Origin of the sequence: Variovorax sp. HJSM1_2 (genome assembly GCF_049316285.1) — a bacterium.
Lineage (GTDB): Bacteria > Pseudomonadota > Gammaproteobacteria > Burkholderiales > Burkholderiaceae_C > Rhodoferax_B.
The window spans coordinates 1-51,593 of the sequence record NZ_JBMOXA010000033.1 but is presented as its reverse complement, the minus strand read 5'-3'; the positions used below and the strand labels follow the sequence as shown (position 1 = coordinate 51,593).

Annotated in this window: 54 protein-coding genes; 37 read left to right on the top strand and 17 right to left on the bottom strand. The window is 62.2% G+C overall.

Translation table 11 applies throughout. From position 1 onward, the window contains the following. Nucleotides 1–91: 91 nt before the first annotated feature. The 3 genes from ACFQ95_RS23320 to ACFQ95_RS23310 all read right to left on the bottom strand — a co-directional run bounded on the left by ACFQ95_RS23320 (nucleotide 92) and on the right by ACFQ95_RS23310 (nucleotide 2,399). On the bottom strand, nucleotides 92–610 hold the full coding sequence (locus ACFQ95_RS23320; RefSeq protein WP_422834949.1) for a hypothetical protein: 519 nt from the start codon (nucleotides 608–610) through the stop codon (nucleotides 92–94). A gap of 95 nt (nucleotides 611–705) precedes the next feature. Next, entirely contained in the window at nucleotides 706–1,713 is a 1,008-nt protein-coding gene (locus ACFQ95_RS23315) for a Bug family tripartite tricarboxylate transporter substrate binding protein (protein WP_422834947.1), read from the bottom strand. 320 nt (nucleotides 1,714–2,033) lie between these two features. Continuing rightward, nucleotides 2,034–2,399, bottom strand: a complete 366-nt coding sequence (locus ACFQ95_RS23310) for an aminoacyl-tRNA synthetase (RefSeq protein WP_422834945.1) — start codon at nucleotides 2,397–2,399, stop codon at nucleotides 2,034–2,036. Between the two features lie 169 nt (nucleotides 2,400–2,568). Between ACFQ95_RS23310 and ACFQ95_RS23305 the strand changes: the two genes are divergently transcribed. After that, nucleotides 2,569–3,411 (top strand): shikimate dehydrogenase, encoded by an 843-nt coding sequence (locus ACFQ95_RS23305; RefSeq protein WP_422834943.1) that lies wholly within the window; start codon nucleotides 2,569–2,571, stop codon nucleotides 3,409–3,411. 78 nt (nucleotides 3,412–3,489) lie between these two features. On the opposite strand, the gene ACFQ95_RS23300 is transcribed toward ACFQ95_RS23305, so the two are convergent. Next, nucleotides 3,490–4,815, bottom strand: a complete 1,326-nt coding sequence (locus ACFQ95_RS23300) for an MFS family transporter (RefSeq protein ID WP_422834942.1) — start codon at nucleotides 4,813–4,815, stop codon at nucleotides 3,490–3,492. Between the two features lie 66 nt (nucleotides 4,816–4,881). Beyond that, nucleotides 4,882–6,375, bottom strand: a complete 1,494-nt coding sequence (locus ACFQ95_RS23295; RefSeq protein WP_422834940.1) for a PLP-dependent aminotransferase family protein — start codon at nucleotides 6,373–6,375, stop codon at nucleotides 4,882–4,884. A gap of 179 nt (nucleotides 6,376–6,554) precedes the next feature. Between ACFQ95_RS23295 and ACFQ95_RS23290 the strand changes: the two genes are divergently transcribed. The 3 genes from ACFQ95_RS23290 to ACFQ95_RS23280 all read left to right on the top strand — a co-directional run bounded on the left by ACFQ95_RS23290 (nucleotide 6,555) and on the right by ACFQ95_RS23280 (nucleotide 8,860). Then, complete coding sequence (locus ACFQ95_RS23290) at nucleotides 6,555–6,980, top strand: hypothetical protein (protein ID WP_422834938.1); 426 nt, start codon at nucleotides 6,555–6,557, stop codon at nucleotides 6,978–6,980. Nucleotides 6,981–7,040: 60 nt separating this feature from the next. Further along, entirely contained in the window at nucleotides 7,041–7,532 is a 492-nt protein-coding gene (locus ACFQ95_RS23285) for a RidA family protein (RefSeq protein WP_422834937.1), read from the top strand. Between the two features lie 116 nt (nucleotides 7,533–7,648). Further along, a complete protein-coding gene (locus ACFQ95_RS23280) occupies nucleotides 7,649–8,860 on the top strand; it encodes a patatin-like phospholipase family protein (protein ID WP_422834935.1) in 1,212 nt (403 codons plus the stop codon). Nucleotides 8,861–8,875: 15 nt separating this feature from the next. Here the strand turns inward: ACFQ95_RS23280 and ACFQ95_RS23275 are convergent, their stop codons facing one another. Next, nucleotides 8,876–9,352, bottom strand: a complete 477-nt coding sequence (locus ACFQ95_RS23275; RefSeq protein ID WP_422834934.1) for a CYTH domain-containing protein — start codon at nucleotides 9,350–9,352, stop codon at nucleotides 8,876–8,878. 174 nt (nucleotides 9,353–9,526) lie between these two features. Here ACFQ95_RS23275 and ACFQ95_RS23270 point away from each other — a divergent pair, with 174 nt between their 5' ends. Further along, entirely contained in the window at nucleotides 9,527–10,453 is a 927-nt protein-coding gene (locus tag ACFQ95_RS23270) for an EamA/RhaT family transporter (protein WP_422834932.1), read from the top strand. Nucleotides 10,454–10,465: 12 nt separating this feature from the next. Here ACFQ95_RS23270 and ACFQ95_RS23265 read toward each other — a convergent pair whose 3' ends face one another. Genes ACFQ95_RS23265 through ACFQ95_RS23255 form a run of 3 tightly spaced genes read right to left on the bottom strand, consistent with a single transcriptional unit; the run spans nucleotide 10,466 to nucleotide 13,154 of the window. After that, nucleotides 10,466–11,659 (bottom strand): amidohydrolase family protein, encoded by a 1,194-nt coding sequence (locus tag ACFQ95_RS23265; RefSeq protein WP_422834930.1) that lies wholly within the window; start codon nucleotides 11,657–11,659, stop codon nucleotides 10,466–10,468. Nucleotides 11,660–11,692: 33 nt separating this feature from the next. Beyond that, nucleotides 11,693–12,364, bottom strand: a complete 672-nt coding sequence (locus tag ACFQ95_RS23260) for a TetR/AcrR family transcriptional regulator (RefSeq protein WP_422834928.1) — start codon at nucleotides 12,362–12,364, stop codon at nucleotides 11,693–11,695. Nucleotides 12,365–12,380: 16 nt separating this feature from the next. Continuing rightward, nucleotides 12,381–13,154 (bottom strand): ferredoxin--NADP reductase, encoded by a 774-nt coding sequence (locus ACFQ95_RS23255; RefSeq protein WP_422834926.1) that lies wholly within the window; start codon nucleotides 13,152–13,154, stop codon nucleotides 12,381–12,383. Between the two features lie 264 nt (nucleotides 13,155–13,418). Between ACFQ95_RS23255 and ACFQ95_RS23250 the strand changes: the two genes are divergently transcribed. The 11 genes from ACFQ95_RS23250 to ACFQ95_RS23200 all read left to right on the top strand — a co-directional run bounded on the left by ACFQ95_RS23250 (nucleotide 13,419) and on the right by ACFQ95_RS23200 (nucleotide 27,168). After that, complete coding sequence (locus tag ACFQ95_RS23250) at nucleotides 13,419–15,035, top strand: 6-hydroxynicotinate reductase (RefSeq protein WP_422834924.1); 1,617 nt, start codon at nucleotides 13,419–13,421, stop codon at nucleotides 15,033–15,035. A gap of 36 nt (nucleotides 15,036–15,071) precedes the next feature. Then, on the top strand, nucleotides 15,072–15,983 hold the full coding sequence (locus tag ACFQ95_RS23245; RefSeq protein ID WP_422834922.1) for a UPF0280 family protein: 912 nt from the start codon (nucleotides 15,072–15,074) through the stop codon (nucleotides 15,981–15,983). A gap of 50 nt (nucleotides 15,984–16,033) precedes the next feature. Then, nucleotides 16,034–16,675, top strand: coding sequence for an amino acid synthesis family protein (locus ACFQ95_RS23240; RefSeq protein ID WP_422834920.1), 642 nt, complete (start codon nucleotides 16,034–16,036; stop codon nucleotides 16,673–16,675). Nucleotides 16,676–16,817: 142 nt separating this feature from the next. After that, entirely contained in the window at nucleotides 16,818–17,402 is a 585-nt protein-coding gene (locus ACFQ95_RS23235) for an amino acid synthesis family protein (protein WP_422834919.1), read from the top strand. A 65-nt stretch (nucleotides 17,403–17,467) separates the two neighbouring features. Then, a complete protein-coding gene (locus ACFQ95_RS23230; RefSeq protein WP_422834918.1) occupies nucleotides 17,468–18,673 on the top strand; it encodes an ABC transporter substrate-binding protein in 1,206 nt (401 codons plus the stop codon). A 147-nt stretch (nucleotides 18,674–18,820) separates the two neighbouring features. Beyond that, nucleotides 18,821–20,740 carry an ABC transporter permease gene (locus ACFQ95_RS23225; RefSeq protein ID WP_422834916.1) on the top strand — a complete coding sequence of 640 codons (1,920 nt, stop codon included), beginning with the start codon at nucleotides 18,821–18,823 and terminating at the stop codon, nucleotides 20,738–20,740. Further along, complete coding sequence (locus ACFQ95_RS23220) at nucleotides 20,737–21,516, top strand: ABC transporter ATP-binding protein (RefSeq protein WP_422834915.1); 780 nt, start codon at nucleotides 20,737–20,739, stop codon at nucleotides 21,514–21,516. Before ACFQ95_RS23225 ends, ACFQ95_RS23220 begins: the two co-directional genes overlap by 4 nt. Next, on the top strand, nucleotides 21,516–22,253 hold the full coding sequence (locus tag ACFQ95_RS23215; RefSeq protein WP_422834913.1) for an ABC transporter ATP-binding protein: 738 nt from the start codon (nucleotides 21,516–21,518) through the stop codon (nucleotides 22,251–22,253). The genes ACFQ95_RS23220 and ACFQ95_RS23215 overlap by 1 nt, the downstream gene beginning before the upstream one ends. Nucleotides 22,254–22,288: 35 nt before the next feature. Continuing rightward, nucleotides 22,289–23,008 (top strand): bifunctional nicotinamidase/pyrazinamidase, encoded by a 720-nt coding sequence (gene pncA / locus ACFQ95_RS23210; RefSeq protein WP_422834911.1) that lies wholly within the window; start codon nucleotides 22,289–22,291, stop codon nucleotides 23,006–23,008. A gap of 21 nt (nucleotides 23,009–23,029) precedes the next feature. After that, nucleotides 23,030–23,518 carry a (2Fe-2S)-binding protein gene (locus tag ACFQ95_RS23205; protein WP_422834910.1) on the top strand — a complete coding sequence of 163 codons (489 nt, stop codon included), beginning with the start codon at nucleotides 23,030–23,032 and terminating at the stop codon, nucleotides 23,516–23,518. Continuing rightward, a complete protein-coding gene (locus ACFQ95_RS23200) occupies nucleotides 23,515–27,168 on the top strand; it encodes a molybdopterin cofactor-binding domain-containing protein (protein WP_422834908.1) in 3,654 nt (1,217 codons plus the stop codon). Before ACFQ95_RS23205 ends, ACFQ95_RS23200 begins: the two co-directional genes overlap by 4 nt. Before the next feature lie 43 nt (nucleotides 27,169–27,211). Here the strand turns inward: ACFQ95_RS23200 and ACFQ95_RS23195 are convergent, their stop codons facing one another. Beyond that, nucleotides 27,212–27,796 carry an IMPACT family protein gene (locus ACFQ95_RS23195; protein WP_422834906.1) on the bottom strand — a complete coding sequence of 195 codons (585 nt, stop codon included), beginning with the start codon at nucleotides 27,794–27,796 and terminating at the stop codon, nucleotides 27,212–27,214. Between the two features lie 99 nt (nucleotides 27,797–27,895). Here ACFQ95_RS23195 and ACFQ95_RS23190 point away from each other — a divergent pair, with 99 nt between their 5' ends. The 4 genes from ACFQ95_RS23190 to ACFQ95_RS23175 all read left to right on the top strand — a co-directional run bounded on the left by ACFQ95_RS23190 (nucleotide 27,896) and on the right by ACFQ95_RS23175 (nucleotide 31,577). Then, nucleotides 27,896–29,029 carry an MlaE family ABC transporter permease gene (locus ACFQ95_RS23190; protein WP_422834904.1) on the top strand — a complete coding sequence of 378 codons (1,134 nt, stop codon included), beginning with the start codon at nucleotides 27,896–27,898 and terminating at the stop codon, nucleotides 29,027–29,029. Then, nucleotides 29,030–29,851, top strand: coding sequence for an ABC transporter ATP-binding protein (locus tag ACFQ95_RS23185; protein WP_422834902.1), 822 nt, complete (start codon nucleotides 29,030–29,032; stop codon nucleotides 29,849–29,851). Next, nucleotides 29,851–30,849: an MlaD family protein gene (locus tag ACFQ95_RS23180; protein ID WP_422834900.1), complete on the top strand. Its 999-nt coding sequence runs from the start codon at nucleotides 29,851–29,853 to the stop codon at nucleotides 30,847–30,849. Before ACFQ95_RS23185 ends, ACFQ95_RS23180 begins: the two co-directional genes overlap by 1 nt. A gap of 107 nt (nucleotides 30,850–30,956) precedes the next feature. Beyond that, nucleotides 30,957–31,577, top strand: a complete 621-nt coding sequence (locus ACFQ95_RS23175; protein ID WP_422834899.1) for an ABC-type transport auxiliary lipoprotein family protein — start codon at nucleotides 30,957–30,959, stop codon at nucleotides 31,575–31,577. Between the two features lie 140 nt (nucleotides 31,578–31,717). Here ACFQ95_RS23175 and ACFQ95_RS23170 read toward each other — a convergent pair whose 3' ends face one another. The 4 genes from ACFQ95_RS23170 to ACFQ95_RS23155 all read right to left on the bottom strand — a co-directional run bounded on the left by ACFQ95_RS23170 (nucleotide 31,718) and on the right by ACFQ95_RS23155 (nucleotide 34,624). Then, entirely contained in the window at nucleotides 31,718–32,044 is a 327-nt protein-coding gene (locus ACFQ95_RS23170) for a glycine zipper domain-containing protein (RefSeq protein ID WP_422834897.1), read from the bottom strand. A gap of 181 nt (nucleotides 32,045–32,225) precedes the next feature. Continuing rightward, nucleotides 32,226–33,056: a hypothetical protein gene (locus tag ACFQ95_RS23165; RefSeq protein ID WP_422834895.1), complete on the bottom strand. Its 831-nt coding sequence runs from the start codon at nucleotides 33,054–33,056 to the stop codon at nucleotides 32,226–32,228. Nucleotides 33,057–33,178: 122 nt separating this feature from the next. Beyond that, the gene (locus tag ACFQ95_RS23160; protein WP_422834894.1) at nucleotides 33,179–33,817 is read right to left on the bottom strand and encodes a MarC family protein; all 639 of its coding nucleotides are present in this window, start codon (nucleotides 33,815–33,817) and stop codon (nucleotides 33,179–33,181) included. 36 nt (nucleotides 33,818–33,853) lie between these two features. Continuing rightward, on the bottom strand, nucleotides 33,854–34,624 hold the full coding sequence (locus ACFQ95_RS23155; RefSeq protein ID WP_422834892.1) for an SDR family oxidoreductase: 771 nt from the start codon (nucleotides 34,622–34,624) through the stop codon (nucleotides 33,854–33,856). Nucleotides 34,625–34,812: 188 nt separating this feature from the next. Here ACFQ95_RS23155 and ACFQ95_RS23150 point away from each other — a divergent pair, with 188 nt between their 5' ends. The 5 genes from ACFQ95_RS23150 to ACFQ95_RS23130 all read left to right on the top strand — a co-directional run bounded on the left by ACFQ95_RS23150 (nucleotide 34,813) and on the right by ACFQ95_RS23130 (nucleotide 38,477). Beyond that, on the top strand, nucleotides 34,813–35,412 hold the full coding sequence (locus ACFQ95_RS23150; RefSeq protein WP_422834890.1) for a 2-hydroxychromene-2-carboxylate isomerase: 600 nt from the start codon (nucleotides 34,813–34,815) through the stop codon (nucleotides 35,410–35,412). A gap of 39 nt (nucleotides 35,413–35,451) precedes the next feature. Further along, nucleotides 35,452–36,150: a dienelactone hydrolase family protein gene (locus ACFQ95_RS23145; protein WP_422834889.1), complete on the top strand. Its 699-nt coding sequence runs from the start codon at nucleotides 35,452–35,454 to the stop codon at nucleotides 36,148–36,150. A gap of 20 nt (nucleotides 36,151–36,170) precedes the next feature. Continuing rightward, complete coding sequence (locus tag ACFQ95_RS23140) at nucleotides 36,171–37,067, top strand: amidohydrolase family protein (protein ID WP_422834887.1); 897 nt, start codon at nucleotides 36,171–36,173, stop codon at nucleotides 37,065–37,067. A gap of 235 nt (nucleotides 37,068–37,302) precedes the next feature. Beyond that, nucleotides 37,303–37,779 (top strand): hypothetical protein, encoded by a 477-nt coding sequence (locus ACFQ95_RS23135; protein ID WP_422834885.1) that lies wholly within the window; start codon nucleotides 37,303–37,305, stop codon nucleotides 37,777–37,779. 53 nt (nucleotides 37,780–37,832) lie between these two features. Next, complete coding sequence (locus ACFQ95_RS23130) at nucleotides 37,833–38,477, top strand: glutathione S-transferase family protein (protein WP_422834884.1); 645 nt, start codon at nucleotides 37,833–37,835, stop codon at nucleotides 38,475–38,477. Nucleotides 38,478–38,507: 30 nt separating this feature from the next. On the opposite strand, the gene ACFQ95_RS23125 is transcribed toward ACFQ95_RS23130, so the two are convergent. Beyond that, nucleotides 38,508–39,398 carry a LysR substrate-binding domain-containing protein gene (locus ACFQ95_RS23125; RefSeq protein WP_422834882.1) on the bottom strand — a complete coding sequence of 297 codons (891 nt, stop codon included), beginning with the start codon at nucleotides 39,396–39,398 and terminating at the stop codon, nucleotides 38,508–38,510. A gap of 202 nt (nucleotides 39,399–39,600) precedes the next feature. On the opposite strand from ACFQ95_RS23125, the gene ACFQ95_RS23120 reads away from it, so the two are divergent. The 4 genes from ACFQ95_RS23120 (at nucleotide 39,601) to ACFQ95_RS23105 (ending at nucleotide 41,506) form a co-directional block, all read left to right on the top strand. Next, entirely contained in the window at nucleotides 39,601–39,900 is a 300-nt protein-coding gene (locus ACFQ95_RS23120; protein ID WP_422834881.1) for a DUF4148 domain-containing protein, read from the top strand. A gap of 131 nt (nucleotides 39,901–40,031) precedes the next feature. Next, nucleotides 40,032–40,334, top strand: a complete 303-nt coding sequence (locus ACFQ95_RS23115) for a DUF4148 domain-containing protein (protein WP_422834879.1) — start codon at nucleotides 40,032–40,034, stop codon at nucleotides 40,332–40,334. A gap of 126 nt (nucleotides 40,335–40,460) precedes the next feature. Further along, nucleotides 40,461–40,763, top strand: a complete 303-nt coding sequence (locus ACFQ95_RS23110) for a DUF4148 domain-containing protein (RefSeq protein WP_422834878.1) — start codon at nucleotides 40,461–40,463, stop codon at nucleotides 40,761–40,763. 431 nt (nucleotides 40,764–41,194) lie between these two features. Next, nucleotides 41,195–41,506 carry a DUF4148 domain-containing protein gene (locus ACFQ95_RS23105; RefSeq protein ID WP_422834876.1) on the top strand — a complete coding sequence of 104 codons (312 nt, stop codon included), beginning with the start codon at nucleotides 41,195–41,197 and terminating at the stop codon, nucleotides 41,504–41,506. Nucleotides 41,507–41,601: 95 nt separating this feature from the next. On the opposite strand, the gene ACFQ95_RS23100 is transcribed toward ACFQ95_RS23105, so the two are convergent. Together ACFQ95_RS23100 and hemB are read right to left on the bottom strand one after the other, a co-directional pair. Next, entirely contained in the window at nucleotides 41,602–42,705 is a 1,104-nt protein-coding gene (locus ACFQ95_RS23100; protein ID WP_422834874.1) for a magnesium transporter CorA family protein, read from the bottom strand. A gap of 67 nt (nucleotides 42,706–42,772) precedes the next feature. Continuing rightward, nucleotides 42,773–43,777: a porphobilinogen synthase gene (gene hemB, locus ACFQ95_RS23095; protein WP_422834873.1), complete on the bottom strand. Its 1,005-nt coding sequence runs from the start codon at nucleotides 43,775–43,777 to the stop codon at nucleotides 42,773–42,775. 253 nt (nucleotides 43,778–44,030) lie between these two features. On the opposite strand from hemB, the gene ACFQ95_RS23090 reads away from it, so the two are divergent. The 8 genes from ACFQ95_RS23090 to fusA all read left to right on the top strand — a co-directional run bounded on the left by ACFQ95_RS23090 (nucleotide 44,031) and on the right by fusA (nucleotide 51,408). Continuing rightward, on the top strand, nucleotides 44,031–44,459 hold the full coding sequence (locus tag ACFQ95_RS23090; protein WP_422834871.1) for a CopD family protein: 429 nt from the start codon (nucleotides 44,031–44,033) through the stop codon (nucleotides 44,457–44,459). Nucleotides 44,460–44,482: 23 nt separating this feature from the next. Then, complete coding sequence (locus tag ACFQ95_RS23085) at nucleotides 44,483–45,586, top strand: VanZ family protein (RefSeq protein WP_422834869.1); 1,104 nt, start codon at nucleotides 44,483–44,485, stop codon at nucleotides 45,584–45,586. A 9-nt stretch (nucleotides 45,587–45,595) separates the two neighbouring features. Further along, nucleotides 45,596–45,958: a (2Fe-2S) ferredoxin domain-containing protein gene (locus ACFQ95_RS23080; protein WP_422834867.1), complete on the top strand. Its 363-nt coding sequence runs from the start codon at nucleotides 45,596–45,598 to the stop codon at nucleotides 45,956–45,958. A 72-nt stretch (nucleotides 45,959–46,030) separates the two neighbouring features. Continuing rightward, complete coding sequence (locus ACFQ95_RS23075; protein ID WP_422834865.1) at nucleotides 46,031–46,669, top strand: alpha/beta hydrolase; 639 nt, start codon at nucleotides 46,031–46,033, stop codon at nucleotides 46,667–46,669. A 162-nt stretch (nucleotides 46,670–46,831) separates the two neighbouring features. Next, the gene (locus tag ACFQ95_RS23070) at nucleotides 46,832–48,010 is read left to right on the top strand and encodes a D-alanyl-D-alanine carboxypeptidase family protein (RefSeq protein ID WP_422834864.1); all 1,179 of its coding nucleotides are present in this window, start codon (nucleotides 46,832–46,834) and stop codon (nucleotides 48,008–48,010) included. A gap of 210 nt (nucleotides 48,011–48,220) precedes the next feature. Next, entirely contained in the window at nucleotides 48,221–48,598 is a 378-nt protein-coding gene (gene rpsL, locus ACFQ95_RS23065; RefSeq protein WP_422834862.1) for a 30S ribosomal protein S12, read from the top strand. 152 nt (nucleotides 48,599–48,750) lie between these two features. Then, nucleotides 48,751–49,224, top strand: a complete 474-nt coding sequence (gene rpsG / locus ACFQ95_RS23060) for a 30S ribosomal protein S7 (protein ID WP_422834860.1) — start codon at nucleotides 48,751–48,753, stop codon at nucleotides 49,222–49,224. 81 nt (nucleotides 49,225–49,305) lie between these two features. Beyond that, the gene (fusA, locus tag ACFQ95_RS23055; RefSeq protein ID WP_422834858.1) at nucleotides 49,306–51,408 is read left to right on the top strand and encodes an elongation factor G; all 2,103 of its coding nucleotides are present in this window, start codon (nucleotides 49,306–49,308) and stop codon (nucleotides 51,406–51,408) included. Nucleotides 51,409–51,593: the final 185 nt, after the last annotated feature.

The following is a 51,593-nucleotide window of genomic DNA, read 5'->3' as shown; positions in this document are numbered from 1 at the left end:
CTTTTTGTGTGCCTTGCGCGATCCCAGCGTTGTGGCCGCAGCCAAACGCTGGGGCGACCCGGTCGAGCTGCTGGAGGCCGAGGTGCTTTGATCAGGAGGCTGCCGCGCCCAGTGGCCCGGTGCCCAGATCGTTGGCGCGTGTGGTGATGGTCGGAATCGTCGGAATGGCTGGCAAGCTGTCCGGCTTTGCAGCGGCGTCAAAACCACTGTCCTTGAAATCGTTCTTCAGGCTGCGCATGCTTGCGGTGTAGCTGGTATAGGCCAGTTCGTCGCGAATCGTCTGGGCCAACAGCTTGCGCAGCACCGAGAGGGTGCTCGGATCGAGCTTTTGGCCACATTCGTCCTGCGCGGCCCACAGCTCTTCGCTGGGGGCCAGGGCTTTTTTGGCGTCGTCGGTCTCTATGCTTTGTGTGAGGCGGGCGGCGAGACGGCGCGTGGCCGGAAAAGCGCTTTGCGATTGCGGCGTGGCGGCGGGGAGTGTGCGGCTGAGCACCAAAGACAAGCCACCGAGCAAGACTTGAACATCCGCCAGGGTGGCGTCGTCGGTCAGGCGCGGCAACAGCAGATCAGTGTGCCAGGGCGACTCGTGGAATAGCTTGTAGGAGTGCATGGACGCATCCTAGAAGTTCATGCGCCCGGTGAACGCCCGCAAAGCGCGGGAAATGCGGGGCAATTCCGCAATTTCCGCGCATACCCTAGGTCGGTTTACTGGGGCTGGAAGCCGCTGTCCTTGATGATTTTGGCCCACACCTTGGTGTAAGCCTGTTCGCGGCTGGCCAGTTGGGATGGCGACATATAACCCACGGTCAGGCCCATGGCGGTCAAGCGGTCGCGCACATCGGGCATGGCCACCACTTTGGAAACGGCCTCGGCAAACTTGTCGATGGCGGCCTTCGGTGTGCCAGCGGGTGCGAAGATGCCGTAATAAGGCACGTCTTCAAAACCGGCCAGGCCGAGTTCGGCAAAGGTCGGAACATCGGGCAACAGGGCTTGGCGAGTGCCGCCCAAAACGGCGACGACGCGGATCTTGCCAGCCTTGTGGTTTTCGATGAAGTCGGGGATGGAGCCCACACCCGCGGCGATCTGGTTGCCCAGCATGTCGCCAATCATGGGTGCGCTGCCACGGTAGGGCGCGGCTTGCAGGTCCACAGCGTACTTCTGGCCTATCAGCTTGACCAGGAACTCGGGTACCGAGGCCGGTGCGGGCACACCCACCGTGCCTTTGCCCGCCTGCGCACTTTTCACCCAGGCGACGTAGTCGTTCACCGACTTGGCGGGTGTACCGCCAGATACCGCCAAGGCGTTCACAAAGGTGGCAAACCCGGCCACGGCGACAAAGTCTTTGGCGGGGTCAAAACCCGGGTTCTTCACCACTTGCGGCAGGATGGAGATGGTGTGGTCGTGGGTGAGGAAGAAGGTGGTGCCGTCGGGGTGCGCGGTTTTCAACACCTGGGCGGCAATCTGGCCGCCAGCGCCGGCACGGTTGTCCACGATCACCGAGCTGCCGAGCTGGTCTTTCAGCTTCTCGGCCAACATGCGGGCGATGGCATCAGTGCCGCCGCCGGGTGGGAAGCCCACCAATAAACGCACGGTATTGTTCTGCGCTTGTGCAGCGCCCGCCAACATGGCGGCGCCAAGTACACCTACAGCCAAGGAACGGGCAACAACCCCCAAACTGCGACGAGAAATCTGACGCGAAAAAAGACCACCCATGAAACGCTCCCAACGGAAATGCAAAGAAAAAAACTGGTGCAATATCAATGCCAGTGCGTCAGCTTATGGGCGTTGATTTGTCTCCGCGCCGCGCACAGCGACGTGGAATGTAGCACTCGCGCACAAGCCGCGCCGATGCCGTTTCCCAGGTGGCACAAACCCCGCGCAAAACACAGCTTGCAGGTTGATAAAAACCTAGCGAGGAAGGTTAGCTGCAAGGCGCACGGAGCACAGGAACCGGAACGTACTTTTGGTACGTGAGGATTCCGAACACCGCGCAACGCCGCCGATGACCTCCGCAGTCGTTTTTCAACAGCCTGCTAGTGCTTGGGTGTTGCCTGGTGGTGCTCCAGCCGGTAGATCACCTCGCGCACGATGGCCACCATGGTCGCGCGTTCCACGTTGGGGTGGTCTTTGATGTGGATGCTGGTGGCGCCGGCGCGCACCAGGTTAGGTTCGCTGTTTTTGCCATCTTCGCGCACAAACACCAGGTCAATGCCGTACTGTGCCAGCAGCGGGCCGCAGGCGTGCCAGTCGCGTGTCCACTTGGGCAACTGGGTGGTGTTCTCCCACAGCGTGCCGGCGTTCTCGTAGCACTCTTCGATCTGGTGGTGGCCGAGCAAATGCGCCAGATGGCGCTCCTTGGCAACGCAGCTGCGGAAATACTCTTCGTCACTGATACGCATGGCGAACCTCCTGGACTACTGGTGTGCGAGTGCTGCCACCGTAGCCCGGTGGCGGTTTGTGGTCAAGCCCGGGCCTGCCCCAGGACGGCCTGCCAAGTACACTTGTTGTCCGTTCGGGGCTCGCTCCGGCGTTCACCCTTTGCCCTTTCGCTTTGCTGAGTCTGATTCCATGTCGCACGCACCCACTTTCCGCCTGGCCGGCGTCATGGGCTGGCCGATCTCCCATTCGCGCTCGCCCATCATCCATAACCACTGGATTGCCCAGTACGGTCTGAAGGGCAGCTACGCTCCGCTGCCGGTGGCGCCAGAAAACCTGGCCGACGCCGTGCGTGGCCTGCGCGCCCTGGGCTTTGCCGGTTGCAACCTGACCATTCCGCACAAGGTAGCGGCCATGGCCCTGGTCGACCAGGTGGACGCCACGGCGCGCCGCATGGGCGCGCTCAACACCATCGTGGTGCAGCCCGATGGCAGTCTGCACGGCTTCAACAACGATGGCGCGGGCTTCATCCAAAGCCTGCTTGATGAGCAGCCTGCATGGCGTGCCGAGACCGGCCCCGCCGTGGTCTTGGGCGCCGGTGGTGCCGCTCGTGCCGTGGTGGTGAGCCTGGCTGAACGTGGCGCCAAAGAGATTCGTTTGCTGAACCGCACCGCCGCCAAAGCCCAGGCGCTGGCCGATGAATTCGGCATCCCCGTGCGCGCCATTCCCTGGGAGCAGCGCGCCGATGCGCTGGCCGATGCCGCGCTGCTGGTCAACACCACCAACCAGGGCATGGTGGGCCAACCCGCGCTGGATCTGGCCCTCGATGCCCTGCCTAAACACGCGCTGGTGTGCGACGTGATCTACACGCCGCTGGAAACGCCCTTGCTGAAAGCCGCCAAGGCGCGCGGCCATGTCACCGTCAACGGCCTGGGTATGCTGCTGAACCAGGCGCGGCCGGCGTTCAACGCCTGGTTTGGTGTGATGCCGGAGATCACGCCCGCGCTGCGCGCGGCGATTGTGGCGACGTTTTGATTTATAGAAACTAAGGCGTTTACGCCCGCCATAAAAGCGGCGACAGCTATGCTCTTCATAGCGGTCGCCGCTTTTCTTTTAATGGTCGTGGTGCAGGTAACTGGCCTGCCGTGGCAAGCGCAGGCTGACGAAGAAGGCGATGACCATCATCACCGTCACGTACCAGTAAAACGCTGATTCGTGGCCTAGGGTTTTCAGTCCCAGCGCCACGTATTCGGCCGAGCCACCGAAGATCGCGTTCGCCACCGCGTAGGCCAGGCCCACACCCAAGGCGCGCACTTCGGGTGGAAACATTTCGGCCTTCACGATGCCGCTGATCGAGGTGTAGAAGCTCACGATGAACAGCGCCACGATGATCAGCCCAAACGCCATCAGCGGACTGGTCACGTGTTGCAGCGCCGTCATGATGGGCACGGTGCACAGGGCACCCAGTCCGCCAAACAGCAGCATGTTGTTGCGCCGGCCAATGCGGTCGGACAACATGCCCAGCAGCGGCTGCATGCACATGTAGACAAACAGTGCGGCCGTCATCACGTAGCTGGTGGTTTTGATCGGCAGGTGCACGGTGTTCACCAGGTACTTCTGCATATAGGTGGTGAAGGTGTAGAAGATCAACGAGCCGCCAGCGGTGTAGCCCAGAACGGTGAAGAAGGCCGCCTTGTGGTGGCGGAACAGGCCGGCCATGGTGCCGGCTTCCTTGTTGTTGCGCGCTTCGGCGGTTTGGGTTTCGTGCAGCGTGCGGCGCAGCATCAAGGCCACGACGGCGGCAATCGCGCCGATGACAAACGGGATGCGCCAGCCCCAGGCGCGCAAGTCGTCTTCGGTCAGCAGCTGCTCCAGAATGACGATGACCAGCACCGCCAGCAGTTGCCCGCCGATCAGCGTGACGTATTGGAACGACGAATAAAAGCCGCGCTGCCCGCGCAGCGCGACCTCGCTCATATAGGTGGCCGTGGTGCCGTATTCACCGCCCACCGACAGACCCTGGAACAAGCGGCACACCAGCAGCAGGAAAGGCGCCCAGGCGCCAATCTGCGCGTAGGTCGGCAGGCAGGCGATGACCAGCGAGCCTGCGCACATCATCACCACCGAGATCAGCAAAGACGTTTTGCGGCCCAGCCGGTCGGCGATGCGGCCAAACAGCCAGCCGCCTATGGGGCGCATCAAAAAGCCGGCGGCAAACACCCCGGCGGTGTTGAGCAGCTGCGCCGTGGGGTCGGACTTGGGAAAAAATGCGGGCGCGAAGTACAGCGCGGAGAACGCGTAGACATAGAAGTCGAACCACTCGACCAGGTTGCCCGACGAGGCCGCCATGATGGCGAACACGCGGTGGCGCTTTTCGGCGCTGGTGTATTGGGTGGGTGCGTTGCCTGGTGGCGCGGTGGCGGCGGTATCGGTAGACATGAGGGAATCCTTGCTGTTATAGGTATAGACCCTTACTCTAGCCAAGAACGCCCGCCGACACGATGACTAGGTCTTTCCGAGCAAGGCGCCCAATTGCCGCAGTGCGTCGTCCACTTGTTTGGAGTACGGGTCGCCACAGCAGATGCGCACAAAGTGGTCGTAGCGGTTGGAGTTGGAAAACAGCGAGCCCGGTGCCACCCGAATGCCCAGCTTCAGCGCGGCCTCAAACACCGGCTGCACGGGGCGCTGGTCGGGCAACTCGGCCCACAGCATCATGCTGCCCTGTGGCAGATTCAGCCGGGTGCCGGCGGGGAAGTAGGTGGCAATCGCCTCGGCGGTTTGTTCGCGCTGGTTCTTCAGCATCTGGCGCAGGCGCAGCATGTGCCGGTCGTAGGCGCTGGAGTTGATGTAGTCGGCCACGGTCACCTGCGCCAGTGTGTCGTTGTAGCGGCTCTGCGCGTACTTGATCATCTGCGTGCGCGCCTGCCAGCGCCCGCCCACCATCCAACCCAGGCGCATGCCGGGGGCCAGCGTTTTGCGCAACGTGGCGCAGTAGATGACGTTGCCCGTGGTGTCCCACGACTTGATGGCGCGCAGCGGTGTGTCGCCATCGGTCAGCGGGCCGTAGGTGTCGTCTTCAATCAAGGGCACACCACTGCGTTCACACAGGGCCAGCAGGCGCTGTTTGTCCACGTCGCTCATGGTGCAGCCCAAGGGGTTGTGCAGATTCGGAATGGCGACCACCGCCTTGATGGACGGGTGGTTTTGCAGCGCCATCTCCAGCGCTTCAATCGACAAGCCGTGGCGCGGGCTGGTCGGGATTTCCAGTGCGCGCAGCCCCAGGCTTTCCAGAATCTGCAGCAGGCCGTAGAAGGTGGGCGACTCGACGGCGATGGTGTCGCCGGGCTGTGCCACCGCACGCAGGGCGATGTTCAGCGCCTCGGTGCAGCCGTAGGTCACCAGCACTTCATCGGGTGTGATGTGGATGCCGCTGGCCAGCGCGCGTCGTGCCAGGGCGCTGCACAACGCCGGGTCGCCCTGGCCGCGCGCCGGGGCGGTGAGCATTGTGGGACGCAGGCGCAGCGCGCGCGTGGCGGCGTTCTTCAGGGCCTCGGTGGGGTAGGCCTCGGGCGCGGCATAGGCACCCGCCAGATTGGTCTTGAAGTTGAACTGCTCACACTGCGCCACATAGGCCGACACCTTGTGGTGAATGCCCACGAACTGTGCCGTATCCAGCTTCAGATCCACCTCGGGCTCGCGCATAGGCACCAGCGTGGCACGGCGCGGTTGGCGCACAAAGTAGCCCGAGCGTGGCTTAGAGGCCAGCAAACCCTCGTCTTCCAGCCGGTGGCAAATCTGTACCGCCGTGGACAGGCTGACCTTGTGCAACTGTGTGAGCCGGCGCACCGAGGGCATACGCTCACCCGGCGCCATCACACCCGACTCTATGGCTTGGCGGTAGTGGCCGGCCAGGCGCTGGTAGAGCGGGGACGTGGGGGCTGCAGCGGGCCGTGAAGTTGGTGGCGTGGCTTGGGTGGCGGAGGCGGGAAACGGGTTCATGGCGTGATCATCCTGGCGCGTGCGTCTGGGGCACAGGTACAGATGGGGCAAAAGTGAACCGTAACAGAAGCGCGTTCGCGCGTCTGTAGCGATACAGAAAGCCCCGGCGTGTGCCTTTTGGGAACAGAGCGCAAAACTTAGGCTAAGGCTACTTCTTTGTTTGCTTTTCGAGGATCGCCATGCCGCCACTTCCCCAGCGCCAACTAACTGAATTCACCGATGCCGAGTGCACGCCAGGCCCCGCCACGCAAGCGACGGGCTCCGTGCCCGAGTTGCTGCGTGTGCGGCAGCGGCAATCGCAAATGCTGTATTGGCCTGCGGGCACGCAACTGCTGGTGTTGCGTGGTAGCGTGCGGCTCACCGAGACCCCGCAGTGGCATGGCGAAACCTTGCTGCGCACCCATGTTGAGGTGCATGCCCATAGCGGCCACACCGTGGACCGCGAAGGCTGGGTTTTGCTGCTAGCCTTGGCCGATGCCGTGGTGCGCGTGCAGTGCCCCGCATCGGCTGTGGCCCTTTCGCCCTTTGCGGGCTTGAGCCCGCGCAGCTTTTGGCAGCAACTGCGAGGTTGGCGCGGTTGGCTTGGGTTGAAGCTTGTACGTTGATCGCGATTTGATCGTTGTTTTATTAACTCTGTGATTGAAAAGACCTGGAGAAGATTTGTTATGACTGCCAGCAGAACAGAACGCTTGCAACAACTCGCCCAAGCAGAGGGGCTGGATATTTCGGCCGAACTACGCCTGGGAGGGCGATACACGCCCGTGGTGCAACACGCTGGCATTTCTTACCTGAGCGGCCAGGTGCCGCGCGTGGGCCTAGATGTGGTGGTGCAAGGCAGCGCCGGCCGTGAAGTAACGTTGGCCGATGCCCAACGCGCGGCCCGTATCGGCGCCTTGCGCAGCCTCATCATCCTGCACCAGCAACCGGGCGGGCTGGAGCATGTGCAGCAAGTGTTACGGGTGAGCGTTTTTGTGCAAAGTGCACCGGACTTCAGCCAACAAAGTGAAGTGGCCGATGCCGCCTCCGACTTGCTGGTGGAGGTGTTGGGGCCTGCCGGCGTGCACAGCCGCACCTCGGTGGGCGTGGCGCAGTTGCCCAAGAATGCCACGGTTGAAGTGGAGCTGACGGTGGCGGTGGAGGGGGTAAAAGCCAAGTAAGCATTTTTTCTAAATGGGGCCGACGGTATGTGGTCAGTCAAAATATGTTGCAGTGCAAAACAACTTTGAGATACTGACAACTTGGCCCTGCATCCCGTGGGGTGGAGAAGGAAGATATGGTGACGCGTTCCGCACGTTCGACTTCTACCCCTCGGGCTCGCCCCGGCAAAGCCTCGGCTGAAAGAGCCGCGCCAGAGCCGCCAGCGGTGGGCAAGAAAACCACCCGAACACGGGCCACCGCAAAGCGCCGTATCGCCATCGCCTGCCAGGGTGGCGGTAGTCAAACGGCTTTTACAGCGGGTGTGCTCAAGGGTTTGTTTGAAGCGGGCGTGCAGGACGAGTTCGATATCGTCAGCTTGTCAGGCACATCTGGCGGCGCTATCTGTGCCACGCTGGCCTGGTATTCGCTCATCAAAGGTGACGCCAAACCCTGGGAGCGTCTATATGCGTTCTGGCAGGACAACATGGCCAGTACACCCGCCGAGCGTGCGCTGAACCAAGTGGCGCTGCAGGCGCTACGCATGACCGGTGCGGGATGGTTGCCCACCTTCAATACCAGCCCATCGTCGCCGCTCATGGTGTCGGCCATGGACTCGATTGCACGCGGCATGCGCCCGCACTACACCGACTTTCGTGGGCTGCTGGAAAAGCACATCGACTTTGCCGAACTGACCAAGCGCGGCCCACGCGAGGATGGGCCGGTGTTGCTGATGGGTGCCGTCGACACACTATCGGGACGGTTGGCCAAGTTCAGCAGTCGGCTGGAGGCGATTCGCGTAGAACACATACTGTCGTCGTGCGCGGTGCCAAGCCTGTTTGCAGCGGTGGAATTTGATGGCGGCGCCTATTGGGACGGCCTGTTCTCAGACAACCCGCCCGTCAACGAACTGGCGCAAACGCGTTTTGTGGGGGCCGACCACATTGCACAGGAGATCTGGGTCATCAAGATCAACCCCACGCAATCGGCCCACGTGCCCGTCACGCCAGACCAGATTGGTGACCGCCGCAACGAACTAATTGGCAACGTGTCGCTGTTCCAGCAGCTCGATGCCTTGGCCGTGATGAACGAGCTGTATTTGCAAGGCGCCTTCACGCCGCAATTTGCCAAACGTTTTGATCTGGATGGCCCGATCCGTGTGCCGCGCTGCTTCAGGGATGACGAGGTGAGGCCCTATCACATCCCGTTTATCGAAATGTCTTCGGAGCTTGCGGGAACGCTGGACTACGAAAGCAAGCTCGACCGCAGCCAGGAGCACATCGAAGCGCTCATGGCCGATGGCGAGAGCCAGGCCCAGGTGTTTTTGGAGCAGCGTGCAGCGCTGACCTAAGATCGTAAAAACGCTTTAAGACAAGACCGCCGGCGTGGGAATGGTGCGGCTGACGGCCAGTTCTGAATTTCGGTAACGCGGATCCAGGCTCACATCGGCCCCCAGCCACGCCAACGGTGGCACGGGGTGAGCCTCAGATGGCAGTTCAACTTCTGCCACAACCAGGCCCGCCAGTTCCTGCTCAAACACATCGACCTCGAAGGTGAGGTCGCCTAGGGGGACGTAGTAGCGCAGCTTTTCGATTCGCCCCAGACAGGCGAAGTCGGCCAACAGGGCTTGCGCATCTGCCAGCGGCACCTCGTATTCAAACTCCGCCCTTGAGAGGCCTTTGGTTTTACCCTTCAGTGTCAAAAAGCCTTGGGTCCCAGCCACGCGCACGCGCACCACCATGCCGTTGTCCGCCAGGTAGCCCTGGGCCATTTTGGTTCCACTCAAGCCCGCCAACACACTGGTGTCGCGGACGAGGAACTTGCGCTCAATTTCTACTGCCATGCTGAATCCTAAGAGCCCGTTCTGAGAGGTATTGTGGGCATGTTAGCAAGCGTGCTTTTTGCTTTGCGGGTGCCAACGGCAAGCGCGTTCCCGGCATTCGTCAAACAAGAGGGGCCGCGCTGCGCACGTGTGAGAGGTACGGGTTAACCTCGCTTCCATATTTCTCTCCCCACCATGTCACTGACCAACTTCCCCGCCTGGGCCTGGATTCCCCTCGTGGTCTGGGCCGCTTTTGCCCAAACCATACGCAATGCCGCGCAGCGCAGCCTCACGGCGGCCACCGGCACGCTGGCCGCGACACTCGCGCGATTTCTCTACGGCCTGCCGTTTGCGCTGCTGTTTCTATTCGGTCTTGTGGCCCTGGGCGGTGCACCCACGGGCCTGCCGCCGGTCACACCCAGCTACTTCGCGTGGTTGAGCCTGGGCGCTGTCGCGCAGTTGTGCGCCACAGCGCTGCTACTGATGGCCATGAAAGAGCGCAACTTCATCGTCGCGGTGATCTTCTCCAAAACCGAAGTGCTGCAGGTGGCACTGTTTGGTGCGGTGTTCTTGCACGAGCTGCCTACGCTGCTGGCCGTGTTCGCCATGTTGTTGGCCACCGCCGGTGTGTTCCTGTTGTCGCGGCCCAAGGGCGGCCAGGCTCTCGCGCCCGATGGTTTGCGCAACAAGGTGATGCTGTACGGCCTGGGCTCGGGTGCTTGTTTTGCGTTGTCGGCCGTGGGCTTTCGCGGTGCTGCGCTGCAACTGCCAAACTTCTCGCCGCTGCTGGTGGGCGTGTGGGCCGTGGTGTGGGCGCAGGCCCTGCAGTCGTTGCTGCTGGGCGGCTATCTGGCGCTGCGCCAACCCGGCGCCCTGGTGGCGGTGGCCAAGGCCTGGCGCCTGTCCTTGCTGGCCGGGATGATGGGCGCGGCCGCGTCCATAGGCTGGTTTACCGCGGGTGCGATGCGCCCCGTGGCCGACGTGCGCACCTTGGGTTTGCTGGAGGTGTTGTTCAGCTACCTGGTGTCGCGCCGCTTGTTCAAGGAAAAGTTAGGCCGCGCGGAGCGGCTGGGTCTCTTGCTCGTACTCGTCGGCCTGGTGATGGTTTGCGCGCAGTTGTAAGCTTTTAGGTTCTTAATGACCTAACACCACCGGTACTTCGGTGGCCGGTGGTGTGTTGCGGCTGCGGCCGCAGCGCACGATGCCGTCTATCATCACCATGCCAATGCCGGGAATGTCGCCTAGCTGCACACTCTCCAGCAGTGTGGCGCCGGCGGTGTGTTGGGCCCGGTCCATGAACACAAAGTCGGCGGCGCGGCCAACTTCGATCAGGCCGCAGTTCAGCTTGCGTATGCGCGCGGTGTTGCCGGTGGCAAAACAAAACACCAGTTCGGCCGGGATGTTGGCAAAACTGGAGATCAGTGCCCACATGCGCAGCATGCCCAAGGGTTGCACACCCGAGCCCGCAGGCCCGTCGGTGCCCAGGATCACGCGGTGTGGGCACTTTAGTTCCATGGCCGCGCGTGCGGCTTCAATGGCGATTTTTTCGTTGCCGTTGTGCACCAGCTCAATCGCCCGCGACGACTTTTCGCACAACTCACACACATGCTTCCAGGGCAGTGAGGTATGGCCGCCGTTGATGTGGCCAATCACGTCGGCATCGGCTTCCAGCACCACGTCCTTGTCTATCAGCCCGGAGCCGGGAATCGACGGGCCGCCGGTGTGTATGGTGCTCTGGATGCCGTATTTGCGCGCCCAGGCCACCATTTGCTGCGCCTCATAGCCGGCCTTCACCGAGCCCAGGCCGACTTCGCCCAGCAGCGTTACACCGGCATCGGCCAGTTCTTTGAAGTCTTGCTCGGTCATGCCTTTTTCGATCACCGGCGCCCCGGCAATCACCTTCACCCCGCCGGGGCGAAAGTTGTCGAAAGCACGTTGCGCGGTGATGGCCAGCGCCTTCAGGCCCACGATGTCCTTGGGCCGGCCCGGCAGGTGCACTTCACCGGCCGAGACCATGGTGGTCACGCCGCCGTTCATGGTCGAGTCTATCCAGCCGATCTGGTTTTGCCGTGGCGTCCAGTCGCCAAACACCGGGTGCACGTGGCTGTCGATCAGGCCCGGCCCGACGCAGGTCTGGCGCGCATCAATGACGGTTTTGGCGCCCTCCAGGTCACAGTCCTTCTCTTTGCCAAACGCGGTGATCAGCCCGTCCTGCACCACGATGGTGTCGGCATCCAGAATGGGTTGCTCCAGGTCGCCCGACAACAACAGGCCGATGTTCTTGATGACGACTTTGCCGGACGCACCGGCGCTTGCTGCTTCTGCCATGGGGTTTCCTTCGTGGGGTTTGTTGTAATTAATTCAGGGTGTGCGCACGGTGCGAAAAACGGTGTCGACTACAAACTGCTCCCAGTGGGTGTATTGCTCGGCGGTGTCGAGACGCTCGCCGAGAAACACTGAAAGTGTGTGCCGGTTCGACATGTAGAAGTAGCCGGTTGCGGCGATCAACAGGTATACGTCGCGCGCGGTCAACTCGGCGCGGAACTTCTTTTGCAACACACCCTGCGCGAGGATTTGCTCGATGATGCCCACGGCCGGTGAGGAGTAGTCGCGCGCCCGGCTCGACTTGGCAATGTGCCGCCCCTTGTGCAGGTTTTCGGTGTTCAGCAGCGTGACAAACTCGGGGTTGGCGCGGTAGTAGCCGAGCACAAAACCGATGACCACGCGCAGCGCTTGTTCGGGTTTCGCGACGTCCAGCGTCAACGCCAGTTCGGCCTCGTTCATCTTGCGGTACATCTCTTCAATCACCGCAATGAACAAAGCTTCTTTCGAGCCAAAGTAGTAATAAATCATGCGGTCATACGACTTGGCGGCGCGCGAGATTTTCTCTACGCTGCCGCCGTCATAACCGTATTTGGCGAACACCTTGGTGGCTGCACGCAGGATCTTTTCTTTGGTGGCTTGAGCCGATTGCTCGCGCACACCGACACGGCGTGTCGACTCGGCAAGTGGCTCTGCTGTACGAGTGGCCATGCTGTTTGCCCGTGCCTTATTTTTCGGCGAACGCGCGTTCAACCACGAAGTCACCCGGCGTGGAGGTGTTGCCCTCGCGGAAGCCACGCCCTTCGAGCATGTGTTTCAAGTCGCTCAGCATGCCCGGGCTGCCACACAGCATCACGCGGTCTTGTGCGGCGTCGAGGTTGGGCAGGTGCAGGTCGCTGAAGAGTTTGCCGTGGGCGATCAGGTCGGTGATGCGGCCGGTGTTGCGGAACGACTCGCGCGTCACCGTGGGGTAATACAGCAGCTTTTCTTTCACCACGTCGCCCAGGAACTCGTGGCGTGGCAATTGATTGACCAGCAGCTCATGGTAGGCCAGTTCATGAGCCTGGCGCACGCCGTGCACCAAAATCACTTGATCAAATTTGTCGTACGTTTCTGGGTCGTGCACGATGCTCATGAACGGTGCAAGGCCGGTGCCGGTGGCGAGCAGGTACAGGCGTTTTCCGGGCAACAGGTAGTCGGTCAACAAGGTGCCGGTGGGCTTGCGGCCGACGATGAGTGTGTCGCCGGGTTGGATGTGCTGCAGGCGTGAAGTCAGCGGCCCGTCTTCCACCTTGATGCTCAAAAACTCCAGGTGGTTTTCGTAGTTGGGGCTGACGATGCTGTAGGCGCGCAGCAGCGGTTTGTCGTTCACGCGCAGGCCAATCATGGTGAAGTGGCCGTTGGAGAAACGCAGCGAGGCATCGCGTGTGGTGGTGAAGCTGAAAAGGCGGTCGGTCCAATGGTGAACGGTGAGAACTTTCTCTTCGTTGAATGCGCTCATGGTGTGATGTGAGAGTTTAAAAAATGGGTTGTCGCATGCCGTCTGAAATGGTGCATTGCGGCAATTTGTGTGTTCATCTTGGGGCCAGGTTCTGCGCTGAAATGGGGCGAAAAAATTCTGCTGAAAATCCTGTTGTCTTCAACGCCTTAATCCGCTAGATTCGCCACTCATGTAGCAAACACAACATGAAATTGGAGTGAATGCTACATAAAAATAATTTGAACCACAAGCCATGTTTGCGGGTTGCGAGATGTAGGCGCCACGATGACCGAACACACGAAAACAGACGGGTTGCCCAGCCTAGATGTGACGACCTCCACCGAGTCGTCCGCACAGTTCCTGGAGCGTGCACGCCCGCGCAACGAGCGCATGCATACCGAGAAGGTGGAGTGCAACGCATGTCCGGTGCTGTGCCAGATTTCGCTTGGCCGAGCCGGTGCCTGCGACCGTTACGCCAACCAGGAAGGTGTGTTGGTGCGGGTTGATCCGGTGGTGTTGTTGCGCCGCAGCCTGGCGCAGGCAGAGAGCGCGGTTGTGCCTTTTGTTCCGGCCAACGAACCCGCCAGCGAGGTGGCTGACGCCAACTGGAGCGGCGACCTGTTGCTGGCCGATGAAGTGTTCGTCACCGGTGTGGGTTCGTCCACCACCTACCCCGACTACAAGCCCGCACCCTTCATCGTTGGCTCCACCGCCAAAGGCGTGGACATGGTGACGGTGGTGACCGAAGGCATCTTCAGCTATTGCAGCTTCAAGGTGAAGATAGACACCGACCGTTTCCTCGGCACCGAGCAGGCGAATGTGCGCTGCAAGGGCGAGGTGGTGGGCCACGTCACCACGGCGGAATACGGCTCGCAGATGTTGTCGCTGGGCGGGGTGCACCACCTCACCGGTGGCAGCAAGAAGGAAGGGCGCATCACCGCCGAAATGATGGCCGCACTGGGCAACAAACAAGCGGTGGAGCTGGCCATCGATGGTGGTTCGCAACTGCTGATCCAGGCCGGGCGTGCACCCATAGTCAACGGCGTCGAAGAGCAGCGCATGCGCGTAGGCTGCGGCTCGGCCGCCGTGGGCATTTTTGCCAAGCAATTTTTTGGTTTGGTCGACGAGGTGGTGGTGGTGGACGACCACATCACCGGTGTGTTGACCGAGCACCAGGCCGGGCGCTGCCTGGACATGCCGCGTTCCGGCATCCGTATGCGCGGGCGCAAGTCCACGCCGGGGCGCTACTTCCAGGTGGCGAATCCGGGCAATGGTTGGGGCGGCACCGACATCGCCGATCCGCTGTCCATCATCGAGGCTTGGGATGCGGAGGTGGCGCGCCCCGGCAACACCTTGCTGATGACCTCGACCACCGGCGAACACGCGAGTTGGTATGTCTTGAACGACGCACTGCAACCAGTGGAGCAGCAGATGCCGGCCGAAGTGCGCCGCATCGTCGAGCGTATTGGCGAGAACTGCGAACCCTCGCTTTCCACCGTGCTGTTTCTCGGCGGAGCCGGCGGCAGCTTGCGCGCGGGCGTAACCGACAACCCGGTGCTGCTGACCCGCGCCATCAAACGTGCGCTGGTGAATGTGACCTGTGGCGGCGCACCGGCCTATGTCTGGCCAGGCGGCGGCATCACGGTGATGGCCGATGTTTCGCGCATGCCCGACAACAGCTTTGGCACCGTGCCCACACCGGCCATCGTGGCGCCGATTGAATTCAGCATGCGGCTCGAAGACTACCGCGTGCTCGGTGGCCACATGGACTATGTGCGCAGCCTGCAAGAGGTGCTGCGCACGGGCGCCTGGCAAGCCGATGGCGCACCCACGGCGCGCAGTTGGTTGGGCAGTGCCGGTGGCAACCCGTGGCCGTTGGGGCGTGAGCCCCTGCTCGGTTAATGGCCTGAGTCGATGCACTGAGCAGAGTACTTCTTGATGACCGCGCAACGAACCCAACTCCCCGATGGCCGCTGGCATTTTCAGCACGGTCCGATCGACATCGTCATAGGCGCGAATGCGGCGGTGGGGTATGAAAACCTGCTAACCGCGGCTCATGCCCGCGCCTGGACCCGGTTTCAAAGCATCCTGACCGAGCTGGTGGCCGAGTTGCCGCTGCTGCGCCAAGCAGTGGCCGAGGTTTGCCCCTTGCAAGGTGTGGTGGCGCAGCGCATGTGGCAAGCCTGTGCGCCTTTTGCGGCCCACTTCATCACGCCCATGGCGGCTGTGGCGGGCGCGGTGGCGCAAGAGCTGCTGCCGTTCTACCAGGTGGCTGGTATGCAGCGTGCCTGGATCAACAACGGCGGCGACATTGCGCTGCATTTGGCGCCCGGCCAATCGGTGCAGGTGGGTTTGTTTGCCGACCTCGGGCGTTTGGTTTCGGAGCAGCCTTTGCAGCTCGACGGCCGCTTCCAGGTACATGCCGACATGCGTGTGCGCGGCATTGCCACCAGTGGCTGGCGTGGGCGCAGTTTGTCCATGGGTATTGCCGACAGCGTGACGGTGCTGGCACGCAGCGCCGCCCAGGCCGATGCGGCGGCCACCATCATCGCGAACGCAGTGAACATAGAAAACGCTGCAATTGAACGCCTGCCCGCTAACCAAGTGCGCGATGATTCGGATTTGGGCGAGCGCTTGGTGACCGTACACGTGCCGCCGTTGCCGGTCGAGCAAGTGCATGCTGCACTGCAGCATGGTTTGCGGCGGGCTGAGGCCTTATGGCATGCGGGGCACATTGAAGCCGCCGTGTTGGTGTGCCAAGGGAAGTGTGTCACCACGGAACTTCCTGCGCGTGTGCCAACACCGCCTCGGCTTGCGCGACAATTCGGCGCGTTGGCAATGAGTCGGTGAGCTGGTTTAGGTTTTGCTTAAGAAACATATCGAGATCGAGGCTAAACAGAATGATTGAAATTCGGCGCGTTGTGACCCAGGTGGAAGAGATCCACCACGAGTTCGGCCCCCTGGCCGGCACCCCCACCCTGCGTGGCGCGGTGTCCGCCGTGCTGAAGAATCCGTTTGCCGGCCGTTACGAACCCAACATCCTGCCCATGATGGATGCGCTGCAACCCGTGGGCATAGACATGGCGCGCACGCTGCTGGCGGCCATGAAGGTTGGCACCGAGCGTATTGAAAGCTATGGCAAAGGCGCCATCATCGGTGCCGCTGGTGAGCTGGAGCACGGCGCGCTGTGGCATGTGCCCGGCGGTTACGCCATGCGTGAGCTGCTGGGCTGGAAGGGCGACCGCAACGCCTATGCCAAAGGGCAGGGCGAGGTCAAAACCGGCCAGCCCGGAAACGCTTTGTCGATTGTGCCCTCGACCAAAAAAGTGGGTGCCCCCGGCACGGCGCTTGACGTGCCGCTGACCCATATCAACGCCAGCTATGTGCGTGGCCATTTCGACGCCATGGAAGTGCGTGTGCCCGGCGCGCCGGCGGCCGATGAAATTGTCTTCATTCTGGTGATGGGGGCCGGCGCCCGCGTGCATGCGCGGGTGGGCGGCTTGGCCGCAGCCGACATCAAACAATGGGACGGCCTGCGCTAAGCCTTTATTCCATTTCCAGATCAATCGTGCACTTTGTCGACTTCGCTTGCCTTACGCCTGTAATGTCTGCGCTTCGTCTTCGCGTTCACGCTTGATCTGGAAACGGAATCGCCAATACAAAACGATCAACAGGAAACACAACATGCCAGCCAAGATTCGCAAACTGATTGTGCAAGTGGATGAGACCCGCCTCGTGATGGGCCAACCCGTCATACCGCCCGTGCGCAAAGCGCTGGCCATGGCCGTGATCGACAACCCCTACGCCGGGCGTTATGCCGAAAACCTCGACGAGTTGATCGCCATCGGTGAAGAGCTTGGTGGCCTGCTGGGGCAGCGCTGTGTGCAAGCCCTGGGCATTGCGCCCGGCCAGGCACACAGCTATGGCAAGGCGGCGATTGTCGGCGAGGCCGGTGAGCTGGAACACGCCGCCGCCATCCTGCACCCCAAGCTCGGTGCACCGTTGCGTGTGGCGGTGGAGAAGGGCGCGGCCCTGGTGCCCTCGAGCAAAAAGATTGGCGGGCTGGGCACGGCGATTGATGTGCCGCTGGGCCACAAAGATGCGGCCTTTGTGCGCAGCCATTTTGATGCCATGGAAGCGCGCGTGAACGACGCGCCGCGCGCCAATGAGATTGTGGTGGCCGTGGTGGTCACCGACAGTGGCCGTCCGCTGCCGCGTGTAGGCGGTTTGCAGGCCCACGAAATCAAAGGCCAAGACGGCTTGCGTTAACGCCCAGTCCCCAGCCACCGACCTGCCCCTCGCCCCCATTCGTTTTTAAATCAGGAGTCCCCAAAATGTACAAGTCCGTTTTCTCCGTTGTTGGCGTCGCTGCGCTGCTGGCCGCTGCGGCCCCCGCATCTGCGCAAGGTGTCATCAAGATTGGTGAACTCAACAGCTACAAGGCGCAGCCTGCCTTCCTGGAGCCCTACAAAAAGGGCATGGAGCTGGCTGTGGACGAAATCAATGCCGCAGGCGGTGTCAACGGCAAGAAGATCGAACTCATCACGCGTGATGACAACGCCAACCCGGGCGACGCCGTGCGTGTCGCCGAAGAACTGGTGTCGCGCGAAAAGATCGACGTGCTCACCGGCACCTTCCTGTCGAACACCGGTCTGGCCGTGGCCGACTTCGCCAAGCAAAAGAAGTTCTTTTTCCTGGCCGGTGAACCACTCACCGACAAGATGACCTGGCAAGGTGGCAACCAATACACCTTCCGCCTGCGCCCCGGCACCTATATGCAGGCGTCCATGCTGGTGCCCGAGGCCGTCAAGCTGAAGAAAAAGCGCTGGGCCGTGGTCTATCCCAACTACGAATACGGCCAGTCGGCCGTGGCTGCGTTCAAGCAGTTGATGAAGGCCGCACAACCCGACGTGGAGTTTGTGGCCGAACAAGCCACGCCGCTGGGCAAGGTGGATGCGGGCAGCGTGGTGCAAGCGCTGGCCGATGCCAAGCCCGATGCCATCTTCAACGTGTTGTTTGGTGCCGACCTGTCGAAGTTCGTGCGTGAAGGCAATACACGTGGCCTGTTCCAGGGCCGTGAAGTGGTGAGTGTGTTGACGGGTGAGCCTGAATACATGGACGCACTCAAAGACGAAGCGCCCAACGGCTGGATCGTCACCGGCTACCCCTGGTACGCCATCAACACGCCCGCGCACAAGGCGTTTGAACAAGCCTACCAGGCCAAGTTCAAGGATTACCCGCGCCTGGGCTCGGTGGTCGGCTACAGCATGATCAAGTCGGCCGCGGCCGGTATTGCCAAGGCCAAGAGCACCGAAACCGACAAGCTGGTGGCTGCGTTCAAGGGCCTGCAGGTCGACACACCCTTCGGCAAGATCAGCTACCGTTCTGAGGACAACCAATCGACCATGGGTGCCTATGTGGGCCGTACCAAGAACGATGGTGGCAAGGGCATCATGGTTGACTTCCAATACCTGGATGGCGCTGATGCCAAGTACCAACCGTCTGCAGCGGATGTGAAGAAGTCGCGCAGCACGGACTAAAAGCCAACTGAAGCAGCGGCCGGCAGAGGTTTCTGCCGCGCCGGCGGGGCAGTTCCATCTGCCCCGCTGAAATCGACCATAAGAACAACCGCCTCCCGCGTTGGTGTCAACCTTGCTGTGTTGCACCTTTTGAAAGTCTGTTGCGCCATGAGCTTTTCTGGTTTTGTTGTTCAACTGCTCAACGGGCTGGCCTCGGCCTCGTCGCTGTTCCTAGTGGCGGCGGGCCTGTCGCTGATCTTTGGTGTGACGCGCATCGTCAACTTCGCCCATGGCTCGTTTTTTATGCTGGGCATCTATGTGGCGTATTCGCTGGTGGAAGTGCTGGGCGTGCGCCTGGGTTTCTGGCCCGCGCTGCTGATCGCCGCCGTGGCGGTGGGGGTGCTAGGCGCGCTGATCGAAATTTTGCTGCTGCGGCGCATCTACAAGGCGCCCGAGCTGTTCCAACTGCTGGCTACGTTTGCGCTGGTGCTGGTGATCAAGGACGCGGTGTTGTGGCTTTGGGGGCCAGATGAATTGCTTGGCCCGCGTGCGCCCGGCCTGGCGGGCTCGGTGATGCTGCTGGGGCGCCAGTTCCCGGCCTACGATTTGTTTTTGATTGTGGTCGGCCCGGTGGTGCTGGGTTTGGTTTGGTTACTGCTGACACGCACACGCTTCGGCACCCTGGTGCGCGCCGCCACACAAGACCGCGAGATGGTCAGTGCGCTGGGCGTCAACCAGGCCTGGCTGTTCACGGCCGTGTTTGCCCTCGGTGCTTTGCTGGCGGGCCTGGGTGGTGCATTGCAGTTGCCACGCGAACCGGCCACGCTGGAGATGGACTTGCACACCATTGGCGCCGCGTTTGTGGTGGTGGTGGTGGGCGGCATGGGCTCGCTGCCCGGTGCCTATGTGGCGGCGCTGCTGATCGCCGAGATCAAGGCCATCTGCATCTGGCTGGGTGTGGTCGATGTGTTCGGTGTGAGTGTGTCGTTCTCCAAGATGACCCTGGTGGTCGACTTCCTGGTGATGGCCGTGGTGCTGGTGTGGCGCCCCTGGGGCCTGATGGGCCGCGCCCAGGCCGCCAGCCGCAACACCGGCTTGCCCGAAGAACCCCTGCGTTTGCCCAGTCGCGCCTACGTGGCGGGCTCGGCGCTGTTGGCGCTGCTGCTGGCGGCCGCGCCCATCCTTACCGCACAGTCTCCCTACACCACGGTATTGTTGATCGACCTGCTGATCGCCGCCCTGTTTGCCGCCAGCCTGCACTTCATCATGGGGCCGGCGGGCATGCACTCATTCGGCCACGCGGCCTACTTTGGCCTGGGCGCTTATGGCGCGGCCTTGCTGGTGCGGTCGGCCGGTTTGCCCATGGAATTGGCGCTGGTGCTGGCGCCGCTGGTGGCTGGTGTGGGCGCGTTGATCTACGGCTGGTTTGCCGTGCGTTTGTCGGGCGTGTACCTGGCCATGCTGACGCTGGCGTTTGCACAAATCACCTGGGCCATCACCTACCAGTGGGACAGCTTCACCGGCGGCAGCAATGGCCTGACCGGTGTGTGGCCGGCCGCCTGGCTGGCCGACAAGCAGGTTTATTACTGGCTCACGCTGGCACTGGTGGGCCTGGGCGTGTGGTGGTTGCGCCGGGTGTTGTTCTCGCCATTTGGCTACGCCCTGCGCGCCGGGCGCGATTCAGCCTTGCGCGCCGACGCGATTGGCATCGACGTCAAGCGCATGCAGTGGGCGGCGTTTGTGGTGGCCGGTGTGGTCGCCGGATTGGCCGGTGCGCTCTACGCGTTTTCCAAGGGTAGCATCTCGCCGGAATCCATGGCCGTGGGCAAGTCGGTTGATGGTTTGGTGATGGTGCTGCTGGGCGGCATCCAAACACTGGCGGGGCCGGTGGTGGGTGCTGTGACCTTCACTTGGTTACACGACACCGTGGCGCGCAACACCGACTATTGGCGCGCCATGTTGGGCGGCATCATCTTGCTGCTGGTGTTGTTGTTCCCGCAGGGTATTGCGGGTTCCATCAAGGCGCTGGTCGACCGGTGGCACAGCAAGTCCAACCCTTTACCCAAGGCTGAGGAGGTGCGGGTATGAGCTTGCTCCAGGTACGCCAACTCGGCAAATCATTCGGCGGTGTGAAAGCCGTCAACGGCATAGACTTCGACCTGGCGCCGGGTGAATTGCTCGCGCTCATAGGACCCAACGGCGCGGGTAAGTCCACCACCTTCAACATGGTCAACGGCCAACTCAAGGCCGACCAGGGCTCGATCCGGCTCAACGGCCAGGAACTGGTGGGCCGTAAACCACGCGAGATCTGGCGCATGGGCGTGGGCCGCACCTTCCAGATTGCCGAAACCTTTGCCTCGCTCACCGTGGTGGAAAACGTGCAGATGGCGCTACTGTCGCACGATGGTTTGTTGTTCTCGATGTGGCGCCGCGCGGCCGACCATAAACGTGACGTTGCCCTGGCGCTGCTCGACCAAGTGGGCATGAAGGCGCAAGCCGAGCGCCCCTGCAACGAGCTGGCCTATGGCGACGTGAAGCGGGTGGAGCTGGCCATCGCCATGGCGAATGCGCCCAAGCTTTTGTTGATGGACGAACCCACGGCCGGCATGGCGCCCAAGGAGCGCAATAACCTGATGGCGCTGACCAAGGAACTGGTGGTGCAGCGTGGCATGGCGGTGTTGTTTACCGAGCACAGCATGGATGTGGTGTTTGCCTACGCCGACCGCATGATTGTGCTGGCGCGCGGCCGCCTCATCGCCGAAGGCAAACCCCTGGAAATTCGTGACCACCCCAAGGTGCAAGAGGTTTATTTTGGTACTGGCAAAACGTTTGAAAAATCAACTGCCGCGACGGAGGCTGCGTGATGGCCGCGCCCGCTGAAACCCTGCTCGAAGCGCGCGACCTGACCGCCTGGTATGGCGCGGCCCAAGTCTTATTTGGTGTGGACATCGATGTGCGCCGTGGCGAAGTGGTGGCGCTGATGGGGCGCAACGGCGCGGGCAAGTCGACCACGCTGAAGGCCTTGATCGGCATGCTGGCCAAACGCAAAGGCCGTGTGCAGTTTCTGGGCCACGACCTGTCGAAAAGCGAGCCGCATGTGGCGGCGCGGCTGGGCCTGGGTTTTGTGCCCGAAGACCGGCGCATCTTCACCGATTTGACGGTGCTGGAAAACCTCGAAGTTGGCCGCCAGCCGCCGCGCCGGTGGGCCGATGGCAGCGCCGCGCCGCTGTGGACGCCCGAGAGCCTGTTCAAGCTGTTTCCCAACCTGGGCGAGATGCCGCAGCGCCCCGGTGGCCGCATGAGCGGCGGCGAGCAGCAGATGCTGACGGTGGCGCGCACCTTGATGGGCAACCCCTATCTGGTGCTGCTGGACGAGCCGTCTGAGGGTGTTGCGCCGGTCATCGTCGAGCAGATGGCGCACATGATTCTGGCGCTGAAGGCGCAGGGCGTGAGCATTCTGCTGTCTGAGCAGAACATGCACTTTGCCGAGCTGGTGTCTGACCGTGCCTACGTGTTGGAGAGGGGCCAGATCCGCTACCAGGCTTCGATGGCCGAGCTGGCCGCGAATGACGAAGTGCGGCGCAACTACCTGAGCGTTTGAGAGAGTCTTTTTAACCTCATCCAAGGAGTCAGACCATGCAAGCATTTGATCGCCGCACCATGCTCAAGGCCACCGCCGCGCTTGGTGCGTTGGGACTTTCCAGCCAGGCCTTCGCCGCCAAGAAAATCAAACCTGCTGGCAACAGCGCGCTCATCGTGGTCGATGTGCAGAACTGTTTTGTCGAAGGTGGCACGTTGCCCGTGGCCAAGGGCTCGGAAGTGGTGCCGGTGATCAACAGCCTGGCGTCGGCGTTTGAAAACATTGTGGTCACGCAGGACTGGCACACCGCCGGCCATGCATCGTTTGCCAGCAGCCACGGTGGCAAGAAACCGTTTGAAACCACCAAACTGGCGTACGGCAACCAGGTGCTCTGGCCCGACCACTGCGTGCAAGGCACGGAAGACGCGGCCCTGCACAAAGACCTGAAGCTGCCCACGGCGCAAGTCATTCTGCGCAAGGGCTTCCACAAGAGCGTGGACAGCTACTCGGCCTTTGAAGAAGCCGACCGCAAGACCTCCACCGGCTTGGCCGGTTACCTCAAGCAACGTGGCATCAAAACCGTTTTTGTCACCGGCCTGGCGACCGACTTCTGCGTCGCCTGGACGGCGCTGGATGCACGCAGGTTTGGCTTCGAGGTGTATGTGATCGAAGACGCGACCCGCGCCATCGACCTCAACGGCTCACTCACCGCCGCGTGGAAAAAAATGGCCAAGGCCGGTGTGAAACGTATCCAGTCGGCCGACATCAGCGTTTAAATCAAGCCGCCTGCAAGCGAAGTGCCCGCCCCCCTGTCGCTCACCGTCAACGGCCAGGCGCGTACCCTGGAGGCCTCGGCCCAGGTCACGCTGCTGCAACTGCTGCGCAACGACCTGGGGCTTAACGGTCCCAAATACGGCTGTGGCCTGGGGCAGTGTGGTGCATGCACGGTGCTGGTGGACGGCACGGCCGCACGCGCCTGTGTGATCCCGGCACATGGTGTCTGTGGGCGCGAGATCACCACCCTCGAAGGACTCGGTCACCGGGGCCAGGCACACCCGGTGCAGCAGGCGTTTATCGATGCGCAGGCGGCGCAGTGTGGCTATTGTTTAAACGGCATGGTGATGATGGCCGCAGCCCTGTTGGCGCGTAACCCCACGCCCACGGATGACGATATTCGCCGCGAACTCTCGGGCAATCTGTGCCGTTGTGGCACGCATCTGGAAATTCTGCAGGCGGTGCACCGCGCAGCGCTGTTGATGGCCACGACAGGAAACACCGCGTCATGATCCTGGCGGCCCAGACCCCGCGCAGCCGCGCCGATTTTCGCTCCGCACCCGCCGTGCTGCTGGTGGTGCGCGATCCGCCCGCGCCGCCGCCACCAGCCAAAGGCCAGCCCGCCGCCGTGCCCGCCAACCCGGTGGAGGGCTTGGAGATTCTGCTGGCCGTGTGGCCCGACGGCAGCATCAACGCGCTCAACGGCCATGTGGACCTGGGCACCGGCATCCGCACCGCCTTGGCGCAGGTGGTGGCCGAAGAGTTGGATGTGCCGCTGGCCCAAGTGTTCATGCGCCTGGGCGACACCGGCGCCGTGCCCAACCAGGGCGCCACCATTGCCAGTTCTTCGCTGCAAATCCACGCACAACCCTTGCGCATCGCGGCGGCGCAAGCACGCCATTGGTTGCTGGCCTGTGCCAGCGTGGCGCTGAAGGCGCCGCTGGAAAGTTTGAGCCTGCGCGCCGGCCAGGTGAGCAGCAGCGCACAGCCCGAGCGCAGCATAGGCCTGGGTGAACTGGTGGGCAGCCAGCACACAGAACTGTTGCTCGACCCCAGCACGCCGCTGAAGTCGCCCCAAGACTACCGCGTGGTCGGCACCTCGGTGCCGCGTGTCGATATTCCGGCCAAAGCTTTTGCTGAACTGGCCTTTGTGCACGACATGCGGGTGCCCGGCATGTTGCACGGCCGTGTGGTACGCCCACCGTATGCGGGGGCCGACCACGGCGACTTCATAGGCAACACCTTGGCCTCGGTAGACGAACGCTCGATCGCGCACATCCCCGGCATTCGTGCGGTGGTGGTGATCCGCGACTTTGTGGGCATCGTCGCCGAGCGTGAAGAGCAGGCCGAACAAGCGCTGCTTGAATTGCAGCTGCACTGGAAACCCTGGCCTGGTTTGCCCAATACACAAGACCTGGCGCAAGCCATTCGCACCAACCCGGCGACGCGCCGTGAACTGGTGAACGAAGGTGATGTGGATGCCGCGCTGGCGGGTGTGGCCGAGCCCATGACACGCACCTATGTCTGGCCGTACCAGATGCACGCGTCTATCGGCCCGTCGTGCGCCGTGGCGGATTGGCAAGATCAGAAGTTGACCGTGTGGGCCGGCACACAAAACCCGCATGTGTTGCGCGCCGACCTGGCGCGCCTCACCGGCCTGACCGATGTGGCCATAGACGTGGTGCGTATGGAGGCCGCAGGCTGCTACGGCCGCAACGGCGCCGACGACGTGGCGGCCGATGCGGTGCTGCTGTCGCGCGCCGTGGGCGCCCCGGTGCGGGTGCAGCTCACGCGTGAACAAGAGCACCTGTGGGAACCCAAGGGCGCGGCGCAGTTGATGGAGGTGAACGGCGGTTTGCAGGCCGATGGCTCGGTGGCCGCCTACGACTTCCAGACCTCGTACCCATCGAACGGCGCGCCCACGCTGGCGCTGCTGCTTACGCGCACGATTGAACCCGTGGCCCAGGCGTTTGAGATGGGTGACCGCACGGCGCGCCCGCCGTATGCGTTTGACAACCTGCGTGTGGCCGTCAACGACATGCCGCCCATCGTGCGCGCCTCGTGGCTGCGTGGCGTGTCGGCGCTGCCGAACTCGTTTGCGCACGAGTCCTACATCGACGAACTGGCCAGCGCCGCCGGGGTCGACCCCGTGGCCTACCGCCTGCGTTACCTGCAAGACCCACGCGCCGCCGAATTGGTGCAGGCCACCGCCGACCGCGCCGGTTGGTTACCGCATACCGAGCCGCAGCAACAGGCGCAGGACGGCGACATCCTGCACGGCCAGGGCTTCGCCTACGCACGCTACATCCACAGCAAATGGCCCGGCTTCGGCGCCGCCTGGGCCGCCTGGGTGGCCGATGTGGAAGTGAACCGCAAAACCGGCGAGGTGCACGTGCGCCGCGTGGTGGTGGGGCACGACGCGGGGCTGATGGTCAACCCGGCGGGGGTTGAGCACCAGGTGCATGGCAATGTGCTGCAAACCACCAGCCGTGCACTCAAGGAACAGGTGGCGTTTGAGCCGCAGACCAATGTGGTGGCCAACCGCGAATGGGGCAGCTACCCGATCCTGAGCTTCCGCGAGGTGCCGGTGGTCGAGGTGATGACCATGCCGCGCCCCGGCGAGCCGCTGCTGGGCGCGGGTGAATCAGCCTCGGTGCCGGGCACGGCGGCGATTGCCAACGCCATCTTCGACGCCACGGGTGTGCGTTTTCGCCAGCCACCGTTCACCCCCGAGGTGGTGCGTGCGGCGTTGCATCCGCTGCCAGCTCCCGAGCCCACACAACAAGCGGCCGATGAGGTGAGTCCCGTTGCGCCGTTGTCGCTGCCCGCTGCGTTGTCCGCCAATACACCCTGGCCACGTGCACGCAGCCGCTGGGCCTGGGCGGCTGCGCTGGGTGCGGGCGCCGTGGGTTTGCTGGCCGGCATACTGGGCTGGCGTCCGGCGCTGGCGCCCATGGTGCAAACGGCTGGCACATCGGTCTACACCGCCGCGACCATAGAGCGTGGCCGCCTGCTCGCCGCTGCGGGCGACTGCGTGGTCTGCCACACCGCGCCGGGTGGCCAGGCCAATACCGGTGGCCGCGCCATGGAGACGCCGTTTGGCCGCATCTACACCAGCAACCTCACGCCCGATGTCGCCACCGGCATGGGCCAGTGGTCGTTCAGTGCCTTTCAACGCGCCATGCGTGAAGGCATCTCACGCGATGGGCGTCACCTGTACCCGGCCTTCCCCTACACCGCGTTTGCCAAGATCAACGACGACGACTTACAAGCGCTTTACGCCTACCTGATGGCGCAGCCGGCGGTGCACGCGCCCACGCCACCGGCCGAGCTGCATTTTCCGTTTAGCCTGCGCCCGCTGATGGCCGGCTGGAACGCCTTGTTCCACGATGCGACGCCTTACCAGCCCGTGCCCACACAAAGCGCCGAATGGAACCGTGGTGCCTATCTGGTCAATGGTGTGGGCCATTGCGGTGCCTGCCACACACCGCGCAATGCACTGGGGGCGGAGCAGGGCGGCCAGGCCTTTTTGTCGGGTGCCTTGATCGACGGCTGGGAAGCGCCCGCGTTGACCGGCTTGTCCAAGGCGCCGGTGCCGTGGAGCACGGCCGAGTTGTACCGCTACCTGCGCCACGGCCACAGCCAACAGCATGGCGTGGCCAACGGGCCCATGGCGCCGGTGGTGCGCGAGTTGGCGGCGCTGCCCGATGAAGATATCCGTGCGATGGCGACCTACCTGGGCTCGTTCAATACGGCTCCCCAAGACGCCACGGCGCAGGCGCAAAAAGTGGTGGCGCAAGCCGCCCAACAGCAGTCCCAGTTGCTGGGCCCGGGCCAGCGTTTGTTCGACGGCGCCTGCAGCGCCTGCCACCACGATGGCGACGGCCCCAAGCTGCTGGGCGTGAACACACCGCTGGCGCTGAACAGCAACATACACAGCGACCGGCCCGACAACCTGCTGCGCACCATACTCGACGGCGTTCAGCACCCGGCCAGCCGCGACATCGGCTTTATGCCCGCGTTCCGCCACAACCTCAGCGATACGCAGATCGACAGCCTGGCGCGTTATATGCGCCAACGTTTTGCGCCCGACAAGCCGGCTTGGCCAGATCTTCCGACCGATATTGCGCGGCTGCGTGCGGCACCAAGAGCGGCTGACTGAGTTTCTGGCGCCACAACGCTTGTGTTGGCGCTTTGTTGTGGCGCTAGTCTGACCAGCCCAGGCGCCCCTGCCCCACGTGGCTCAAGCGCGCCACAAAGGCCGCGACCTCGGGTTCAGGCAGGCTGAAATGCAGTTGCACCACACTGCCGTGCAACACCTCGCCCAGGGTGGCGCCGGCGCTGTCGATCTCGCGGCGTACCAAACCTTCCAGCGCAAACGGCACACTGCAGCACAACTGCTTTTGCCGCTGCAGCGGCACCTTGGTGGCCGTCTGCAAGGCCTGGGCGACGGCATCGGTATAGGCGCGCACCAAACCACCCGCACCCAGCTTGACGCCGCCAAAGTAGCGCACCACCGTCGCCATCACGCCGTCGAGGTCGTGGTGGCGCAATACCGCCAGCATGGGACGACCGGCCGTGCCGCCGGGTTCGCCGTCGTCCACCGCGGCCGAGTCACCTCCGGCCAGCAAGGCCCAGCACACGTGGGCTGCGCCGGGATGCTCCTGGTGCAGGCGCGACACCGTGGCGAGTGCGGCGGCGCGGTCCGCCACGGGCTGCACGCAGCCGATGAAGCGGCTCTTGCGGATCAGAATCTCGCTGTGGCTGGGAGCGGAAAGGGTTTGCGGCATAAGGGATGGGTGGTGCGCCAAGGGGGCTTTGTCGGCGAATGGCAAGGGGTTGATAGGATACGCGTATGCACAGCTTGATATTTGTTGAGGAACCAGCGTTTGCCTAACGAGGAAGCAACCCCGCAAATTGCAAGACAAGACACCGCCGAAGGGGCGGTGGCGCGCTTGAGCGGGCGATGGGCGTCGGCCGAATTGGCGCAGCCCAAGGTTTGGCGCGGCGTGGCCAAGGCGCTTGCCGCGTATCCAGCGGCGCAGAACCAGGGATGGGATCTGGCTTCGGTCGAGCGGCTGGACCACGTCGGGGCGCAACTGCTGTGGAACCACTGGGGCCGTGCATGGCCCGCGCGGCTGCAGCTGTCCGCAGACCAGCGCAGTATGTTGGAGCGTGTGGCCCGTTTCACCCAGGCGCCCGTGCCCACGGCGCAGTCTGGCGGGTTCATGGCCATGGTCAACCGGTTGGGTCTTTGGGTGCTGGCCGGTGTAGACCATTTGCACGATCTGGTGCGCATCGTCGGCCAGTTGCTGCTGGACCTGCTGCGCCTGGCGCGCAAGCCCGCGGCCGGGCCCTGGCGTGATGTGTCGGGTCACTTGTTCCAGATGGGCACCATGGCCCTGCCCATCACCGCCCTGGTGGGCTTTTTGATTGGTGTGGTGCTGGCGTATCTGATGTCCAGCCAGTTGCGTCAGTTCGGCGCCGAGGCCTTTATCGTCAACATTCTGGGGATTTCGCTGATCCGCGAACTGGGTCCCTTGCTGGCGGCCATTTTGATTGCAGGCCGCTCCGGTTCGGCCATCACGGCGCAGATTGGCGTGATGCGTGTCACCGAAGAATTGGACGCGATGCGGGTGATGGGTATTGCGCACGGCTACCGGCTGGTCATGCCGCGCGCCCTCGCCTTGGCCATAGGCATGCCGCTGATCGCGGTCTGGACTTCACTGGCGGCACTGGCGGGCGGCGTGTTGGCGTCTGATCTGGCACTAGGCATATCGCCGGCGTATTTCATGTCGGCCCTGCCAGCCGCGGTGAGTGTTTCGAATCTCACGCTGGCGGTGGGCAAGTCGGTGGTGTTTGGGGTGTTGATCGCGCTGGTGGGTTGCCACTACGGCCTGCGTGTAGAGCCCAACACACAAAGCCTGGGCGCCGGCACCACGGCCTCGGTGGTGACCTCGATCACGGTGGTGATTCTGGTCGATGCCTTGTTTGCCGTGCTGTTCAAGAACGTGGGGATCTAGATGGACACATCCACTCCCCGCGCCGACAACGTGGTCGACATCCAGGGCCTGTGGACCGCCTTCGGCAGCGGCGAGCACCAGGTGGTGATCCACCAAGACCTGGCGTTGCAAGTGCACAAGGGTGAGATCCTGACGCTGGTCGGCGGCTCGGGCACTGGCAAGACCGTGCTGCTGCGGCAGATTCTGGGGCTGGAGCGGCCGTTCAAGGGCACGGTCACGGTGATGGGCGAGCCCTCGGGTGAACTCAGCGAAAGTGATGGCAACAATGCGGCCAGCCGCATGGGCATGTTGTTCCAGCAGGGCGCCTTGTATTCGGCGTTCACCGTGTTGGAGAACATTGCCTTTGCCTTGCGCGAGCTGAAAACCCTGCCCGATGCGCTGGTGCGCGACGCGGCCCTGGTGAAGCTGCAGATGGTTGGCTTGGGCCCCGAGCATGCCGACAAGATGCCGGCCGACCTGTCGGGTGGCATGATCAAACGCGTCGCCTTGGCGCGTGCGCTGATCATGGACCCGCCCTTGCTGTTGCTCGACGAACCCACGGCCGGGCTGGACCCGAATGGGTCGGACGAGTTTGTCGACTTGCTGCGCTCGTTGCATCAGGAATTGGGCCTCACCGTGGTGATGGTCACACACGACCTCGACACACTGTTTGCGCTGAGCACGCGGGTGGCGGTGTTGGCCGAGAAAAAGGTTTTGATTGTTGCGCCACCGGCTGAAGTGGTGGCGCTGGAACATCCGTTCATCCAGCATTTCTTTCTGGGTGAACGCGGGCGGCGCGCCATGTCAGATTTGCCAGCGCTGCCAACGAAGGAGAACGTCTGATGGAGAACAAATCCCACGCCATGGCCGCCGGTGCTTTTGTGCTGGTGGTCACGGCCATGTTGATCGGGCTGGCCGTGTGGCTTACCCGTGACAAGGGCAGTAGCCACCTGTACGAATTGTCCTCACACGACTCGGTGACCGGGCTGCAACTGCAGGCGCCGGTGCGGTTTCGCGGGGTGTCGGTGGGCAAGGTCAGCTACATCGGATTTGACCCCGATGTGGTGGGCAATGTGCTGATCCGCATCACGGTCGACGACACCACCCCGCTGAGCCCCAACACCGTGGCCTCGCTCAACTTCCAGGGCATTACCGGCCTGGCGTTTGTGCTGCTGGATGAAAGCCCGCGCCCGGTGCCGCCGATTCCAGCGGGCGCCAGTGGCATCCCCCGGCTGCCGCTGGAAAGTTCACAACTGGCCAAACTGGCTGACCAGGCACCAAAGATTCTGTCGCAGTTGGACGATGTCTCGCTGCAACTCACCAAGCTGCTCAGCGACAACAACCAGAAAGTGCTGATGGATGTGTTGTCCAACACCGGCGCGCTGGCCAAGGACGCTGGCCAGACCGCGCGTAGCCTGACCCGGCTTGCGACCGGCCTGGAGACTGCGCTCAGCACCCAGATAGGGCCGGCGCTGGAGCAAGTCCCGGCGCTCACGGCCGATACCCGCAAAGCCATGGGGTCGCTGCAGGGCGCTGCCGAGGAGGCGCAGAAAACCCTGGCCGATGTGGATGAAATCGTGCGCCGCCTGAGTGTCAAGGGTGGTGCCATCGACCGCCTGAACGACGGTGCGGCGCAGTTCGGCCGCGCGGCCGGCAACTTCAACACCATCACGCTGCCACGTGTGAACAACGCCGCCGACCAAACCGCCGCCACCGCCCGCCGCCTGGGGCGCACCGCCAATCAAATCAATGACAACCCGCAAAGCCTGTTGTTTGGCGACGGCGCCTTGCGGCCCGGCCCGGGCGAGAGCGGCTTTGTTGCGCCCGAGGTGAAACCATGAAGTCAGCCCTGAACCATCGGTCCAACGCCATGCCGAAAATTGCATTAAAAAATATAGCGCCCTACGCTCGTCCAGAATGCGTTTCAGGCCTTTTCCGTTCCGTTCTTTTGGCCGGCGCGGTCTGGGCGCTTGCGGCCTGCTCGGTGCTGCCGGACAAACCGACGCGCCCAACCTTGTTTGATCTGGGCGCTATGCCCAGCGCCGGACCGGCTCCCGCAGCCCCCAAGGCGGCGAACCTGAGCCCGCTGGCCATGTCCGCCATCGAAGCTCATGGTCCATTGGAAGGCAGTAACGCGATGTTGTACCGGCTGGCCTATGCCAACGACCAGCAGTTACGGCCCTACGCCGAGTCGCGTTGGGCGATGGCGCCCGCGTTGTTGGTCGACCAGCGCCTGCGCAACCTGCTGAGCCAGAACCGCCCGGTGGTGAGCGAGGCCGAGGGCCAGGCGCAACTCAACAACGCTGGGGCTTTGCCACGCGGCTTGCGCGTGGAACTGCTGGAGTTTGGCCAGGTGTTTTCCGCGCCCGCGGCAAGCTCCGCCGTGGTGCGCCTGCGCGCGACCGTGGTGGCGTTGAGCCCGGATGGTGAAAAGCTGCTGGCCCAACGCCAGTTCAGCGTGCAGCGCGACGCACCCAGTGCCGATGCGCCCGGTGGTGTGCGTGCCCTGGCCGCTGCAACCGATGCGCTGGCGCTGGAGATGGACCAGTGGCTGGGCGCGCTGAATTAAGCCGCTGAATTCAGTCCATCAGCCCTTTTTGAAGCCTGGCAACGGCTTCACCTTCTGCATACATCGGCTGTATCAATGGATTGTTCTTCCCATGAAAAAACCGACCCTCAGGTCGGTTTTTTCATGGTGTGTTATCGATTTCATCGTCCGCGCAGCCAACCCACAAGCAAACCCAGCACCAGGGCACCGCCTACGGCCTGCAAGGGATGGTCGCTGACAAATTCCTTGGCCTGCGCCAGCGCCTGACGCGGCGCCTGGCTCAGCCGCTGGCGCTGGTTGTACAGCGTTTCAGTCGCGGTTTCAGCGCGCTGCGACCAGCGGTCAACCGATTCGTGGGCGTTGCTGGAGACGCGGTCAATTGCGGCGCGTGTAGGATCCGCCACCCTGTCTATGGTGTTGTGCAGGCTGGTGCCTATCTGGTGCACACCCAGGGTGGCGTCGTTCTTCAACAGTTCAGCGGTGGCCATGATTTCATCCTTTCAGGTGGTCTTGAATGGGCTTGAAGCAAGGGCACAGGCAGTGCCAGACCTCGACTTTAGGCCGGCCGCTGGCGCGGCACTGTCAGCCCAAGATGAACATCGTGTAGGACAAGCTTCACGCCACCGTTGCGTTTTGTGATGCGGCCTGCGGCATCAGGCCTTTGCCATGTCAGGCCGTGCCCTTCAAGGCCGCAATCTCTTCCTTCAGCGCGGCATTCTCGGCCGAGAGGCGGGCCACCGTCTGCTTCAGCCGGGCGATCATGCCTTCTGCAGACTCCGGCTCGGTGCGCGCCACGGCCTTGGCGGCACGCACTTCGCGGGCGGCCAGTTGCAGTTCCTTTTTGCCACCGGCGGCGGCGGCCACCTGTTCTTCCACCGGCAGGTCGGCCACGGTGGCGGCGGTGCTGATGGAGATGGTGCCGGTGCGTATGGCTTCTACCAGTTCAGGCGCGGCAGATTTCTGAATCTTTTCGATCTGGCTGATGGTGGCGCTGCTGACGCGGGCCTCGCGCGCCAGGGCTTCGCGCGACAGCGAGGGCTGGATGGCGGCAGCGACTTCCGTGGGCGATGCCACTTTGGCATCCGTCGTGTCAAATGGGGCTTCTTGGGGTGTGGCTGCCTCGACAGCCGCTTCAATGGCGGGTGCGGGTTCTGCGGCGGCCGGTGCCGCCTTCTGGCGTGCAAACAGAATTTCCTTCTTGCGCAAGGCCAACACCCCGCGCTGAAAGTCAGAGACGCTGCGGCGGCCCAAGTGCTGCTCAATCATCCACAGGTGCACGTCTTCCATAGACTGGAAGCGTGTGTTCTGCACCGTCTGGAACGGGATGTTGTGCTGCGTGCAGATGCGGTAGCGGTTGTGGCCGTCGACCAGCACGTCGCCCCACAGCACCAGCGCATCGCGGCAGCCTTCGGCCAGGATGCTGCGCTCCAGCGCGGCGGATTCGTCGGGGGTCAGGGGGTCGATGTAGGCGAGCAGGTCTTCGTTGACGGTGATTTGCATGGGGCAGGGAGAGGCGGGAAAGGGGGAACGCGGGAAAAGGTGAGATTTCCGGCGCGCCAGGCGGCGCCGGAAATGCGCAAAGAGGGGCGTGATTGTAAAAGGCTGGGCCGGGGCCGTTTGCGCTACAGCCCTTTGCCGAGAATCGGGAACAGCTTGTGCAGTCCGTCCGTCATCACTTCCACGGCCAGCGCGGCGAGTATCAGACCCATCAAGCGTGTCATCACGTTGATGCCGGTTTTGCCCAGTACCCGGGCGATGGGCTCGGCCAGCGAAAAACACAGCGCCGTCGCCAAGCCTATCACCATGCCATAACCCACCAGCGTGGCCAGTTGCCACAGGTCCTTGGCGCGGTCGGCATAAATCACCACGGTGGACATGGTGGCCGGGCCGGTGAGCAGGGGAATGGTCAGCGGCACGACGGCGATGGACGCGCCCATGGAGGCCTTGTCTTCGGCCGCGCGCAACTCTTCGGCGTTGGACTTGGTCTCGGCGGTCTGCGCTTTCAGCATGGACATGGCGTTGAGCATCAGCAGCAGGCCGCCGCCGACCTGGAAGCTGGCCAGCGAGATGTTGAAGAAGTCGAGGATTTGCAAACCCAGTAACGCACACACCGCAATCACCATGAACGCGCTGAGCGCCGACACCCACACCGTGCGCTTGCGTTGCGCATCGGAAAAGTTCTCGGTGTAGTGGATGAAAAACGGCACGATGGCCAGCGGGTTGACGATGGCCAGCAGCGTGATCAGCGGTTTGAAATCCATGGTGTGGCCTTTAGATCGTCAACAGCTTCTGAGTTTTTAACGCGCGCCCGACACGTCGATCAAGGACATGGTGGTGTAGCTGGCCTCGGGCGACAACAGCCAGACAATCGCCTGCGCCACTTCTTCCGCCGTGCCGCCGCGTTGCATGGGCACCTGGTGTTGCAGGTCGCGCACCCGGTTGGGCAGGCCGCCGCTGGCGTGGATGTCGGTTTCAATCAGCCCCGGGCGCACGGCGTTGACACGAATGCCTTCATGGGCCACCTCTTTGGCCAGGCCTATGGTGAAGGCGTCGATTGCCCCCTTGGCCGCTGCGTAGTCCACATACTGGTGGGGTGAGCCCAGGCGCGAGGCCGCGCTCGACACGTTGACGATGGCGCCGCCCTGGCCGCCTAGGCGTGTGCTCATGCGGCGCACGGCTTCACGCGCGCAATAAAGGCTGCCGAGCACGTTGATGTCGAACATACGGCGCAGCCGCTCACCCGTCATGTCGACCACGTCCGAGGGTTGGTCCACCACGCCGGCGTTGTTCACCAGCGCGCTCAGCGGGCCGAGCTTGGCGTCCACATGGGCAAACATCGCCAGCACTTGTTCTTCACTGGCCACATCGGCCTTGACGCTGATGGCGCGGCCGCCGGGCAGGGCGCGGATCTGCCGCACCACCTCATCGGCGGCGAGCGAATTGGCGGTGTAGTTGACCGCCACGGCATAACCTTTTTGCGCCGCCAGCAAGGCGGTGGCGGCACCGATGCCACGGCTGGCGCCGGTGATCAGCAAGACTTTTTGCGGAGAAGAATCCGATGAACTCAAGGCAAGACTCCATAACAAAAGAGGGATGACAAGCCAGCAAACGACGTGCTTTACTGCGCGTTACATCATAGGCTGCGATCATAGGTGGCGGGGCCGGGTCTTCGACAGGTCGAAGGCGAGCCGGCGCTGAAACTATTACAGTGGAGCGCGCTCCAAAATCCGCCGTCCCAACAGCCTTGCGAGATCCCATGCCCACCATTGACTACTACTTTGCTCCACACAGCCCCTGGTTCTACCTGGGCCACAGCCGCTTCGTTGCATTGGCCAAATCCACCGGCGCAAAAGTGCGTGTGCGCCCGGTAGATTTGGCGCAGGTGTTTCCGGTGTCCGGTGGTTTGCCGCTGGCCCAGCGTGCGCCGCAGCGGCAGGCGTACCGGCTGCTGGAGTTGAAGCGCTACAGCACATTCCTGGGGCTGCCCCTGCATGTGCAGCCGCAGTATTTCCCGGTGGCTTCCGACCCTGCCGCCAAGCTCATCACCAGCGTGGCCTCGCAGGACGGCGAAGCCGCTGCGCTGGACCTGGCTGGGCGCGTGGGCGCTGCGGTGTGGGCCGAGCAACGCGACATTGCCGCACCCGAAGCCTTGGCCGGGCTGCTGCGCGAAGCCGGTTTGCCCGCAGAGCGTTTGGTGCAAGCGCAAACCGATGAAGTGCTGCATCGTTACCAATCCCACACCGAAGAAGCCATTGCCGCCGGCGTGTTTGGCTCGCCGACCTATGTGGTCGACGGCGAGTTGTTCTGGGGCCAGGACCGGCTTGATTTTCTGCAACGTCGGCTCGCGGCCGGCTGATCCGTTTCTGTTTTTTTGTCCGACCTTCAAAGGAAAACCATGTCGACCTACGTTCAACTCACCGCCGCCGACGGCAAAGCTTTCCCCGCCTACGTGGCCAAGCCCGCCGGCACGCCCAAGGGCGCCATCGTGGTGTTGCAAGAAATCTTTGGCGTGAACGCCCACATCCGCGCCGTGGCCGACGGTTATGCCGCCGCCGGTTACCTGGCCGTGGCGCCGGCCACCTTTACCCGCACACAGGACGACGTGGAACTGGGCTACACCGGCCCCGACATGCAGGCCGGCGTGGCGCTGAAGGCCGCCATCGAAGCCTTGCCGTTGCCCGGTGTGCAACAAGACATACAGGCCGCCATCGACTACGCCGCCCAAACCAGCGGCGGCAAGGTGGGCCTCGTGGGTTATTGCTGGGGTGGCTTGCTGACCTGGCGCTCGGCCTGTGGCGTGGGTGGCGTCAAGGGCCTAGCCGCTGCCGTGCCTTATTACGGCGGCGGTGTCACCACCGAGCTTGAGATCGCCCGCAAACCGCTGGTGCCGGTGCTGGCGCATTTTGGTGACCAGGATGCCCACATCAGCGTGCCATCGGTGCAGGCGTTTGAAAAAGCCCACCCCGAGGTGACGGTGCACCTGTACGCCGCCGACCACGGCTTCAACTGCGACCACCGTGGCTCATACAACGCCGCTGCGGCCGCAACCGCGCTGGAGCGCACGCTGGCGTTCTTCGCCAAACACGTGGGCTGATCATCCTGAGGAGGCGGCAAATGTTCAAGAAAAATTGGCTGCTGGCGCTGGCTGGCCTGGCGCAGGCCGCTCTTTTGTGCATCACATTTGCCGCTACCGGGGCGCGTGCCGAGCCTTATGCCGGCCCGCTGTTCGACGCCCACCTGCACTACAACGTCGAGGCCTGGAACGGCCAAGGCGGCCCCTATCCACCGGCCGAAGTGCTGGCGCGTTTGCAGCGCAACGGCGTGAAGGCGTTTGTTGCCAACTCGCGCCCGAATGACGGCACGCAATGGCTGGCGGCCGACGGGGCGGTGCGTGCGGCCGGTGTGCAGGTGGTGCCGCTGGTGCGGCTTTACCGCAACCGTGCCGACTACAGCAACTGGTTTCGCGATGAAACCATCTACACCATGGTGCAGGCCGAGCTGGCCAAAGGCACGGCCAGCGGGCCGTACAAGGGCATTGGTGAATTTCATCTTTACGACAGCGCTAATGCCAACGGCCCGGTGGCGCGCAAGCTGATGCAACTGGCCGAGGCCAAGGACCTGGTGGTGCTGGCGCATGTGGACGATGTGGCCATAGACCTGCTGCTGGCGCACGCCCCCAAAGCCCGGCTGATCTGGGCGCATACCGGCATTGGTGGCACACCGGTGGCGCGTGTTGATGCCTTGCTGGCGCGTTATCCGGGCTTGCGCGGCGAATTGTCGTACCGGCCCGGACTGACCTGTGGCAATGGCCAACTGTGTCCTGAGTGGCGTGCATTGTTGACCAAGTACCCGGAGCGCTTCATGGTCGGCTCGGACACCTGGGTGAATGAGCGCTGGGCCAGTTATGACGACACCATGCAGGGCTACCGCAGTTGGCTGGGCGAGTTGCCGCCCGCGCTGGCGCAAAAAGTGGCCTGGGCCAATGCCGCTGGCTTGTTCGGCCTGCCTTGAGCCATCAGGCATGGTTTTTTTTGTTTCTCGGTGTATCCGCGTTGGCGTCCTACAAACGCCTCTTGTAGCGGCTGATTGTGTGCTGGTGCGCAGCTTCTAGACTTGTCTGAAAGCGGCCGACCGTGTGTGTTGTTGTGCACGAAGGCTGAACTTAAAGCGTTGTGTAGAAGTCGAAGCTTCAAGCTTCCCATGAGCAGTCGGTTTGGCATACCGCCATCCCGCGACAGGAGATACCGTGAAAATTTTGCCTACCTCGTTGCTGATCCTGCTGGCCGCCGGCCTGGGCGGCTGCGCGGTTTATCCCGAAGGCCCGGCCTACGACACCGTCTACAACAACGGCTATGGCTACGGCAACGTCTACAGCCAGCCGCCGACCGTGATCTACCAACAGCCCCAGCCGGTGTATGTGCAGCCTCGTCCGGTGTATGTGGCGCCGCGCCCCATTGTGGTCGAGCGCGATCCCTATTACCGCTATGACAACCGGGGCAACCGCTACGACGATCGTTATCGCAATGACAACCGTGGTGACAGGCACACCGGCGACGACCGCCGCCCACCGCCGCAGCAACAGCAGGCGCGGCCGCCACAACAACGCCCGCCGCAGGCCCAGCCACCCGGCAACGGCCAGGCTGCGCCGGCGCCACGTCCGCCAAACTATCCCCCCAGCCAATGGCGCGATTTTGGTACCGTGCCCGATACAACCTTTAATTAGGCCCGGGTTTACTCTTCTGGAGGCTGGCGCTTGTCAGCCTCAGACTGTCTTTTATGGAACTTCACTACTATCCCAGCAACGCCAGCATGGCGCCGCACATCCTGCTGGAGGAAATCGGCCAGCCTTTTCGCTTGATCAAGGTCGACCGCACACGTGATGCGCACAAAACGCCGGATTACCTCAAGCTCAATCCGAATGGTTTGATTCCGGTCCTGGTCGATGGCGAACTGGTGTTGTACGAATCCGCTGCGATCTGTTTGCACCTGGCCGACAAATATCCCATGGCCGAACTGGCGCCTGGCTTGGGCACGCCGGAACGCGCGCATTTCTACAAGTGGCTGATCTGGATGACCAACACCTTGCAGGCCACATTGCTGCTGTATTTCTATCCCGAGCGCTGGGCCTCGCCAGACCAGATCCAGGGAGCGACCGCACTCAAAGCGCGCGCCGAAGCCAAGGCCGGTTCGCTGCTAGCCCATTTGGAGGCCGAGTTGGCACGCCACGGTGGCCCATGGCTGCTGGGGGCGCAGTACACCGCGCTGGACGCCTATGCGCTGATGTTGTGCCGTTGGACACGCGACTTTGGTTGCCCTGCGCGCAGCTTGCCATATCTGGGCGAGTACCTTTCGCGTCTGCTCGAGCGGCCGGCAGTGCAACGTGTGTTTGCGCGCGAAGAATTGCTGCCGCCCCTGGTTTAGCGCAGCGCAAGCAACACCACCGGTGTGGTTTCAGGTGGTGTTGCGCCAGCGCAATTCCATGTGCGCCAGCAAGGCCTTTAATGCCGCGCTGTTGTGGCGCCGCTGGGCGTAGGCGGCGTAGAACCAGATGTCATCCGGGCTGGTGCCGGGCAACACGGCTTGCAAGGCCCCCGATTCCAGCAGTTCGTGCACTAGGATGCGTGGCAGGCAGATGACGCCCAAGCTTTGCAGCGCCATGTGCACCAGGGGCACGGCATCGCTGGAGTCCATGCGGCTGCGCAGAGGCACACGCACACTTTCGCCATTGACCAAAAAACGCCACTCTGGATTGGGCCCAGCCAAGGAATAGGTCAGCGCATCATGGTTGGCCAAATCTTCGGGGTGGCCGGGAATGCCGTGCTCGGCCCAGTAGTCAGGCGTGGCGCACACCATCATCTGCACCCGGCGCAATTTGCGCACGATCTGGTTGGATTCCCCTATGCGCCCCACGCGCAACGCAATGTCTATGCCCTCTTCGACGATGTCGACCATGCGGTTGTTCAGGTCAAGGCTGACCGTGACCTCTGGGTACATCTTCATGAACTCGGCCAGCAGCGCCGGCACGTGAATCGCGCCCAGGCCGTGCGGCGCGGTTAAGCGCACACGCCCTGTGGGGCGGTCCGAGCGTTGGCGGATTTCGTCCGCCGTGAACTCAATCATCTCTATCAGAGGTGTGCAGCGCGACAGCAGCAGTTCACCCGCATCGGTCAGGCTCACGGTGCGGGTGGTGCGGTTGAACAGGCGTGTGCCCAGCCGGGTTTCGAGTTCCGCTACGTATTTGCTGACATTGGCCTTGGACACGTCGAGCGTACGCGCGGCCATGGAGAAACTGCCGCGTGTGGCGACGGCTTTGAAGGTGCGTAGGAGTTCTAAGGTGTCCATTGTTTCCGGGCTCGAAACAGTCTAGTTCGTTTTTGCCCTGTTTATTCTTGAAACTTCGCGCCTATCTTTTATTCACAGAGAGTGCAAGGTTGCAAACCCTGTGCGTGACGGTCCTCCCGCCCAGCCAGCTTCATAGAGCTCGCATCTAGCCAGAGGTTCCGCGCGTAGTAGTTAGTAAGAAATATATAGAGGATAAGAAATCATGAACGCATCAAAAATTCTGTCTACAGCCTTGATCGCCCTCGCGGCTGCATCGGCTGGCAGCGCGTTCGCTGCAGATGATGTTGGTTTGCCCGTGGTGGACAACACCGTGGTCAGCAGCAAAACCCGCGCCCAAGTGCAGGCTGAGTATGTCGCCGCTGTAAAGGCTGGAGAAATCAGCACCTACCGCGAACAAGCCTACGGTGCACCACTCGCCGGTGGCGGCAGCAAGACGCGTGATCAGGTGCGTGCCGAGCTGATCGCGGCTCAAGAAAACGGCCAACTGGCTCTGCATTACTAAACACCTGTGCGACGTGATGCAACACAGCACGTCACACAAAACCCAACGCTGAACCCTGCCTCTGGCGGCATCAGGGCCCGACGTCAATCAAGAAAAACATTGCCGCTATTTAAATTGACAAGGAAATCATCATGAACGCATCCAAGTACCTCTCCGCAGCCCTGGTGGCTGTTGCTGCTGTTTCCGCTTCCAGCGCTTTTGCCGCTGACGACAACGGTCTGCCACAAGTGAACAACTACGTGTCTTCTTCGACCAGCCGTGCTGCGGTGCAGACCGATCTGCAACGCGCCTACAAGGCTGGTGAGTTGAACCAGAACGAAGCCCGCAACCTGGACGAACGTTTTGTCGCCACCAGCCAACTGAGCCGCGAACAAGTGCGCGCTGAACTCAGCGCCGCGGCCAAGGCCGGCACGCTGAACGATCTGCGCAGCTGATCAAAACCGTCACCTTGACCGCCGTCGGTCAGGTGTAACCGTCAAGCCCCGCGCATTGCGGCACCAGGGTTTGACGTGTGTAAGTCTTTTGCCGCTGAACCAAATTGAACAGAATAGGACACCATCATGAACGCATCTAAATTTCTCTCCGCCGCTATCGTTGCTGTTGCTGCCGTTTCCGCCTCCAGCGCTTTTGCGGCTGACGACAACGGTCTGCCACAAGTGAACAACTACGTGTCGTCTTCGACCAGCCGCGCTGCCGTGCAGAGCGATCTGCAACGCGCCTACAAGGCTGGCGAGTTGAACCAGAACGAAGCCCGCAACCTGGACGAACGTTTTGTCGCCACCAGCCAACTGAGCCGCGAACAAGTGCGCGCCGAACTGAACGCCGCTGCCAAGGCCGGCACGCTGGACGACCTGCGCAGCTAAATTGCGACGCTGCCTTTTTGCAGCTCCTGATTGAAAAACAGACCCGAGGGTCTGTTTTTGCGTTTTAGGGGGTTAAAGACATGGGTGTTTTTCTCTTCTGTCTTTGATGGGTTCGCAGGTTGCAGTATTTGAAGAAATGTATGCAATTAATTGTTTGAAAACTGAAAAATAATTTGGTTTCAATAAATTAATAAAATTACATTGCATGGGGATCTTCCTTGACTTGCTATGCCTATGATGGGGCGAATACATGCATACAAAACGTAGGTGTATTTGCAGCGATGGCCACATTGGTTGCTTTTCAACGGTGTGATCTCGCTCCATTTCCAGTTTTGGATCTCGCCCCGGTTGTGAGTGGCACGAGGGTGCGATTGCAACGTCAGTTGTATTGCTTGTATGGCCGCTTGTCCGTTCCACCAGGAAGATCCATCATGACTTTGTCAAAATTTATCTCCGTATCCTTGGTTGCTGTCGCTGCCGTCGCCGCCACCAGCGCTTTTGCGCAGCGTGATGCGGACCTGCCTACGGCCAAGCCAGCCAACACCACACCGCTGACGCGTGCCGAAGTGAAGGCTGAAACGGCTGCTGCCAAAAAAGACGGCGAGATGAGCCAAAGCTCGCATGCCAACCCCGTGGGTGCCGAGGCCACCAAGGGCAAGAAGAAGACACGCGCTGAAGTTAAGGCCGAAACGGCAGCCGCCAAAGCAGCCAACGGCGGTGCGCTGAAGACGCCAAAAGAGTAAGACTCCCTGGCCTTGAAAAAAACCGGCGTTAGTGCCGGTTTTTTTGTGTTGGCAGGTCGTCTTTGAAAGATTTAATCTGCCATGACGACGCATGGTTAACGTGTGCGCGCCAGATAGCGCTTGCGCCAGAAATACCAGGTCAGCCCCACGGCAATCACTGCCATGGCGCCCATGGCCCAGTAGAAGCCGGCGTGCACCCGCAGCAGCGGCACGTATTCGAAGTTCATGCCGAAGATGCCGGCAATCAAGTTGAGCGGCAGGAAGATGGCGGTCAACACCGTAAGTGTGCGCATGATGTCGTTGGTGCGATTGCCCTGCGCACTGAAATGCATCTGCACGGTGGTCTCGGCGCTTTGCTCCAAGCGGCGCACGTGGTGCACCACGCGCTCGATGTGCTCCTGCACGTCGCGGCTGCGCACGGCCAGCAGATCGCGGTCACGCTGGGCCAGCGGGCTGCTGGCGGGCGGCCAGGTTTCCATGCTGTCGATCCAGTCTTGCACGGCACTGCGCTGGTCTTCGCAAATTTCATCGAGCCGGTGCAGCGACAGCCGCACGTCGAGCAAGGTCGACCAGTTTTGAAAACGTGCGCGCGGGTTCAAGAGCTCGAACTGCCAGTGGTCGATCTGCCGCGTGAGTTCGCGGCGCAGTTCCAAAAAGGCATCAACGATCTGGCTGACGATGCGCAGCATCAAGTCGGCGGGCGAGGTCGGCACACGCAGGCTCACGCCATGGCGAATTTCCGGTGTGGTGCTTTGCAGCAGCCGTGCGGCGTAGGCGTCGCGCACGGCGCAGTCGCTGGGGTGCACGCTGAGCAGCAATTGGTCGAACACGGCAAAACCGACGGCGCTGGTGTCGATCTGGCGCAGTACCGGCGGGCCGCTTTTGGCGCCCTCGGGCAGCAGGTTTTCGCTGCTGGCAGCGGTTTGCGCGCTGGCCAGGCGGCGGAACACCAGCAGGTCGTATTGCGAGGTGAAGTCGTAGCGCGAGGGCAGGTGCTGGTTCAGCAGGTCGGAGACGTGCAGGTCGACCAATTGCAGGCCACACACGTGCTGCAAGGTGCTCTGTATGCGCGGCAGGTGCAACTGCAATTCTTCGCGCGTGCAGGCCATCCAGTAGAAGCCGCCGGGCAGCGGCGCTGTGGGCCACTGGTCGGTTTCGGTGACGCCCTGGCCTTCGCTGACGATGTGGAAGATGCGCATTTGGATTGAGTGTCAAATTGGCGGTTGGCGCCTGCTGTATATGCGTCAGCAGCTACGCTATCAATAGCTACTCCTGGCGCAGCTTGCGTGCGGCATCGAGGGCAAAGTAGGTCAACACACCGTCCGCACCCGCGCGTTTGAAGGCCAGCAGGCTTTCCATCATCACCGCGTCGTGGTCGAGCCAGCCGTTTTGGGCGGCGGCCTTGAGCATGGCGTATTCGCCGCTGACCTGGTAGGCGAAGGTCGGCACGCGGAACTCGTCTTTCACGCGGCGCACGATGTCCAGGTAGGGCATGCCGGGTTTGACCATCACCATGTCGGCGCCTTCGGCGATGTCCATGGCGACTTCACGCAGGGCTTCATCGCTGTTGCCGGGGTCCATCTGGTAGGTCTTCTTGTCGGCCTTGCCCAGCGTCTTGGCCGAGCCCACGGCATCGCGGAACGGGCCGTAGAAGGCGCTGGCGTATTTGGCGCTGTAGGCCATGATGCGTGTGTGCACCTGGCCTTTGGTTTCCAGCGCTTGGCGAATGGCGCCAATCCGGCCATCCATCATGTCGCTGGGGGCGACGATGTCCACACCAGCTTCTGCCTGGGCCAAGGCTTGCTGCTGCAGCACTGCAACCGTGTCGTCGTTGCGGATGTAGCCGCGTGCGTCGAGCAAGCCGTCCTGGCCGTGGCTGGTATAGGGGTCGAGCGCCACGTCGGTCAACACACCCAGCTCGGGGAAACGTTCTTTCAAGGCACGCACCACGCGCGGCACCAGGCCGTCCGGGTTGTAGGCTTCGCGGCCTTCGGGGTCTTTGAGAGAGGCGTCGATCACCGGGAACAAGGCCATCACCGGCACACCCAGGCGCACACATTCTTCGGCCACGGGCAGCAGCAGATCCAGGCTCAGGCGGTCGACGCCGGGCATGGAGGCCACGGCCTGGCGTTGGTTCTGGCCGTCGAGCACAAACACCGGGTAGATCAGGTCGTGCACTTGCAGCGCATGCTCACGCACCAGGTTACGGGTGAAGCTGTCGCGGCGCAGGCGGCGTGGGCGACCGGAGGGGTAGGGGGCGAAAGAGGTCATAAGAGGGTTCTGCGTGGAATCGAAAATTGTGCCCCATTCAGCGGCTCAGACTCAGAACCTAGGGGAAATCCCCCTGCGGACCCGCAAGCGGTTTGCTAGATTGCGCCTGGGGCAGCCTGCTGCCCTCCCGCTTCACCTCCCTGAGCGGGCGCCTAGCGGTGTAACAACTTACAGGCTTGGCGCCCCGGCCTTTTTGGTCGGGGCATTTTTTCTGCTGAACGCCTACGCCATGTCCAGGGCCTAAACTGCAGCCATGCTCTGGATCAAAGCCTTTCACATCGTCTTCGTCGCCAGCTGGTTTGCTGGTCTCTTCTACCTCCCGCGCATCTTCGTGAACCTGGCCATGGTGCCAGCGGCTTCCGTGGCCGAGCGCGAGCGGCTGTTGTTGATGGCGGGCAAGCTGTTGCGTTTCACCACCATCTTGGCCGTGCCGGCGCTGTTCTTCGGTGGCTGGCTCTGGTGGGTGTACGGTATTGGCCGTGGACCGGGCAACGGCTGGATGCATGCCAAGCTTGCCATCGTCTTGCTGGTGCTGGGCTACCACCATGGTTGCGCGGTGTTGCTGCGCAAAATCCGCGCCGGCAAGCCCATGCGCAGCCACACCTGGTACCGCTGGTTCAACGAGGTGCCGGTGCTGCTGCTGCTGATGGCGGTGGTGCTGGTGGTGGTCAAGCCGTTCTGACACCAAGGGAGGGTGCGTTCAGCATGTCTTCGATCCGCAGAACATCCGCCTGGCCGCTGGCGCTCGTTTATGTTTTGCTGGTGGTCTATGCCAGTTTGTACCCGTTTTCTGATTGGCGTGACCAGGGCATTGCGCCCTGGGCCTTTTTGACGGCAGCACTGCCGAAGTACTGGACCGGTTTTGACGTGGCCATCAACATGGCCGGTTATGCCCCCCTGGGCTTCTTGCTGGCGCTGAGTGGTGTGCGTTCGCAGGCCACGCGCCATCCCATTTTCTGGGCGACGCTGGGCGGGGCATTGGTGTCGCTGCTGATGGAGGGGCTGCAAAGTTATCTTCCGGTGCGTGTGCCGTCCAATGTGGACTTCGCGCTGAATGCCGCGGGTACCTTGGTCGGCGCCTGGCTGGCCTGGGCCTTGGATTGGCTGGGGCTGGTGAACGCGTGGAGCCAGTTTCGCGCGCGCTGGTTTGTCGCCGATGCCCAGGGTGTGCTGGTGCTGCTGGTGTTGTGGCCCGTGGCCCTGCTGTTTCCACCGGCCGTGCCGTTTGGCCTGGGCCAGGTGTTGGAGCGCTTGGAGTCTTCGCTGGCCGAAGCCTTGGCCGACACGCCTTTTCTGGAATGGCTGCCGGTGCGTGATGTGGAGCTGCAGCCGCTGGTGCCCAGTGCCGAGCTGGTGTGTGTGATGCTGGGTGCGCTGGTGCCGTGTTTGCTGGGTTACGGCGTGATCCGCAGCGTGCGCCAGCGTGCGCTGTTCGCGATGCTCATGCTGGGGCTGGGGGTGGCGGCCTCGGCGCTGTCGGCCACACTCAGTTACGGCCCGCTGCATGCCATGGATTGGGTGAGCCTGCCGGTCGAGGTGGGCCTGTGGGCGGCCTATGTGTTGGCTGCCATGTTGTTGCCGGTGCCGCGCCGGGGTTGTGCTGCGCTGGCGCTGGTGGCCCTGGTGTTGCATCTGAGCATTCTCAACACTGCGCCTACCAGCGCTTATTTTGCGCAGACGCTGGCGACCTGGGAGCAGGGCCGCTTCATCCGCTTTCACGGGTTGGTGCAGTGGCTGGGCTGGCTGTGGCCCTATGCGGCTATCGTCTATGTGCTGGGCCATGTCTCCAGGCGTGGCACGGAAAACTAGAATGCGGGGATGAGCGACGCCAACACCCCACAACAAGCTTCCGCCAAGTCGTATTACGAACGGCACATCTTTTTCTGCCTCAACGACCGCACCAACGGTGAAGACAGCTGCGCGCACCACAACGCGCAGGCCGCCTTCGATCGCTGCAAGTCGCAGGTCAAGAAAGCCGGTTTGGCGGGCCCGGGCGGCGTGCGCGTCAACAAGGCGGGCTGCCTGGACCGCTGCGCGGCGGGTCCGGTGGCGGTGGTCTATCCCGAGGCCGTCTGGTACAGCTTTGTCGATGAGAGCGACATCGATGAAATCGTCGAGTCGCACCTGCAGCGCGGCGAAGTTGTGGAGCGGCTGGTGACGCCGCCGCACCTCGGGCGCTAGAAATTCAAGAGTAACTGGCCACCAGGGCTTTCTGCATCAGCGCAGGATGCTCTATCTTCTATAGCATATGCAATGAACAAATCGACCGAGCGTTTGACCCTTGCCGGCGCCGCTGGCGCGATTGAAGCCGTGCTGGACGCGCCCACGCTGGCCGATGGTGAGCAGGCCCGTGGCACGGTGGTTGTGGCGCATCCACACCCCCTGTTTGGCGGCACCATGGACAACAAAGTGGTGCAGACCCTGGCCCGCGCCTTTGTCCAATGTGGCTGGCGCACCGTGCGGTTCAACTTCCGTGGGGTGGGCGCTACTGCTGGTGTTTACGACGAAGGCCGTGGCGAAATGGCCGACTTGTTGAGTGTGGTCGAGCAAGCCGCGCCGGGTGATGCGCCGTTGGCCTTGGCCGGGTTCTCGTTCGGTGCGTTTGTCACCAGCCAGGCCGTGCAGGCGTTGTGGCCTGCACGCCCGGTGCAAAAGCTGGTGCTGGTGGGGACGGCCGCGTCGCGCTTCAAAGTGGCCGATGTGCCCGCAGAGGCGCACGAGCGTACGCTGGTGCTGCACGGCGAGCAGGATGAGACCGTGCCCCTGGCCAGCGTGATGGACTGGGCGCGCCCGCAGTCGCTGCCCGTGACGGTCATTCCCGGGGGCGAACACTTCTTTCATGGGCAATTGCCGCTGCTGAAAAGTTTGGTGGTGCGGCACCTGCGCGCGTGAACTTTGCCGCTTAGGTCGGGTCACAGCCTGGCGCGGGTGTTGCTGCGTCTCTTTTGGGGCGCACGGCACATCTGACCGTGCGTCTCGCGCTTCGCTCTGAGCGGACGTTTGTTCGTCCGCTGCCTCGCATCCCCTGAATCTCTAGCCAGTTACGTCGAATCCATGAATCGTGTCCTACGGGTGCTGTCCGCGCCGCTCTTCGCTTTATCCTGTGTCATGGCCTGGGCTCAGCCCGTGGCGGGCCCCGAAGTGGCGGCCAAGTCTTATCTGGTCATGGATGTGACGGCCAATCAGGTGTTGCTGGAGAAGGATGTCGATTCCCCCATGGAGCCGGCATCGCTGACGAAGCTGATGACGCAATACTTGGTGTTTGATGCGCTCAGGACCAAGAAAATCAGCTTGACGCAAACCTTTTCGGTGAGTGAACGCGCCTGGAAGATGCCCGGCTCGCGTATGTTCATCGACCCCAAGATGCAGGTGCCGGTGGACGACCTGATCAAGGGCATGATTGTGCAGTCGGGCAACGACGCCACCATGGCGCTGGCCGAAGGTGTGGGCGGCACGGCCGAGCGCTTTGTGCAGCTCATGAATGAGCAGGCCAAGGTGCTGGGCATGAAGTCCACCAGCTATAAAAATCCCGAGGGCCTGACCGAGCCCGGCCATACCACCACGGCGCGCGACCTGGCCATTCTGGCCACGCGCATCATGCGTGACTTCCCCGAGTACACGCATTACTACGGCATCAAGAAGTACCAGTATCCCGGCACACCCAAGTCCAACGACAACAACCGCAACAGCTTGCTGTTCCGCGACCCCACGGTGGACGGCATGAAGACCGGCCACACCGACGCCGCTGGCTACTGCCTGATCGCCACCGCCAAGCGCGACTTTCCGAACCTGGCGGGCGTTGGCGCCAGCACCGGCAGCCGCCGCATCCTGACCGTGGTGCTGGGTGCTGCCAGCGAAAACGCGCGCGCCAACGAGTCGCAAAAGCTGCTGAACTGGGGCTACACCGCCTATGAGGACGTCAAACTGTTTGACGCCAACCAGCCAGCAGGTACACCGCAAGTCTGGAAAGGCGCCGCCAACGTATTGAAGCTGGGCCGTACCGAACCCATCGTGGTGGCGGTGCCGGCCGGCAGCGCAGCCCGGATCAAGACACAAATCGTGCGCCCTGACCCATTGGTGGCGCCGTTCACCAAGGGCCAGGCCGTGGGCATGCTCAAGGTCACGCTGAACGACCAGCCACTGGCCGAGGTGCCCTTGGTCGCCCTTGAGACGGTTGACCGTGCCGGCATCTTTGGCCGCGCCTGGGATGCGATCCGCCTTTGGATCAAGTGAGTTTTTGGCTGTCTGGTGCGTCCGAGGGGCGCTGCGCCAGGCAGCGAATGGCCCGAAAAGCAGCGTGGGTGATGGCTCCAAGCCGCCATTTCTGCTTACTGCTTGAGCAATTTTGTCAATCGGGCTATACTGGAGGGCTTTTCCGCTATTGGGGCGGGGAAGATTCATTTTTGAACGTTTAGGGACGTTTCACGTTAAAAGGAGGCTTAAGTGCCAACCATCAACCAGTTAATTCGCCAGGGACGCGAGGTCGAAACGATCAAGTCCAAAAGCCCGGCGATGGAAAATTCTCCACAACGCCGCGGTGTTTGCACCCGCGTTTACACGACCACGCCTAAGAAGCCTAACTCGGCTTTGCGTAAGGTCGCCAAGGTTCGTTTGACCAACGGCTTTGAAGTCATCTCCTACATCGGCGGTGAAGGCCACAACCTGCAAGAGCACAGCGTTGTGCTGGTGCGCGGTGGTCGTGTCAAGGACTTGCCAGGTGTGCGTTACCACATCGTGCGCGGTTCGCTCGACTTGCAAGGCGTGAAAGACCGCAAGCAATCGCGCTCCAAGTACGGTGCCAAGAAGCCTAAGGCTAAGTAAGCACTCGGTTTTTTATAGAGTATTTCGGTGCTGTTTTCCGCGTGGCGCGGAGATGCAGCGTAGTGACCCGCTGTGGGTCGAGTAAGTAAAAACCAAAATGGTTTTTGCGGTGTCTGCCAAGACGCCAACTGAAGCAAATGAAGAGGTGAAAAATGCCACGTCGTCGCGAAGTCCCTAAACGTGAAATTCTGCCCGATCCAAAGTACGGCAATGTCGAGCTGTCCAAATTCATGAACGTGATCATGGAAGGCGGCAAGAAAGCAGTTGCAGAGCGCATCATTTATGGCGCTCTCGACTTTATTGAGAAGAAGAACCCAGGCAAAGACCCACTCGAAGCCTTCGTCTTGGCGATCAACAACGTCAAGCCAATGGTTGAAGTGAAGTCCCGCCGCGTTGGCGGTGCCAACTACCAGGTTCCTGTTGAAGTGCGCCCTGTGCGCCGTCTGGCGCTGTCGATGCGCTGGCTCAAGGAAGCCGCTCGCAAGCGTGGTGAAAAATCCATGTCCCTGCGTCTGGCTAACGAATTGATGGAAGCCACTGAAGGCCGTGGCGGCGCTATGAAGAAGCGCGACGAAGTGCACCGCATGGCAGAAGCCAACAAGGCGTTCTCGCACTTCCGCTTCTAATCAATTCCCCCTAGCTCAAGTCGGCAAGCCCGTTCCACCGTTTGGCGGATGGCGGGCTTGTTGCATTAACGAAAGAGAATCATGGCTCGCACTACCCCCATTGAGCGTTATCGCAACATTGGTATTTCGGCGCACATCGACGCTGGCAAGACCACCACCACCGAACGTATCCTGTTCTATACCGGTGTGAACCACAAGATCGGTGAAGTGCATGATGGCGCCGCCACCATGGACTGGATGGAACAAGAGCAAGAGCGCGGCATCACGATTACCTCGGCTGCCACGACCTGCTTCTGGAAGGGCATGGACAGCTCCTTCGCCGAACACCGCATCAACATCATCGACACCCCCGGCCACGTGGACTTCACGATTGAAGTGGAACGTTCCATGCGCGTGCTGGATGGCGCTTGCATGGTGTACTGCGCAGTGGGTGGTGTGCAGCCACAGTCTGAAACCGTGTGGCGTCAGGCTAACAAGTACAAGGTGCCACGTCTGGCCTTCGTGAACAAGATGGACCGTACCGGCGCCAACTTCTTCAAGGTGGTTGATCAGATGAAGTTGCGCCTGAAGGCCAACCCTGTGCCAATCGTGATCCCAATCGGCGCTGAAGACAACTTCAAGGGCGTGGTTGACCTGCGCAAGATGAAGGCCATCATCTGGGATGAAGCCTCGCAAGGCATGAAGTTCAACTTCGAAGAAATCCCGGCTGACTTGCTGGAAACGGCCAAGGAATGGCGCGAAAAGATGGTTGAAGCTGCGGCCGAAGCTTCTGAAGAGCTGATGAACAAGTACCTGGAAGAAGGTGATCTGACGGAAGAAGAGATCACCCAAGGCTTGCGCACGCGCACCATCAGCGGCGAAATTCAACCTATGCTGTGCGGTACCGCGTTCAAGAACAAGGGTGTGCAGCGCATGCTGGACGCCGTGATTGAACTGATGCCTTCGCCTCTGGACGTGAAAGCCATCAAGGGCTTCGACGAAGAAGAGAAGGAAGTGACCCGCAAGGCTGACGACGAAGAAAAGTTCTCGGCTCTGGCATTCAAGCTGATGACCGACCCGTTTGTTGGTCAACTGACCTTCGTGCGCGTCTACTCCGGCGTGCTGAAGAAGGGCGACACGGTGTACAACTCCGTGCGCGGCAAGAAAGAGCGTATCGGCCGTATCGTGCAGATGCACGCCAACAACCGCGAAGAAGTTGATGAAATTCGCGCTGGCGACATCGCGGCTTGCGTCGGCTTGAAGGACGTCACCACCGGTGAAACCCTGTGTGATCCTAGCTCGGTGATCACGCTTGAGCGCATGGTGTTCCCTGACTCCGTGATCCGCCAGGCTGTGGAACCTAAGTCCAAGGCTGACCAGGAAAAGATGGGCATGGCCCTGAGCCGTCTGGCCGCTGAAGATCCGTCTTTCCGCGTGCAGACCGACGAAGAATCCGGTCAGACCATCATTGGTGGCCAAGGCGAACTGCACTTGGAAATCATTGTTGACCGCATGAAGCGCGAATTCGGCGTGGAAGCCAACGTTGGCAAGCCACAAGTGGCCTACCGCGAAACCATCCGCAAGGTCGTCGAAGAAGCCGAAGGCAAGTTCGTGCGTCAGTCCGGTGGTAAGGGCCAGTACGGTCACGTTGTGCTGAAGATCGAACCCAACGAAGCCGGCAAGGGCATCGAGTTCGTCGACGCGATCAAGGGCGGTGTGGTGCCACGCGAATTCATCCCAGCGGTGGAGAAGGGCATCAACGAAGCCGTGGGTCAAGGCGTGTTGGCCGGCTACCCCGTCGTGGACGTCAAGGTCACGCTGCACTTCGGTTCGTACCACGATGTGGACTCGAACGAACTCGCGTTCAAGATGGCTGCCATCTTTGGTTTCAAGGAAGGTTGCCGCAAGGCCAACCCGGTCATCCTGGAGCCTATGATGTCCGTCGAAGTGGAAACGCCTGAAGACTACGCCGGTAACGTGATGGGTGACTTGTCATCCCGCCGCGGTATGGTGCAGGGCATGGACGACATGGTTGGTGGCGGCAAGGCCATCAAGGCCGAAGTGCCTCTGTCGGAAATGTTCGGCTACTCCACCACGCTGCGTTCGATGTCGCAAGGCCGCGCCACGTACACGATGGAGTTCAAGCACTATTCCGAAGCACCTCGCAACGTTGCTGAAGCCATCATGGCTTCCCGCGCGAAGTAATTCATCCAGTTTGTCTGCGACAGCGCGCCGCCTTGTTCCCCGTGCGAGGCGATTCAGCAGTGCTGTGCAGACGTTAAACCACACACGGGTATAGCTCTTTGGAGATTGAAAAATGGGAAAAGAAAAGTTTGAACGTACCAAGCCGCACGTCAACGTTGGCACGATTGGCCACGTCGACCACGGCA

Coding starts and splice junctions, on each gene's coding strand:
- ACFQ95_RS23320 (WP_422834949.1), bottom strand. CDS start 610: ATGCACTCCTACAAGCTATTCCACGAGTCGCCCTGGCACACTGATCTG.
- ACFQ95_RS23315 (WP_422834947.1), bottom strand. CDS start 1,713: ATGGGTGGTCTTTTTTCGCGTCAGATTTCTCGTCGCAGTTTGGGGGTT.
- ACFQ95_RS23310 (WP_422834945.1), bottom strand. CDS start 2,399: ATGCGTATCAGTGACGAAGAGTATTTCCGCAGCTGCGTTGCCAAGGAG.
- ACFQ95_RS23305 (WP_422834943.1), top strand. CDS start 2,569: ATGTCGCACGCACCCACTTTCCGCCTGGCCGGCGTCATGGGCTGGCCG.
- ACFQ95_RS23300 (WP_422834942.1), bottom strand. CDS start 4,815: ATGTCTACCGATACCGCCGCCACCGCGCCACCAGGCAACGCACCCACC.
- ACFQ95_RS23295 (WP_422834940.1), bottom strand. CDS start 6,375: ATGAACCCGTTTCCCGCCTCCGCCACCCAAGCCACGCCACCAACTTCA.
- ACFQ95_RS23290 (WP_422834938.1), top strand. CDS start 6,555: ATGCCGCCACTTCCCCAGCGCCAACTAACTGAATTCACCGATGCCGAG.
- ACFQ95_RS23285 (WP_422834937.1), top strand. CDS start 7,041: ATGACTGCCAGCAGAACAGAACGCTTGCAACAACTCGCCCAAGCAGAG.
- ACFQ95_RS23280 (WP_422834935.1), top strand. CDS start 7,649: ATGGTGACGCGTTCCGCACGTTCGACTTCTACCCCTCGGGCTCGCCCC.
- ACFQ95_RS23275 (WP_422834934.1), bottom strand. CDS start 9,352: ATGGCAGTAGAAATTGAGCGCAAGTTCCTCGTCCGCGACACCAGTGTG.
- ACFQ95_RS23270 (WP_422834932.1), top strand. CDS start 9,527: ATGTCACTGACCAACTTCCCCGCCTGGGCCTGGATTCCCCTCGTGGTC.
- ACFQ95_RS23265 (WP_422834930.1), bottom strand. CDS start 11,659: ATGGCAGAAGCAGCAAGCGCCGGTGCGTCCGGCAAAGTCGTCATCAAG.
- ACFQ95_RS23260 (WP_422834928.1), bottom strand. CDS start 12,364: ATGGCCACTCGTACAGCAGAGCCACTTGCCGAGTCGACACGCCGTGTC.
- ACFQ95_RS23255 (WP_422834926.1), bottom strand. CDS start 13,154: ATGAGCGCATTCAACGAAGAGAAAGTTCTCACCGTTCACCATTGGACC.
- ACFQ95_RS23250 (WP_422834924.1), top strand. CDS start 13,419: ATGACCGAACACACGAAAACAGACGGGTTGCCCAGCCTAGATGTGACG.
- ACFQ95_RS23245 (WP_422834922.1), top strand. CDS start 15,072: ATGACCGCGCAACGAACCCAACTCCCCGATGGCCGCTGGCATTTTCAG.
- ACFQ95_RS23240 (WP_422834920.1), top strand. CDS start 16,034: ATGATTGAAATTCGGCGCGTTGTGACCCAGGTGGAAGAGATCCACCAC.
- ACFQ95_RS23235 (WP_422834919.1), top strand. CDS start 16,818: ATGCCAGCCAAGATTCGCAAACTGATTGTGCAAGTGGATGAGACCCGC.
- ACFQ95_RS23230 (WP_422834918.1), top strand. CDS start 17,468: ATGTACAAGTCCGTTTTCTCCGTTGTTGGCGTCGCTGCGCTGCTGGCC.
- ACFQ95_RS23225 (WP_422834916.1), top strand. CDS start 18,821: ATGAGCTTTTCTGGTTTTGTTGTTCAACTGCTCAACGGGCTGGCCTCG.
- ACFQ95_RS23220 (WP_422834915.1), top strand. CDS start 20,737: ATGAGCTTGCTCCAGGTACGCCAACTCGGCAAATCATTCGGCGGTGTG.
- ACFQ95_RS23215 (WP_422834913.1), top strand. CDS start 21,516: ATGGCCGCGCCCGCTGAAACCCTGCTCGAAGCGCGCGACCTGACCGCC.
- pncA (WP_422834911.1), top strand. CDS start 22,289: ATGCAAGCATTTGATCGCCGCACCATGCTCAAGGCCACCGCCGCGCTT.
- ACFQ95_RS23200 (WP_422834908.1), top strand. CDS start 23,515: ATGATCCTGGCGGCCCAGACCCCGCGCAGCCGCGCCGATTTTCGCTCC.
- ACFQ95_RS23195 (WP_422834906.1), bottom strand. CDS start 27,796: ATGCCGCAAACCCTTTCCGCTCCCAGCCACAGCGAGATTCTGATCCGC.
- ACFQ95_RS23185 (WP_422834902.1), top strand. CDS start 29,030: ATGGACACATCCACTCCCCGCGCCGACAACGTGGTCGACATCCAGGGC.
- ACFQ95_RS23180 (WP_422834900.1), top strand. CDS start 29,851: ATGGAGAACAAATCCCACGCCATGGCCGCCGGTGCTTTTGTGCTGGTG.
- ACFQ95_RS23170 (WP_422834897.1), bottom strand. CDS start 32,044: ATGGCCACCGCTGAACTGTTGAAGAACGACGCCACCCTGGGTGTGCAC.
- ACFQ95_RS23165 (WP_422834895.1), bottom strand. CDS start 33,056: ATGCAAATCACCGTCAACGAAGACCTGCTCGCCTACATCGACCCCCTG.
- ACFQ95_RS23160 (WP_422834894.1), bottom strand. CDS start 33,817: ATGGATTTCAAACCGCTGATCACGCTGCTGGCCATCGTCAACCCGCTG.
- ACFQ95_RS23150 (WP_422834890.1), top strand. CDS start 34,813: ATGCCCACCATTGACTACTACTTTGCTCCACACAGCCCCTGGTTCTAC.
- ACFQ95_RS23145 (WP_422834889.1), top strand. CDS start 35,452: ATGTCGACCTACGTTCAACTCACCGCCGCCGACGGCAAAGCTTTCCCC.
- ACFQ95_RS23140 (WP_422834887.1), top strand. CDS start 36,171: ATGTTCAAGAAAAATTGGCTGCTGGCGCTGGCTGGCCTGGCGCAGGCC.
- ACFQ95_RS23130 (WP_422834884.1), top strand. CDS start 37,833: ATGGAACTTCACTACTATCCCAGCAACGCCAGCATGGCGCCGCACATC.
- ACFQ95_RS23125 (WP_422834882.1), bottom strand. CDS start 39,398: ATGGACACCTTAGAACTCCTACGCACCTTCAAAGCCGTCGCCACACGC.
- ACFQ95_RS23120 (WP_422834881.1), top strand. CDS start 39,601: ATGAACGCATCAAAAATTCTGTCTACAGCCTTGATCGCCCTCGCGGCT.
- ACFQ95_RS23115 (WP_422834879.1), top strand. CDS start 40,032: ATGAACGCATCCAAGTACCTCTCCGCAGCCCTGGTGGCTGTTGCTGCT.
- ACFQ95_RS23110 (WP_422834878.1), top strand. CDS start 40,461: ATGAACGCATCTAAATTTCTCTCCGCCGCTATCGTTGCTGTTGCTGCC.
- ACFQ95_RS23105 (WP_422834876.1), top strand. CDS start 41,195: ATGACTTTGTCAAAATTTATCTCCGTATCCTTGGTTGCTGTCGCTGCC.
- ACFQ95_RS23100 (WP_422834874.1), bottom strand. CDS start 42,705: ATGCGCATCTTCCACATCGTCAGCGAAGGCCAGGGCGTCACCGAAACC.
- hemB (WP_422834873.1), bottom strand. CDS start 43,777: ATGACCTCTTTCGCCCCCTACCCCTCCGGTCGCCCACGCCGCCTGCGC.
- ACFQ95_RS23090 (WP_422834871.1), top strand. CDS start 44,031: ATGCTCTGGATCAAAGCCTTTCACATCGTCTTCGTCGCCAGCTGGTTT.
- ACFQ95_RS23085 (WP_422834869.1), top strand. CDS start 44,483: ATGTCTTCGATCCGCAGAACATCCGCCTGGCCGCTGGCGCTCGTTTAT.
- ACFQ95_RS23080 (WP_422834867.1), top strand. CDS start 45,596: ATGAGCGACGCCAACACCCCACAACAAGCTTCCGCCAAGTCGTATTAC.
- ACFQ95_RS23075 (WP_422834865.1), top strand. CDS start 46,031: ATGAACAAATCGACCGAGCGTTTGACCCTTGCCGGCGCCGCTGGCGCG.
- ACFQ95_RS23070 (WP_422834864.1), top strand. CDS start 46,832: ATGAATCGTGTCCTACGGGTGCTGTCCGCGCCGCTCTTCGCTTTATCC.
- rpsG (WP_422834860.1), top strand. CDS start 48,751: ATGCCACGTCGTCGCGAAGTCCCTAAACGTGAAATTCTGCCCGATCCA.
- fusA (WP_422834858.1), top strand. CDS start 49,306: ATGGCTCGCACTACCCCCATTGAGCGTTATCGCAACATTGGTATTTCG.